Annotated in this window: 44 protein-coding genes and 1 tRNA gene (2 of these 45 running past the window's edge); 18 read left to right on the top strand and 27 right to left on the bottom strand. The window is 64.6% G+C overall.

The features are described 5' to 3' along the window. A protein-coding gene (locus EJ072_RS20855) for a M23 family metallopeptidase (protein WP_189343063.1) crosses the window boundary here: on the top strand, window positions 1-1,592 show its 3' portion. The gene continues 388 nt to the left of window position 1, outside the view; 1,592 of the gene's 1,980 nt are visible here — the last part of the coding sequence; the start codon falls outside the window, past its left edge; it ends in the stop codon at window positions 1,590-1,592. 100 nt (window positions 1,593-1,692) lie between these two features. On the opposite strand, the gene EJ072_RS20850 is transcribed toward EJ072_RS20855, so the two are convergent. After that, window positions 1,693-3,246 (bottom strand): MFS transporter, encoded by a 1,554-nt coding sequence (locus EJ072_RS20850; protein ID WP_126081095.1) that lies wholly within the window; start codon window positions 3,244-3,246, stop codon window positions 1,693-1,695. Between the two features lie 160 nt (window positions 3,247-3,406). Between EJ072_RS20850 and EJ072_RS20845 the strand changes: the two genes are divergently transcribed. Continuing rightward, window positions 3,407-4,039 carry a TMEM175 family protein gene (locus tag EJ072_RS20845; RefSeq protein WP_126081094.1) on the top strand — a complete coding sequence of 211 codons (633 nt, stop codon included), beginning with the start codon at window positions 3,407-3,409 and terminating at the stop codon, window positions 4,037-4,039. Here the strand turns inward: EJ072_RS20845 and EJ072_RS20840 are convergent. The 8 genes from EJ072_RS20840 to EJ072_RS20805 form a co-directional block, all read right to left on the bottom strand. Beyond that, window positions 4,013-5,548 (bottom strand): L,D-transpeptidase family protein, encoded by a 1,536-nt coding sequence (locus EJ072_RS20840; protein ID WP_126081093.1) that lies wholly within the window; start codon window positions 5,546-5,548, stop codon window positions 4,013-4,015. The two genes, EJ072_RS20845 and EJ072_RS20840, sit on opposite strands and share 27 nt — an antisense overlap. Before the next feature lie 129 nt (window positions 5,549-5,677). Continuing rightward, window positions 5,678-6,046 carry an MmcQ/YjbR family DNA-binding protein gene (locus EJ072_RS20835; RefSeq protein ID WP_126081092.1) on the bottom strand — a complete coding sequence of 123 codons (369 nt, stop codon included), beginning with the start codon at window positions 6,044-6,046 and terminating at the stop codon, window positions 5,678-5,680. Between the two features lie 112 nt (window positions 6,047-6,158). Then, entirely contained in the window at window positions 6,159-8,765 is a 2,607-nt protein-coding gene (gene clpB / locus EJ072_RS20830; RefSeq protein WP_126081091.1) for an ATP-dependent chaperone ClpB, read from the bottom strand. A gap of 311 nt (window positions 8,766-9,076) precedes the next feature. Continuing rightward, window positions 9,077-10,084: a DUF4167 domain-containing protein gene (locus tag EJ072_RS20825; protein ID WP_245466923.1), complete on the bottom strand. Its 1,008-nt coding sequence runs from the start codon at window positions 10,082-10,084 to the stop codon at window positions 9,077-9,079. 331 nt (window positions 10,085-10,415) lie between these two features. Next, complete coding sequence (gene prmC / locus EJ072_RS20820; protein WP_126081089.1) at window positions 10,416-11,294, bottom strand: peptide chain release factor N(5)-glutamine methyltransferase; 879 nt, start codon at window positions 11,292-11,294, stop codon at window positions 10,416-10,418. Then, a complete protein-coding gene (gene prfA, locus EJ072_RS20815) occupies window positions 11,287-12,366 on the bottom strand; it encodes a peptide chain release factor 1 (protein WP_126081088.1) in 1,080 nt (359 codons plus the stop codon). The genes prmC and prfA overlap by 8 nt, the downstream gene beginning before the upstream one ends. Window positions 12,367-12,505: 139 nt before the next feature. Continuing rightward, on the bottom strand, window positions 12,506-14,776 hold the full coding sequence (gene ptsP / locus EJ072_RS20810) for a phosphoenolpyruvate--protein phosphotransferase (protein WP_126081087.1): 2,271 nt from the start codon (window positions 14,774-14,776) through the stop codon (window positions 12,506-12,508). 83 nt (window positions 14,777-14,859) lie between these two features. Beyond that, a complete protein-coding gene (locus EJ072_RS20805) occupies window positions 14,860-16,113 on the bottom strand; it encodes an aspartate kinase (RefSeq protein ID WP_126081086.1) in 1,254 nt (417 codons plus the stop codon). A 215-nt stretch (window positions 16,114-16,328) separates the two neighbouring features. Between EJ072_RS20805 and EJ072_RS20800 the strand changes: the two genes are divergently transcribed. Next, window positions 16,329-16,625: an antibiotic biosynthesis monooxygenase gene (locus EJ072_RS20800; protein ID WP_126081085.1), complete on the top strand. Its 297-nt coding sequence runs from the start codon at window positions 16,329-16,331 to the stop codon at window positions 16,623-16,625. A gap of 13 nt (window positions 16,626-16,638) precedes the next feature. On the opposite strand, the gene EJ072_RS20795 is transcribed toward EJ072_RS20800, so the two are convergent. Beyond that, complete coding sequence (locus tag EJ072_RS20795; RefSeq protein WP_126081084.1) at window positions 16,639-17,196, bottom strand: putative glycolipid-binding domain-containing protein; 558 nt, start codon at window positions 17,194-17,196, stop codon at window positions 16,639-16,641. 309 nt (window positions 17,197-17,505) lie between these two features. Between EJ072_RS20795 and ubiG the strand changes: the two genes are divergently transcribed. Next, a complete protein-coding gene (gene ubiG, locus EJ072_RS20790; RefSeq protein ID WP_126081083.1) occupies window positions 17,506-18,255 on the top strand; it encodes a bifunctional 2-polyprenyl-6-hydroxyphenol methylase/3-demethylubiquinol 3-O-methyltransferase UbiG in 750 nt (249 codons plus the stop codon). 12 nt (window positions 18,256-18,267) lie between these two features. Here ubiG and EJ072_RS20785 read toward each other — a convergent pair whose 3' ends face one another. After that, entirely contained in the window at window positions 18,268-18,771 is a 504-nt protein-coding gene (locus EJ072_RS20785; RefSeq protein WP_126081082.1) for a flavin reductase family protein, read from the bottom strand. Window positions 18,772-18,918: 147 nt separating this feature from the next. Continuing rightward, on the bottom strand, window positions 18,919-19,851 hold the full coding sequence (locus tag EJ072_RS20780) for a DMT family transporter (RefSeq protein WP_126081081.1): 933 nt from the start codon (window positions 19,849-19,851) through the stop codon (window positions 18,919-18,921). A gap of 99 nt (window positions 19,852-19,950) precedes the next feature. Here EJ072_RS20780 and EJ072_RS20775 point away from each other — a divergent pair, with 99 nt between their 5' ends. Further along, window positions 19,951-20,445 (top strand): MarR family transcriptional regulator, encoded by a 495-nt coding sequence (locus EJ072_RS20775; RefSeq protein ID WP_126083699.1) that lies wholly within the window; start codon window positions 19,951-19,953, stop codon window positions 20,443-20,445. Here EJ072_RS20775 and EJ072_RS20770 read toward each other — a convergent pair. The 4 genes from EJ072_RS20770 to EJ072_RS20755 all read right to left on the bottom strand — a co-directional run bounded on the left by EJ072_RS20770 (window position 20,442) and on the right by EJ072_RS20755 (window position 22,873). Next, a complete protein-coding gene (locus tag EJ072_RS20770) occupies window positions 20,442-20,867 on the bottom strand; it encodes a DUF1178 family protein (protein WP_126081080.1) in 426 nt (141 codons plus the stop codon). The two genes, EJ072_RS20775 and EJ072_RS20770, sit on opposite strands and share 4 nt — an antisense overlap. Next, window positions 20,864-21,730 carry a carbon-nitrogen hydrolase family protein gene (locus tag EJ072_RS20765; protein ID WP_126081079.1) on the bottom strand — a complete coding sequence of 289 codons (867 nt, stop codon included), beginning with the start codon at window positions 21,728-21,730 and terminating at the stop codon, window positions 20,864-20,866. Before EJ072_RS20765 ends, EJ072_RS20770 begins: the two co-directional genes overlap by 4 nt. 2 nt (window positions 21,731-21,732) lie before the next feature. Beyond that, the gene (gene grxC / locus EJ072_RS20760) at window positions 21,733-21,996 is read right to left on the bottom strand and encodes a glutaredoxin 3 (RefSeq protein WP_126081078.1); all 264 of its coding nucleotides are present in this window, start codon (window positions 21,994-21,996) and stop codon (window positions 21,733-21,735) included. A gap of 76 nt (window positions 21,997-22,072) precedes the next feature. Next, window positions 22,073-22,873, bottom strand: a complete 801-nt coding sequence (locus EJ072_RS20755; protein ID WP_126083698.1) for a ComF family protein — start codon at window positions 22,871-22,873, stop codon at window positions 22,073-22,075. Between the two features lie 64 nt (window positions 22,874-22,937). Here EJ072_RS20755 and EJ072_RS20750 point away from each other — a divergent pair, with 64 nt between their 5' ends. After that, the gene (locus EJ072_RS20750; protein WP_126081077.1) at window positions 22,938-23,810 is read left to right on the top strand and encodes a methyltransferase domain-containing protein; all 873 of its coding nucleotides are present in this window, start codon (window positions 22,938-22,940) and stop codon (window positions 23,808-23,810) included. A gap of 29 nt (window positions 23,811-23,839) precedes the next feature. On the opposite strand, the gene EJ072_RS20745 is transcribed toward EJ072_RS20750, so the two are convergent. From EJ072_RS20745 to argJ, 5 genes are all read right to left on the bottom strand, one after another. Then, window positions 23,840-24,025, bottom strand: coding sequence for a Flp family type IVb pilin (locus tag EJ072_RS20745; protein WP_126081076.1), 186 nt, complete (start codon window positions 24,023-24,025; stop codon window positions 23,840-23,842). A gap of 105 nt (window positions 24,026-24,130) precedes the next feature. Further along, window positions 24,131-24,451, bottom strand: a complete 321-nt coding sequence (locus tag EJ072_RS20740) for a hypothetical protein (RefSeq protein WP_126081075.1) — start codon at window positions 24,449-24,451, stop codon at window positions 24,131-24,133. Window positions 24,452-24,603: 152 nt separating this feature from the next. Continuing rightward, on the bottom strand, window positions 24,604-25,026 hold the full coding sequence (locus tag EJ072_RS20735) for a (deoxy)nucleoside triphosphate pyrophosphohydrolase (protein ID WP_126064239.1): 423 nt from the start codon (window positions 25,024-25,026) through the stop codon (window positions 24,604-24,606). Beyond that, window positions 25,023-25,802, bottom strand: coding sequence for a GNAT family N-acetyltransferase (locus EJ072_RS20730; RefSeq protein WP_189343062.1), 780 nt, complete (start codon window positions 25,800-25,802; stop codon window positions 25,023-25,025). The genes EJ072_RS20735 and EJ072_RS20730 overlap by 4 nt, the downstream gene beginning before the upstream one ends. Further along, complete coding sequence (gene argJ / locus EJ072_RS20725; RefSeq protein WP_126081074.1) at window positions 25,802-27,043, bottom strand: bifunctional glutamate N-acetyltransferase/amino-acid acetyltransferase ArgJ; 1,242 nt, start codon at window positions 27,041-27,043, stop codon at window positions 25,802-25,804. The genes EJ072_RS20730 and argJ overlap by 1 nt, the downstream gene beginning before the upstream one ends. Before the next feature lie 187 nt (window positions 27,044-27,230). On the opposite strand from argJ, the gene EJ072_RS20720 reads away from it, so the two are divergent. Further along, the gene (locus EJ072_RS20720) at window positions 27,231-27,824 is read left to right on the top strand and encodes a TetR/AcrR family transcriptional regulator (RefSeq protein WP_126081073.1); all 594 of its coding nucleotides are present in this window, start codon (window positions 27,231-27,233) and stop codon (window positions 27,822-27,824) included. A 58-nt stretch (window positions 27,825-27,882) separates the two neighbouring features. Here the strand turns inward: EJ072_RS20720 and EJ072_RS20715 are convergent, their stop codons facing one another. Beyond that, complete coding sequence (locus EJ072_RS20715) at window positions 27,883-28,803, bottom strand: peptidylprolyl isomerase (RefSeq protein ID WP_126081072.1); 921 nt, start codon at window positions 28,801-28,803, stop codon at window positions 27,883-27,885. Between the two features lie 262 nt (window positions 28,804-29,065). Between EJ072_RS20715 and secA the strand changes: the two genes are divergently transcribed. Beyond that, the gene (gene secA, locus EJ072_RS20710) at window positions 29,066-31,798 is read left to right on the top strand and encodes a preprotein translocase subunit SecA (protein ID WP_126081071.1); all 2,733 of its coding nucleotides are present in this window, start codon (window positions 29,066-29,068) and stop codon (window positions 31,796-31,798) included. Between the two features lie 512 nt (window positions 31,799-32,310). Here the strand turns inward: secA and EJ072_RS20705 are convergent. After that, the gene (locus EJ072_RS20705; protein WP_126083696.1) at window positions 32,311-34,896 is read right to left on the bottom strand and encodes a LuxR family transcriptional regulator; all 2,586 of its coding nucleotides are present in this window, start codon (window positions 34,894-34,896) and stop codon (window positions 32,311-32,313) included. Window positions 34,897-35,219: 323 nt separating this feature from the next. Here EJ072_RS20705 and EJ072_RS20700 point away from each other — a divergent pair, with 323 nt between their 5' ends. The 7 genes from EJ072_RS20700 to EJ072_RS20675 all read left to right on the top strand — a co-directional run bounded on the left by EJ072_RS20700 (window position 35,220) and on the right by EJ072_RS20675 (window position 42,179). Beyond that, on the top strand, window positions 35,220-35,492 hold the full coding sequence (locus EJ072_RS20700) for a DUF4242 domain-containing protein (RefSeq protein ID WP_126081070.1): 273 nt from the start codon (window positions 35,220-35,222) through the stop codon (window positions 35,490-35,492). Window positions 35,493-35,604: 112 nt separating this feature from the next. Beyond that, window positions 35,605-35,754: a hypothetical protein gene (locus tag EJ072_RS36080; protein ID WP_189343061.1), complete on the top strand. Its 150-nt coding sequence runs from the start codon at window positions 35,605-35,607 to the stop codon at window positions 35,752-35,754. Between the two features lie 175 nt (window positions 35,755-35,929). After that, the gene (locus tag EJ072_RS20695) at window positions 35,930-36,376 is read left to right on the top strand and encodes a hypothetical protein (protein ID WP_245467372.1); all 447 of its coding nucleotides are present in this window, start codon (window positions 35,930-35,932) and stop codon (window positions 36,374-36,376) included. A gap of 371 nt (window positions 36,377-36,747) precedes the next feature. Further along, entirely contained in the window at window positions 36,748-38,151 is a 1,404-nt protein-coding gene (locus tag EJ072_RS20690) for a lipopolysaccharide biosynthesis protein (protein WP_126081068.1), read from the top strand. Beyond that, the gene (locus EJ072_RS20685) at window positions 38,151-39,431 is read left to right on the top strand and encodes a GNAT family N-acetyltransferase (RefSeq protein ID WP_126081067.1); all 1,281 of its coding nucleotides are present in this window, start codon (window positions 38,151-38,153) and stop codon (window positions 39,429-39,431) included. The genes EJ072_RS20690 and EJ072_RS20685 overlap by 1 nt, the downstream gene beginning before the upstream one ends. Before the next feature lie 72 nt (window positions 39,432-39,503). Continuing rightward, window positions 39,504-40,664 (top strand): YncE family protein, encoded by a 1,161-nt coding sequence (locus tag EJ072_RS20680; protein WP_126081066.1) that lies wholly within the window; start codon window positions 39,504-39,506, stop codon window positions 40,662-40,664. Between the two features lie 489 nt (window positions 40,665-41,153). Continuing rightward, complete coding sequence (locus tag EJ072_RS20675) at window positions 41,154-42,179, top strand: ABC transporter transmembrane domain-containing protein (protein ID WP_126081065.1); 1,026 nt, start codon at window positions 41,154-41,156, stop codon at window positions 42,177-42,179. Between the two features lie 152 nt (window positions 42,180-42,331). On the opposite strand, the gene EJ072_RS20670 is transcribed toward EJ072_RS20675, so the two are convergent. Then, a tRNA-Leu gene (locus EJ072_RS20670) sits at window positions 42,332-42,416 on the bottom strand. Between the two features lie 334 nt (window positions 42,417-42,750). On the opposite strand from EJ072_RS20670, the gene EJ072_RS20665 reads away from it, so the two are divergent. Further along, window positions 42,751-43,338, top strand: a complete 588-nt coding sequence (locus EJ072_RS20665; protein ID WP_042641375.1) for a YqaA family protein — start codon at window positions 42,751-42,753, stop codon at window positions 43,336-43,338. A 25-nt stretch (window positions 43,339-43,363) separates the two neighbouring features. Next, window positions 43,364-43,882: a disulfide bond formation protein B gene (locus EJ072_RS20660; RefSeq protein WP_126081064.1), complete on the top strand. Its 519-nt coding sequence runs from the start codon at window positions 43,364-43,366 to the stop codon at window positions 43,880-43,882. Window positions 43,883-44,049: 167 nt separating this feature from the next. On the opposite strand, the gene EJ072_RS20655 is transcribed toward EJ072_RS20660, so the two are convergent. Both EJ072_RS20655 and EJ072_RS20650 read right to left on the bottom strand, forming a co-directional pair. Next, window positions 44,050-44,607: an HNH endonuclease gene (locus tag EJ072_RS20655; protein WP_027167440.1), complete on the bottom strand. Its 558-nt coding sequence runs from the start codon at window positions 44,605-44,607 to the stop codon at window positions 44,050-44,052. Window positions 44,608-44,717: 110 nt separating this feature from the next. Next, a complete protein-coding gene (locus EJ072_RS20650) occupies window positions 44,718-45,377 on the bottom strand; it encodes a DNA-3-methyladenine glycosylase (protein WP_126081063.1) in 660 nt (219 codons plus the stop codon). An 89-nt stretch (window positions 45,378-45,466) separates the two neighbouring features. Between EJ072_RS20650 and gluQRS the strand changes: the two genes are divergently transcribed. Next, window positions 45,467-46,339: a tRNA glutamyl-Q(34) synthetase GluQRS gene (gene gluQRS, locus EJ072_RS20645; RefSeq protein ID WP_126081062.1), complete on the top strand. Its 873-nt coding sequence runs from the start codon at window positions 45,467-45,469 to the stop codon at window positions 46,337-46,339. Here the strand turns inward: gluQRS and EJ072_RS20640 are convergent. After that, window positions 46,336-46,366: the 3' end of a hypothetical protein gene (locus EJ072_RS20640; protein ID WP_126081061.1), read on the bottom strand. It continues 257 nt past the right edge of the window; 31 of the gene's 288 nt are visible here — the last part of the coding sequence; its start codon lies beyond the right edge, outside the window; its stop codon occupies window positions 46,336-46,338. The two genes, gluQRS and EJ072_RS20640, sit on opposite strands and share 4 nt — an antisense overlap.

Here is a 46,366-nt window from a genome sequence, read left to right as displayed (position 1 = left end):
AGATGGCTCTGGCCGCCGGCCACACGACCAACCGCCCCTATCCGCCCTTCGACCCGTTGCAGGTGTTCGGCGACGACAGCGACGACAACGCCCAGCCGGCAACGGCCACCGCGGCCGCCGCGCAGATCTACGGCGCCAAGGTCGAGAGCGAAATGAGCCTGAAGACGGTCGATTTCCCGATCGAGACCGCTTCCTTCGACGAAAAGAGCGACCTTTCCGCCGACGAGGTGGAAAAGGTGGTTCGCGACGCCAGCAACGGCTTGAGCGACGGCGCCGTCCAGGTGGCGGCGCTGCATTATGTCGATCCGCAGCGATTCGGCGACGCCTTCGCCGAATCGATGGCCGGTTCCTACGACGTGAAGATCACCCAGGAAAACGTTTCGGTGGCGCCGCGCGCCACCCTGGAAGATCAGACGCCGGCCTTCGCCGAGGAAATCATCCCCTTCACCGAGGATACCGAGATCGCCGAGGCCTATGCCGATTCGGGCTACACCGGCGCTGACGCCACCGGCATGGCGGAAGCGATCGGCAAGTTGTTGAACGCCACGGCGCTCAAGGCCGGGACGGTGCTGCGTGTCGGCCTCGAAGTGCGCGGCGACATCGCCAAGGTCGTGCGCACCAGCGTCTATGACAAGACCACGCACATCGTCACCATCGCGCTCGACGACCGCGGCCAGTTTGTGCCGGCCCAGGAGCCGGAGCCAAATCCCGAGCTTTTGACGGCGTTCGATGATTCGCAGCCGGTGGTGGTGCGCGGCAACCTGCCCAATGTCTATGACGGCATCTATCGCACCGCCTATTCCTACGGCATGTCGAAAGCTATGACGCAGAAGCTGATCAAGCTCCTCGCTTCCGACGTCGATTTCCAGTCGCGGCTTTCGCCGGCCGACCGGCTGGAGGTGCTGTTCTCGCAGCCCGACGGCGACGACCAGACCTCCGACAATTCCGAGCTTCTCTACGTGTCGGCGACCTTCGGCGGGCAGACGCGGAATTTCTATCGCTTCCAGATGCAGGACGGCAGCACCGACTATTTCGACGAGAACGGTTCGAGCGCCAAGCAGTTCCTGCTGCGCAACCCGCTCCCCAACGGGCGCTTCACCTCCGGCTTCGGCGCGCGCCGTCACCCGATTCTGGGCTATGTGCGCATGCACACCGGCACGGACTGGGCTGCCCCCATCGGATCGCCCATCATCGCGGCCGGCAATGGCGTCGTGGAAAAGGCCGGCTGGGCCGGCGGCTATGGCAAGCAGATCATCATCCGCCATGCCAATGGCTACGAGACGTCCTACAACCACCAGAGCGCTTTTGCCAAAGGCATCGAGCCCGGCGTCCATGTCCGCCAGGGTCAAGTCATCGGCTATCTCGGCCAGACCGGCCTGTCGACGGGCCCGCATCTTCACTACGAACTCATCGTCAATGGCACCAAGGTCGATTCGATGCGCGTGCGCCTGCCGGTCGGCAAGGTGCTGAAGGGTGACGATCTCGTGGCCTTCAAGAAAGAGCGCGAGCGCATCGACGATCTTCTGAAGCAGGAAGACGGCAACTCGCTGAAGGTCGCCAGCGCCAAGACTGATTCGCAGCTTCCGAACTAAGCAGTTCCAGGAACCGCTCCACCTGTTTCGACGCAATTCCAGACGGAAGGCTACGGCGAAGTCGACGGGCCTAACCGCTCACACTTTTCCTGGAATTGCTCTAATCGCGCGATTCGTCTGTCTGCCGCGGCCAGGGCGATGCCTGTCCGGGAACCGTGAACCAGGCGATAAGGGAAGAAAGCACGCAAAGCAACGCCGTGACCGCCGCGACCGCGGTGAAAGCCGAATCGCTTGCCGCCACTCTGGCCGCGTCGAGATTGGCCGCAAGCCCGGAAGCGGGCGGCTCGCCGAAACCTGGCACCCCGGAAGCATTGCCGATGATCCGCGCGTAAACCCAGGCCGCCAGCGAACCCATCGCCGCCACCGCGATCAGGCCGCCGACGCGCGAGACCGCATTGTTGATGCCGGACGCGGCGCCGGTATCCTTATCCTCGACGGACGTCATGACCGCGGTCGACAACGGTGACACGACTTGCGCCATGCCTAGCCCCATCAGCGCCATCAGCGGAAATGTCCCGGTCCAGAAATTGTGGATGCCGAAATGCGTGAGCAAAGCGAGGCCGGCGAAGGCGATAGCGACGACCATGCTGCCGCAGGCGATCGGAAAGCGCGGACCGATCCGGTCCGACCACTGGCCGACCGGCCCGGACAGAAGCGCGATCAATGCCGACAGCGGCAGGAAGATGAAGCCGACCTCGGCCTCGCTCAACCTCCAGCCGGCGATCAGAAGCATCGGCAGGTAGAACAGATTGGCCGACAGCGCGAAATAGAGGAAGAATGTCGCCAGGTTGGCGCCGGCAAAGGCGCGGATGCGGAACAGGCCGAGATCGATCATCGGATCGCGCTGCCAGCGCTCATAAGCGATGAAGACAAAGAGCAGGACCACACCGGCAACGATCGCGGGCGTTGACAGCATTCCGCCGCCTTTGGCATTCATGGCCGTCAGTCCATACGCGAGCAGGCCGAAGGCAAGCGTCGCCAGCGCGGCGCCCCCAAGGTCGAGGCTGCGTTTTTCGGTCGGTTTGTCGGCCGGCACCTTGGCCAAAAGCAGATAGATGGAGATCAGCCCAAGCGGCAGGTTGATGGCGAAGATCGCGCGCCAGACCCCGTTGCCGAACGTCGTCAAAACAAAGCCGCCCAGAACGGGGCCGAGCGCCGTGGTCAGCGCCGATGCGGCGGCCCAGATGCCGATCGCCCGGCCGCGCTCCTTCTTCGGATAGGCTTTGGCGATGATGGCGAGGCTGCCCGGCACCATGATCGCCGCGCCGATGCCCTGGATGGCGCGGAAGGCGATCAATATGGCCGGATCGGGCGCCACCGCGCAGGCGAGCGAGGCGGCGATGAACAGCGCGATGCCGGTGACGAAGGCGCGCCGCAGCCCGAACCGGTCGCCTGCGGCACCGCCAGCCAGGATGAGCGCCGAGAGCGTCAGCGCATAGGCGTTGGAAATCCACTGCGCTTCCGCCAGGCTGGCGCCGAGGTCGGCGCGCAGCGCCGGCATGGCGATCGCCAGGATCGAGCCGTCGATGAAGCCGAGCGCCGAGGCAAGGATTGCCGACACCAGCACGAATTTGCGCTGCGTTTGGGGACAGAACGTGCCGTTCGCCCGCGTGGGCGAATGCGAATCGGCCGTGGTTTCGTTCGCGGATGACATGAATCCCTGCTTAGCCCTCCGGAATGATTGCAACAACGAGCCAGAGCATCGCTGTTCTTGAAATCAGATGGCACTGGCCGGTGGCGAGGTGAGCGGCAATCTTGAAGGCAAACCGTCGATCGCGTGCTAGGTTCCAACATTAGGTATGGAGGGGGAAGCCATGAAGCGACCGCTCGAACCGTCGGCGGAAGGACGCGGGCGCATCGTCGGCATAACCGACGGCGTCTTCGCAATCGCGCTGACCCTGATCGTCCTGGAGATCAGGGTGCCGGCGCATGAGGCGGTGCACTCGGAAGGCGAGCTGCTCGGAGCGATCCTCGCGCTCGCGCCACGCTTTCTGACCTATGCGCTGAGCTTCCTGACGCTCACCATCTTCTGGTTCGGCCAGCAGGCGCAGCATGGCCTGATCGCCAAGTCGGACCGCAGGCTGGCGACGCTCAACCTGTGCTTTCTTGCCTTTATCGCACTATTGCCCTTCTCGACCGACCTGCTGGCCGATTTCCTCGAGTTCAGGATCGCGGTGCTGGTCTACTGGCTGAACCTGCTGATGCTGGGCGCGACGCTGTTCGCCAGTTGGTGGTATGCCGACAGGAACGGCATGATCGCCGAGGACGTCGACGCTGAAACGCGGCGCACCGTCTACAATCGTATCGTCAAGGCGCAGACCCTGTGGGCGGTCGGCGCGGCGCTGTGCCTGATCACGCCGCTGCTCGGCATAGGCTTCATCCTGCTGGTGCAGCTCATCTATGCCGCGGCGCCGCGCGCCTCACTGCTGCGTAAACTCATCGGTTGAGGTCCCGCCGACCTCCGCGATCGTTGGTCCGCCGACGAACTCCACCGTGACGCCCGGCGACACCAGCTTGGCAAGCTCGCGCGCATCCCAGTTGGTCAGGCGCACGCAGCCATGGCTCTCGGTCTTGCCGATCTTGGAGGGATCGGGCGTGCCATGGATACCGTAAGTCGGCTTGTCGAGCGCGATCCACACCGAGCCGACCGGACCGTTTGGTCCCGGCGGGACGGTCAGGATCTTGTCGTTCTGGCCCTGCTTGAAATTGATGTTGGGATTGTAGGTGTAGTTCGGGTCGAGCGCGATGCGCGAGACGGCATGGATGCCGGTCGGCGACGGCGTGTCGGCCGAGCCGATCGTCGCCGGATAGGCCGCGACCAGCTTGCCGCTGCCATCATAGGCGTAGACTTCCTTCTTGGTCTTGTCGGCGATGATGCGCGTCACCGGCGTCGAGACCAGCTTGCCGAAATTGGCGACCTTGATCATCGTGCCGGGGCGATTGAAGTCGACCCCCTTGTTGATCGACTTCAGATAGGTCTCGTCCATGTGGAAGCGCTCGGCCAGCGCCTCGGTGACCGAGGTGTAGCACATGCAGTTGAGCTTGGCCTTCTGGCTGTAATCCTCGGGGATCGAGGCGACATACGGGCCGGCCGCGTCTTCCGGCGTGATCGTGTAGGAAGCAAAGGGATCGCCGCCCGACTGGGCGAGCGCGGCCTGGATGCCGACCGCATCTGTCGACTTCAGATTGGTGCCGTTTATTTCGTTATAGGCGGCCAGCGCCTTGTCGACATTGGAGCCGAAGCGCCCATCGATCACGCCCGGCGAGGCGCCGCCGCGATCGAGCAGCACCTGCAGCGCGGCAACATCCTGACGCACCCCGAGCGACAGCGACGGATCGACACTGGCCTTGCCGCCCGTGTTCGGCGGCAACGAGGCCTGCGGATTGGTCTGCAGCACCTCGCCCTGGCCCGGCTGCTCCGGGTCGATCGACGCCTCGTTCAGCGGCTGGCGCTTGATCGTGTTGGACTTCGGCTCTTCCGGATAGGTGGTGGCGTAGCCTTCGTCATTGTTGGGCGCCGGCGGATAGGCATCGACGGAATTGTCGCCGCTATTGGGATCGTATTCGTCGACCGGCGGCGGGATGACCCGGCCATTCTCCTCCAGCTGCCGCCGGCGGAAGCGAGCCATGTCCTCGGGATTGTCGAGATAGTAGCGGTCGTCGTCCTCGGCCGGCGCGCGGCCGAGCTCCTGCATGCGCTGCCGGCGAAGCGCCCGGCGGTCGAGCCTGCTCCCCGGCGGCTGGATGGCGATGACCTTGCCGGTGTCGGCATCGACCAGCACCCGATTGCCCCTGGCGTCGTAATAGATATCGATATTGCCTTCCTGGGCCAGCATCAGCACGCCGCGTTCAGCCGGGCGCACGCCTTGCGGGCCATCCGCGCTCGGCGCGGCGAACGCGCCGGAAGACGCCAGCCCGGCCGCGAGTGCCGATAGGGAAAAGATCAAGCGCAGCATGGGGGTCAAGCTCTCCGGTCGACTCTGGCTTCTGACGGGCGAATCTTCGCCAGCAAACCAGTTACCCAAGTTAAGGTTCCAACATGAACCGGGCATGAAGATGGCGGATTTCAAGTGCCTTGAGGAACATCAGCCAGTTTGCGCGAGCCCCAATTGCTTGCGTGCCTGTGTGGTCAGCTTCAGCACGACCAGGCGGTGGCTTTCGCGCAGATAGTCCTTGAGCGCCGCATCATCCATGCTTTGGCTTGTCTGACGCTGGATCCATTTCATGCCGCGCGAAGCGAGATAGGGCGCCGGCCGGCAGCCCGGCTGATCCTTTAGCACGTCATAGGCCATCTCGGAACATTTGAAGGTGACGAAAAGCTCGCCGCCGTCGTTCCAGCCGCCGATGGCGAACACCTTGCCGCCGACCTTCCAGACATGGGCGCCGCCCCATTGGACGATATGCGTCGTGGCGGGCAATGAAGCGCAAAAGCCGTTGTAATCGTCGAGCTTCATCGAGTCCTTCCCGGTTATCCGAATCGGCAGCCGATTATGCGCAGTCACCGGGAATAACAAAGCGCGCCGCACCGGTGCGACGCGCTTCGCGTTCATTCAAGCTCGACCCGGATCAGGCGGCGGCTTCCGTCGCCACCACGGTCGGCTTCGAGCGGAAGTTCAGCCGATCGGAACCCGCCGTGACCTTGACGGTCGAACCGTCGAGGATCTCACCGAGCAGGATCTTCTCCGCCAGCGGATCCTGCAGTTCCTTCTGCATCACCCGCTTCAGCGGCCTGGCGCCATAGGCCGGGTCGTAGCCTTTCGAGGCCAGCCACTCGATCGCGTCGTGATCGAGCGACAGCGTGATCTTGCGGTCGACGAGCAGGTTCTCCAACCGCTTGAGCTGGATCTCGACGATGCGGTCCATGTCCTGCCGGCGCAGCCGGTGGAACAGGATCACCTCGTCGACGCGGTTGAGGAACTCGGGCCGGAACGAGGCTTTCACCACGCCCATCACCTCGTCGCGCACGGCATCGACATCCTGGTCGTCGCTGAGGCTGACCAGGTATTCGGCGCCGAGGTTCGACGTCATGATGATCAGCGTGTTGCGGAAGTCGACCGTGCGGCCCTGGCCGTCGGTCAGCCGGCCGTCATCGAGCACCTGCAGGAGCACGTTGAACACGTCCGGATGCGCCTTCTCGATCTCGTCGAACAGCACCACTTGGTAAGGCCGGCGCCGCACCGCTTCGGTCAGCGCGCCGCCTTCCTCATAGCCGACATAGCCGGGAGGCGCGCCGATCAGCCGGGCGACGGAATGCTTCTCCATGAACTCCGACATGTCGATGCGCACCAGCGCCGTCTCGTCGTCGAACAGGAAGCTGGCCAGCGCCTTGGTGAGCTCGGTCTTGCCGACGCCGGTGGGCCCGAGGAACATGAACGAGCCGATCGGCCGGTTTGGATCCTGCAGGCCGGCGCGGGCGCGCCGAACAGCCTTGGACACCGCCTGCACGGCCTCGCCCTGGCCGACGACCCGCTTGCCGATCTCGTCTTCCATGCGCAGCAGCTTCTCGCGCTGCCCTTCGAGCATCTTGTCGACCGGAATGCCGGTCCAGCGCGACACGACATGCGCGACGTGGTCAGGGGTGACCACCTCTTCCACCATGCCGGTCTTGCCGTCCTGGGCCTCGGCTTCCTTGAGCTTCTTCTCCAGTTCCGGGATCTTGCCATAGGCAAGCTCGCCGGCGCGCTGGAACTCGCCCTTGCGCTGCGCGATCGCCAGTTCGTTGCGCATCTCGTCGAGCTGCTTCTTCAGGTCGGCAGCGAGGCCGAGCTTCTGCTTTTCGGCCTGCCACTTCGTGGTCAGCGCGGTCGATTCCTCCTCGAGGCCGGCGAGTTCCTTCTCCAGCCGGGCAAGCCGGTCCTTCGAAGCCTCGTCCTTCTCGACCTTCAGCGCCTCGCGCTCGATCTTCAGTTGCATGATGCGGCGGTCGACCTCGTCCAGCGCCTCGGGCTTGGAATCGACCTGCATGCGCAGCCGCGACGCCGCCTCGTCTACCAGGTCGATCGCCTTGTCCGGCAGGAAGCGGTCGGCGATATAGCGGTTGGAAAGCGTCGCTGCCGACACCAGTGCGGAATCGGAAATGCGCACCTTGTGGTGCTGCTCGTATTTCTCCTTCAGGCCGCGCAGGATCGAGACCGTGTCCTCCACCGTCGGCTCGTCGACGAAGACGGGCTGGAACCGGCGGGCAAGGGCGGCGTCCTTCTCGACATGCTTGCGGTACTCGTCGAGCGTGGTCGCGCCGACGCAGTGCAGTTCGCCGCGCGCCAGCGCGGGCTTCAACAGGTTGGACGCGTCCATAGCACCGTCGGCCTTGCCGGCGCCGACCAGCGTGTGCATCTCGTCGATGAACAGGATGATGTTGCCGCTGGCCGAGGTGACCTCGTTGAGCACGGCCTTCAGCCGCTCCTCGAACTCGCCGCGATATTTGGCGCCGGCAATCAGCGCGCCCATGTCGAGCGCCATCAACTGCTTGTCCTTCAGCGATTCCGGCACGTCGCCATTGACGATGCGCAGCGCCAGGCCCTCGGCGATCGCCGTCTTGCCGACGCCCGGCTCGCCGATCAGCACGGGGTTGTTCTTGGTGCGCCGCGACAGCACCTGGATAGTGCGGCGGATCTCGTCGTCGCGGCCGATGACCGGATCGAGCTTGCCCGCGCGGGCGTCGGCTGTCAGGTCGCGCGCGTATTTCTTCAGCGCGTCATAGCCTTGCTCGGCGCTGGCCGAGTCGGCGGTGCGGCCCTTGCGGATATCATTGATAGCCTGGTTGAGCGCCTGCGCGGTGACGCCCGCCTTGGACAGGATGTCGGCGGTCTTGGCCGACTTCTCCATGACGAGCGCCTGGAGCAGCCGCTCGACGGTGACGAAGCTGTCGCCGGCCTTCTTGGCCAGGTCCTCGGCGGTCGAGAACACCTTGGCGAGCGGCTGGGCAAGATAGAGCTGGCCATTGCCGCCTTCGACCTTGGGCATGGCCTCGAGCGCCGTCTCGACGCCGAGCTTGACGTCGCGAGCATTGCCGCCGGCGCGCTCGATCAGGGACGCGGCAAGGCCCTCGTCATCGTCGACGAGCACCTTCAGCATATGTTCAGGTGTGAATTGCTGATGGTTGCGCGAGAGCGCCATGGTCTGCGCGGACTGGATGAAGCCGCGCACGCGCTCCGAGTATTTTTCAAGATTCATATCTGTCTCCTTCCGTCACCGGCCCGCTTTGCGGCACCGGATCAGATTGCGGTGACGGACCCGCTCATAGGAGCCGAGCCCTGTTCAGCCGAGATATGGTGTATGGGGTGCGGTCCCTCAAGACGCCTTGACGTCGATCAAAGCAGAATATTCCACTGCATGTCGCCCCAAAAGCGCGCGGCGCTTTTGGGCCAAGCGACATGCATCGAGCAAAGAGAGCTAAAGCGTGCCGTGACGCGCTTTAGCCGCGCGCGAACGAAAACGGCGGAGAAAGATCCCCGCCGTCTGCAATGCCTGAAATGGCGTTTGTGTCAGTTGTTCGCGTCGGCGGTCACAGGCTCGCCGGGAGCTTCGCCGGCGACCGGCGCCGGCTCGCTGGCGACAGGCTCGCTTGCCGGCCTTGCCTCTTCGGCGGGCTTGGCGCCGGCCTCGCCGCCATTGCTCGGCGCATTGTGTGCTTCGCCCGCCTTTTCGGGGCTTGCGCCCTGCGGCTGGTCGCCCTGCTCGCCATTGCCGGCCTGGTCGGCGTAGGTGCCGCGCGGGCGGCGCGGACGCCGCGGCCGGCGACCGCCGCCATTGTCCATGGCGGCTTCGTTGAGCTCCGCCTGTGCGGCGAGCGCTGCCGGCGAGAAACTGTCGAACTGCGGCGCCTGCTCGGCCTGGGGTCCGGCTTCTCCAGCGGCCTCGGGCTGCGCCGGGGTCTCATTGCGCCGGTTCTGGTCGAACTGCTGGCCGCCATGCTCGCCGCGCTGGGCGTTGTCGCCACGCTGACCGTTCTGGCCATACTGGCCGTAGCCGCCGTTGCGGCGGTCACGATGCCGGTCGCGGCCATTGTTGTCGCGGTTGTCGCGCTGGTTGTTGTCGCGCCGGTTGTTGTCGCGGCCGTTTTCCTGGTTGTAGGCGAGCTCCGCCGGCGTGCCTTCGATCACAGGCTGCGGCCCCGAGCCGTTCGCCGCGGCCGGCGCCTCGGCTCCACCGCCGTTGCTGTTGCCGACAGAATCGAACTCGTCACGATCCTCATCGAGATCATCGTCGAAGTCGTCGCGGTTTTGCTGGGCGTTCTGGATCGGCATCTGCGCCTGCGCGGCGGCAATGATGCGATTGTAGTGCTCGGCGTGCTGGAGATAGTTCTCCGCCATCACCCTGTCGCCGGAGCTCTGCGCGTCACGGGCGAGTGTGGCGTATTTTTCGGCGATCTGTTGAGCCGATCCGCGGATCTTCACGTCCGGGCCGTTGCTCTCGTAGGTGCGGGTCAGGGGATTTGGCCCCTTGCGGTTGTTGTTGTTGCCACCGCCGCCATTGTTGTTGCGACCGCGCATGCGCCTGTTCTGCTGTTGTGGCCTCATTAGACTCTCTTCATAGTGAATTTTCGAAAAACTCTTCACGAACGGAGGCGCTCATGCAGCCAGCCGTTTCGTTTCTTCACCGGCGTTCGCCCGCATCAATTGCGTTGGCGCCACGTGCCATCCTGTTCCGGTTACATCACTTGCCGGACGATTCCCGCACGAAGCTTGGGCGTCGTTTGCGCAAGAAGGCAGCTATTTCCAAGGAAAACCGAATCGCTGGGAGCACTGCCTGCTTCGTCTCATCCGGTTGAGCCGGACCCTAACTGCATTCCCTTATATTGCCAAGCGGTTTTTTCGCGCTGTATCAGGGCTTTCGCCGCTCGAACACCAGAACTCTGTCATTGCCGCCGAGGTCGCGATGTGTTCCGGTTAACACATAGCCCGCTGCCGCGAATATTCCGCTGACCTCGTTTTTCTGCGTGTGGCCGATCTCGACCGCTACCCTGCCTTGCGTTTCCAGAAATCCTGCCGCTTCGGCGGCGATGACCCGGTAGGGGTCCAAACCATCCGCACCACCATCCAAGGCCCGGTGCGGGTCGAAATCGCGGACCTCGTCCTGCAGATTTCCAATCTCTCGACTGGGTATATAGGGAGGGTTCGAGGCAATTACATGGTAGGAGCCCGAAACTTTTTCGAACCAGTTGGAATGCAAGGCTTTGAAGCGCCCGCCGAGCCCCAGATCCCGGGCATTTCCGGCCGCAGTCGCCAATGCGTCTGGTGAAATGTCGACGCCCGTCGCGGTGGCAACCGGAACGGCGTTGAGCAGGGCCAGCGCGATGGCGCCGGTTCCGGTGCCGAGGTCGAGAATGCGGCATTCGCCGAGCCTTTCCGCCGTTGTCCTGGCGAAAGGCAGAATGGCGTCTACCAGCGTCTCGGTGTCCGGCCGCGGCTCAAGCGTCTCCGGTGAGAGCGACAGGCGCAAGCCGTAGAATTCGCGATAACCGAGGATGCGGTGCGCCGGCTCGCCTGCGACGCGACGCCTCAGGGCGGATTCGATGGCCGAAAGCGCCGCCGAACCCACCTTTTGCCCTGGGTCGGCAATTGCCTGGGTGCGGGTCGTGCCGGAAAAATGTTCGACGATCAGCCGGGAATCGAGCCCTGGATCGTCAATGCCGGCGGTGGCCAGACGTTCGCGCGCCGCCCTGAGCAGCGGGCCAAGCGCGGCGGGCAGTCGATCAGCCATCGAGGCTCATATCGGCAAGCAGCTTCGACTGATGGTCGGCGATCAGCGCGTCGATGACCTCGTCGAGCTCGCCCATCATCACCCGGTCGAGCTTGTAGAGCGTGAGGTTAATGCGATGGTCGGTGACGCGCCCTTGCGGGAAGTTGTAGGTGCGGATGCGCTCCGACCGGTCGCCGGACCCGACCTGCGATTTGCGTGACTCAGAGCGCTCCTCATCCGCGCGGCTGCGCTCGAGGTCGTAGAGCCGCGCGCGCAGGATCTGCATGGCGCGCGCCCGGTTCTGGTGCTGCGACTTCTCCGCCTGCACCACCATGATGCCGGTTGGCAGGTGGGTGATGCGAACCGCCGAGTCGGTGGTGTTGACGTGCTGACCGCCGGACCCCGAGGCGCGCATCGTATCGATGCGGATATCCTCCGGCCGGACGTCGATATCGACCTCCTCGGCCTCGGGCAGCACAGCGACCGTCGCCGCCGAGGTATGGATGCGCCCGCCGGCTTCGGTTTCCGGCACGCGCTGGACGCGGTGAACGCCGGATTCGAACTTCAGATGCGCGAACACGCCCTTGCCCGACACCGAGGCGATGATTTCCTTGTAGCCGCCGACCTCGCCGTCGCTGGCCGAAACGACCTCGAAGCGCCAGCCGCGCGAGGCGGCATAGCGCTCATACATGCGGAAGAGATCGCCTGCGAACAGTGCTGCCTCGTCGCCGCCGGTGCCCGCGCGGATTTCGAGGATGGCGTTCCTTTCGTCGGCCGCATCCTTGGGCAGGAGCAGGATTTGGATGTCCTTCTGCAGCGCCTCGATGCGGCTCTCGACCTCCGGCAGGTCCGCCTCGGCCAGGGCCCGCATCTCGGCATCGGTTGCCTTGTCGGCGAGCATCGCCTCGAGATCCGCCTGCTCCTGCTCGGCTGCTCGCAACGACCGGATCTTGCCCACCATCTCCTGGATGTCGGCATATTCGGAAGCCATTTTGACATATTGATCGGCGGCAGGCCCGGCCGCCATCTGCGCTTCGAGCATGTCGAAACGCTTGACGACTTGATCCATACGGTCGCGAGGCAGGTTGATCATGGTCTTCGAACTTCGATGGAATTCACGTCAGGGCGAGTCGAAAATGGCGAGTTTCGAGAACTGGAGCCGAATGTACATTTAGGTACATGAGCACCGGGAGCGCAGAAAATCGCCATTTGCAGACCGCCCTCACGTGAATCTAGAGCGGAATAGAACGGTCGTCGGCAAACGCCTGCAGCAGCGCCCGCATCGGCGTTCCCAGGCTGGGCGCCATCAGATTGTCCTTGAAGAAGTCTTTCAGCTCCTGCAGCGGCAGCTCTGTCAGCATCGCCTTGACCGGGCCGATCGAGGCCGGCGACATCGAGATCGAGCGGAAGCCGAGGCCGATCAGCGCCATTGCCGAGATCGGCTTGCCGGCAAGCTCGCCGCACAGCGTCACCGGCGTGTTGTTGCGCACGCCGGCATCGGCAATCGTCTTCAACACCCGCAGGAACGGCGCCGAAAGCGTGTCGAAACGGTCGGCAAGCTGCGTGTTGCCGCGGTCGACCGCCATCATGAACTGGAAGAGGTCGTTGGAGCCGACCGAAACGAAATCCACCGCCTTCATAAGTTCGTCGAGCTGGAACAAGAGCGAGGGCACTTCCAGCATCGCGCCGAGCTTAAGGCTGGTGGGCAGGTGATGGGCAAAGCGCGACAGGTGCCGGACCTCCCGGTCGATGATCTCGCGCGCCTGCGCGATCTCCGACAGCTCGGTCACCATAGGCAGCATCAGCTTCAGCTCGCGGCCGCCGCTGGCTTTCAGCAGCGCCCGGATCTGCGTTCTGAGCAGGCCGGGACGATCGAGCGTGAGCCGGATCGCGCGCCAGCCGAGCGCCGGGTTTTCCTCCTGGATCGCGCCCTTGAAATAAGGCAGCACCTTGTCTCCCCCGATATCGATGGTGCGGAAGGTGACCGGCTTGCCGCGCGCGGCATCGAGGACGTCGCGGTAGAGCCGCTCCTGCGCCTCGGCGCGCGGGAAGGTCGAGGCGACCATGAACTGCAATTCGGTGCGGAAGAGTCCGATGCCGGCGGCGCCCGATTCGGTCAGCTGCGGCAGATCGACGGCAAGACCCGCATTCATCAGGAGATCGACCGGAACGCCATCCTTGGTCAGCGACGGCTTCTTGCGCAGTTCCCGGTACACTTCCTGCCGTCGGGCCCGGAACCGGACCTTTTCGGCATAGGCGGCCTCGAGATCCGACTGCGGCCGCAGGTGGATGGTCCCTTCCTCGCCGTCCACAATGATGGCGTCGCCGTTTTCCGCCATGGAAACGGCGCCCTTCATCTGGCCGGCGACGGGAATGCCCATGGCGCGGGCGACGATGACGACATGGCTGGTCGCGGCGCCATCCTCCAGCACCAGGCCGCGCAGCTTGTCGCGCGGATAGTCGAGCAGTTCGGCCGCGCCCATCGAACGGGCGACGATGATGGCGTCCTTGGGCAGCGCGGCCGCGACATCCTCGGGGCCGCGCCCCATCAACTGGCGCAGGAGCCGGTTGGCAAGGTCGTCGAAATCGCTCATCCGCTCGCGCAGATAAGGGTCTGTCATGTGCAGCATGCGGGCGCGCATGTCGCTCTGCACCTTCTCGACCGCCGCTTCCGCGGTCAGGCCGTTGCGGATCGCCTCTTCCAGCCGGCGCACCCAACCGCTGTCATTGGCGAACATGCGATAGGCCTCGAGCACCTCGCGGTGCTCGCCCTCGAAGGCGACTTCGCGCCGCTCCAGCATGTCGTCGATGGACAGCCTGAGCGAGCCGAGCGAGGACTGCAGCCGGCGCACCTCCTCCTCGCTGTCCTCGTTGAACAGGTTGGTGACGACGATGCGCGGCTCGTGCAGCACGACATGGCCGAGGCCGACGCCCTCGTTGAAGGAAAGGCCGGTGAAGCTCACCGGACGGCGCAGGTCGAGCTCCAGCCCGGGCCGGGTCAGGCGCGCGAGATCGCCGGTGGCGATCATCTCGGCGATCACCATCGCCGTGGTTTCCAGCGCCTCGACCTCGTCGTCTCGATAATGGCGCATGGTCTTGTTCTGCACCACCAGCACGCCCAGCGTGCGCCCCGCCCTCAGCACCGGCACGCCGAGGAAGGAGTTGTAGATCTCTTCGCCGGTCTCCGGCAGATAGGCGAAGGCCGGGTGCTCCTGCGCGTTGGACAGGTTGAGCGGCCGCGCGCTGGCGGCAATCGTGCCGACCAGGCCCTGCCCCAGCCGCAACTGCGACAGGTGGACGGCGTTGGGGTTCAGACCTTCGGTGGCGTAGAGCTCGAGCACGGAGTCGGCGCGCAGCACATAGAGCGAGCAGACTTCCGCCACCATGTTGGAGGCGATGTCGCGCACGATACGGTCGAGCCGCTCCTGCGGCTCCAGCGGCTCCTGCATGAGCTCGCGAAGCCGTTTGAGCAGAACGCGCGGGCCACCGGCCGTATCACGCATCGCGGCTTGTTCTCCAATGGGCATTTCGCCCGCCGCAGTTTCTCCCGCGGCCGGCGTTCACGCAACAACTGACTCAGTTCTTGCTATTGCTTATCCAGACCGTAGACGGAATGCAAAGTACGAACTGCAAGTTCCGTATAGGGACCATCGATCAGTATCGAGATTTTGATCTCGGAAGTGGTGATGGCGCGGATGTTGATCGCCTTGTCGGCCAGCGCCTTGAAGGCGGTGGCGGCGACGCCGGCATGGCTCCTCATGCCGATGCCGATGACCGAGACCTTCGACATGCCGGCTTCCGACTGCACGACATCGTAACCGACTTCGGCTTTCAGCTTGTCCAGCACGGCAAGCGCCTTGTCGACATCGCCCGACGGCACCGTGAAGGTCATGTCGGTGAACTTGCCGTCCTCGGAAATGTTCTGGACGATCATGTCGACATTGATGTTGGCCTCGGCCAACGGGCCGAAAATGCCGGCGGCGACGCCTGGACGGTCGCCGACGCGGCGCAGCGAAATCTGCGCTTCGTCCTTGGCGTAGGCAATTCCGGTGACGACCTGCTGTTCCACGATCTCTTCCTCGTCGCAAATAAGCGTTCCGGGCGGATTGAGTAAATCCCCCATTCCGGGCGCATCGGGATCGTCGAAGGACGACCGCACGAAGGTACGCACCCTGTGTACCATGGCAAGCTCCACCGAGCGCACCTGCAGAACCTTGGCGCCAAGCGAAGCCATTTCGAGCATTTCCTCGAAGGAAATCTTGGCCAGACGCCGGGCTTTCGGCTCGATGCGCGGATCGGTGGTGTAGACGCCGTCGACATCGGTATAGATGTCGCAGCGGTCGGCCTTCACCGCCGCCGCGATCGCGACGGCGCTTGTATCGGAGCCGCCGCGGCCGAGGGTGGCGATGCGGTTGTCCGGCCCGATGCCCTGGAAACCGGCGATGACCGCCACCTGGCCCTCGCCGAAGCGCTTGATCAGGAAGGCGCCGTCGATGTCGAGGATGCGCGCCGCGCCATGCGCATTGTCGGTCTTGATCGGGATCTGCCAGCCCTGCCACGAGCGGGCGTGCACCCCCATGCTCTGCAGCGTGATCGCCAACAGGCCGGCGGTGACCTGTTCGCCCGAGGCGACGACCGCGTCATATTCGCGCGCGTCATGCATCGGCGAGGCCTCGCGGGTCCAGGCGACCAGTTCGTTGGTCTTGCCGGCCATGGCCGAAACCACGACCGCCACCTCATGGCCGGCATCGACCTCGCGTTTGACATGGCGCGCCACATTGCGGATGCGGGCGATGTCGGCGACCGAGGTTCCGCCGAATTTCATCACGATACGCGCCATGGAAGCGAAATGCCTTTGACTGAAGCCGGCGCACGGCCGGAACCGAAGGAAACGCCAGGGGTTAAGCCAGGCGCGGAAATGCGCGGCCTCCTTAGCCAAAACAACAAGGCTTCGCAAGCGAGCGAGCCTATAGCCGCCCCGACGACGCTCATCCTGACGGATTTCTGTCGCCGATCATGCCATAGACTGCCGAAACCCGGCCTTTGGAGATTCTCATGACCGAAACCCTGGAAATCGTCACCTTCCGCCTCAAGCCCGGCTCCGAAGCCGGCTTTGTCGCCAACAACCGGGTCATGACCGACTGGCTCGCCCGGCAGCCGGGCTTTCTTGCCCGTCACCTAGGGAAGCGTGAGGATGGCACCTGGGTGGATGTCGTGCGCTGGCAGAGCCTGGATCAGGCCCAGGCGGCGGCAGACCGCATTATAGCCGAGATCGGCGACAGCGAGGCCATGCAGGCGATCGAGCCCGCCAGCGTTGTCATGAGCCATGCCGAGATTGCGCTGTCGCGCTGATCGCGCAACTTGCTCAGGCAGCGCTTCGCCACAGGCTTGGATAATCGACAACGAAGCCGGCCAACGAAACCGTCAGCACGGCCTCATAACCGAACATGGGCGCGGCGTAGGCGTAGCGGCTTTCGTCGAGCCGACGATAGGTCTGATCGAGGCGCACAAGCTCGAGCTGGGGAAAAGCCAGATAGGCGGCTGGGGCGGGCGTCGTCTTGCCGGGGCCAAGATCGAGGCGGCGGATCGGCAGAAGATTGGTGGCGGGTGTGAAACCGAGGTCGATGTCGACAAGGCCGGCTGCCTCCGCCTGGCCCTTGCCGTTGAGCAGCCATTGGCCGTCGGCCCGGCGCTCGATCTCAAAGCGCAACTCCTGCAGCGCGACAAAGCCGTCGACCCGCGCCGCGCGCGTGCGCCAGCCGGAATCACAACTCACCTCATAGGCAAGGCTGGACGACTTGCCGTCATGGACGAAGAGGGCATGTCCCTTGAGACACCAACCATCATCCGTCTCGCCGAGCAGGCAGGCATCGTGGCCTTCCTGGTCGAGCCGGCGCCAAAGGATCGAAGTCTCGATGCGCATTTTTGATCCTCCTGCCGGTGCCGGCTGTCCTGTATTCGTTCTTCATTCCGCTTTGTTTCGACGCGCGGCAAGTCAGCTGCCATGTGCTGACAGAACGCCGGGCCGCGCCGCAGGGTTGCCGGGGCGCGCATGGCGGCAGCCGAAAAACCCTGCCTTGACTTTTGGCGCCAAGGGCCCGACTTCCTAACGCTCTACAGCGCCGCGCGTCCTCTCGGACGCGCAAAGGACGCTGTAGCAGTTTGACTTTGCGCATGATCCTTTTCCGAAAATCGATTCCGATTTTCGGGGTCATGCGCTGGAGACCCGCCTATGCCAGAACCCCGCCGATCGACCATCGATGCCGGAGAAGTCGAACGCTTTTCCGCCCTTGCCGCCGAATGGTGGAACCCGAACGGCAAGTTCCGTCCGCTGCACAAGTTCAATCCGGTTCGGCTTGCCTATATCCGCGACCAGGTAGCGGCGCGTTTCGGCCGCGATCCGCGCGCGGCGCGGCCTTTCGAGGGCCTGCGCTTCCTGGACATCGGCTGCGGCGGCGGCTTGCTGTGCGAGCCGATGGCCCGGCTTGGCGCCGAAGTGGTCGGCGCCGACGCTTCGGCGACGAACATCGAAGTGGCCAAGCTGCATGCGGCGGAAGCCGGTGTCGGCATCGACTATCGCGCCGCGACGGCCGAGGAACTGGCGGACGCCGGCGAGACCTTCGATGTCATCCTCAACATGGAAGTGGTCGAGCATGTCGCCGATGTCGACCTGTTCGTCGCCAAATGCGGCCAGATGGTCCGCCCGGGCGGCATCATGTTCGTCGCCACGATCAACCGCACGCTGAAGGCGCTCGGCCTTGCCATCATCGGCGCAGAATATGTGCTGCGCTGGCTGCCGCGCGGCACGCATCAGTTCGGCAAGCTCGTGCGGCCGGACGAATTGGAAAAGGCGCTGGGCGCCGCCGGGCTCACGGTGATCGACCGCACCGGCGTCATCTATCATCCGCTGGCCGACCGCTGGCAGCGCTCGAAGGACATGGACGTCAACTACATGGTGCTGGCAGAGAAAGCCTCGGTCTGATCGCGTCAGACCTCAGGCTTCCAACGGCCGATAGCCGCCCCGCCAGTAGATCAGAGCCTGCCCAGCGTCCTGGATTCTGACAGCTTCGACCGAACCGATGACGATCGAATGCGCGCCGCGGTCGATCATCTCGTCGAGGCTGCAGTCGAACGCGGCCACCGCATCGGTGAGCAACGATGCGCCGGTCTTCAGCGTCGTCCATTCGGCACCCTCATAGCGGTCCTTGCCCTTGATGCCGCCGAAGCCGGAGAAGCGCTCGGCCACCCGCTGGTGCTGAGGCCCGAGCGAGTTGACGCCGAAATGCCGGTAGCGCTCGACGACCGGCCAGGTCGACGAGGAGCGGTTGACGCAGGCGATCACCTTCGGCGGTTCCGCCGACAGCGACACCACCGAGATGACGACAAGGCCGGTACGGTCGTCGCCGACGCCGGCGGTGATGACGCTGACATTGCCGACGATGAGCCGCATGGCGGCGCGGAAATCCGCGACGCTGACCGGACCTTCCGCGTTGGCCATGGCTTTCTCCTTTTTCGCCGAAAGCAATCTCACGAAAGATGCGTAGTTGTTCTCTGTCTGGAACAGCGTCAAGGCGAGCTTAAAGCATGTCTCCCGAAAATGGGAACCGGTTTCGGGATAAGGACATGCGCCGCGAGCAAAGATGGATTAGCTGCGGGACGACGCCGGCTCGATCCGGACCGACGCAGGCGCGCCGTTTTGGCTTTGCGCCTTCGTGGTGATGAACACACCGGCGGTGATGATGGCCGCACCCAGCCAGGTCAGAAGCTGGTAGTGCTCGCCGAGAAGGATCGTCCCGGCGAACAGGCCGACGGCCGCTGCCACATAGCCGATCTGGCTGAGATAGACCGGGCCGCCGACGGCCTGCAGGCGGAAGAAGAAGACGAACATTGCCGAGGCCGAGGCGACCTGCCCGACGATCACCAGCGGCACTCCGGCGAGCGGTGCGAAGGCCTGCCAGCCCAAAAGCGTCAGTATGCCGATGAGGAGCAGCGTGGCCGAGGCCAGATGGCTGCCGACGGCGAGCTCGATCGGGCCGGTGCCTTCCGGCCAGTCGACGGTACGATAGATGTTGCCAGCGGCAAGGCTGACCGGGATGAGCAGCCCGATCGCCACCCAGAAATAGTCCGCTGCCTGGCCGGCCTCGCCGCGCGTCAGCGCGACCATCACCGCGCCGACGAAGCCGACGGCGATGCCGATGACGCCGAGCAGGTTCGGACGCCTGACGCCGAGCAGGATCGAGAACACCAGTGTGATCACCGGCGACAGCGTGAACATGATGCCGGTGTAGCCGGCGCCGAGATGCGGGATGGCGGAAAACATCAAAAGATTGGGGATGGCATAGGAAATCGCCGCGGTGACGAAGAAATAGCGCAGCTTGTGCGGCGTCAGCCGGATGCGCTCGCCGCGCAGCAGAAGCGCAAGCAACAGCACTCCGCCTGCGCCGACCGATATAATGAAAGCCCAGACCATGGCCGGCACTCCGGCGGCGGTGGCGAGCTTGCCGAAGGGCAGCGTCATGCCGAGCAGGCCGCCGGTCACGACCAGAAGGCCGATAGCCGAATCCCAGAGAAATTTCATCGGGCTGTCCTGTCGCTGCATGACCGCTTGGCGGCCGGTTCTTCATGCGATAAGATAGCGTAAAGATTCTTTACGTCAAGATACTTTGCGGTGAGCGATATGGATCGGGCGGGCAGGGCTATGGAACAGTGGCGGCGGGAGCGGCCGGATCTCGACGTGTCGCCGATGGGGGTGATCGGACGGCTGAACGAGGCCTCGGCGCTCATTGCGCGCGACCGGCTCGCGCCGGTCTTCGCCCGCTTCGGGTTGCAGGCCGGCGAGTTCGACGTGCTGGCGACATTGCGCCGGTCGGGCTCGCCCTATGCGCTGACGCCGACCGAGCTATATGAGGCGACGATGGTGACGTCCGGCGCCATGACTGCCCGCCTCGATCGCCTGGAAAAGGCCGGTCTGATCCAGCGCGCGCCGCACCCAAGCGATCGGCGCGGCGTGGTTGTGCAGCTCACCGCGAAAGGCCGCGAGCTCACCGACACCGCACTCGCCGCTCATGTCGCCAACGAGCACGAAATCCTCGCCGGCCTGACGCAAGAGGACCGCGAAATGCTGGCGAAACTGCTGGAAAAACTGATCGGAAGCTTGAGTTTGCCGTCCTAATTCCGGTCGTCCGGAAAACTCGGGATCGGCATGAACTCGACGCCATCCTCGATCAGGCTTTGCGCCTCCTCCGGCGTCGCCTCGCCGTAGATGCCGCGCGGATCGGTCTCGCCGAAGTGGATCTTGCGCGCTTCCTCGGCGAACTTGTCGCCGACATAGTCGGCATTCTCGCGCACCTTCTCGGCCAGCGCCTTCAACTGCGCCAGCGCCTGCTTCTGCGCCTCGCCCATCGCTAGAGCGACTTTCTCCTGCCTGCGCGAGGTCGAAACGGCCGGCGCCATCAGCGCCTTCTCTATCTTGCGCGAGCCGCAGCTCGGGCAATCGACGAAGCCGCGCTTCTTCTGGGTGTCGAAGTCGTCATTGCTGCGAAACCAGGCTTCGAATTCGTGCTCGTGCTCGCAGATCAGGGAAAAGCGGATCAAGAGGCAGCACCCCTGAGACGCGGCGCTTCGCCTGCGCCGGCATTGACGATGAAATCCCGCGCATTCCTGAGATTGGGGATCTTGCGGCGCGCCGCAAGCGACTGCGCCGGATCGATCTCGGCAAGGATCACGCCCGGCTCGTTATGCGCGGCCTCGGCGATGACGCGCCCCCACGGATCGACGATCAGCGAATGGCCATAGGTCTCGCGGCCGTCTTCATGCAGGCCGCCTTGGGCAGCAGCGATGACATAGGCGCCGTTCTCGATGGCACGGGCGCGCAGCAGCACATGCCAATGCGCCTCGCCGGTCTGGCGCGTGAAGGCGGCGGGCACCGTCAGCACCTCCGCCCCGGCCATCGCCTCGGCGCGGAACAGCTGTGGGAAGCGCAGGTCGTAGCAGACGGCAAAGCCCAGCTTCGTCCCTTTGACGTCGGTCACGACCGCTTCCGTTCCCGGCTCGTAGGATGCGGATTCGCGCCAGCTCTCGCCATTGTCGAGGTCGACATCGAACATGTGGATCTTGTCGTAGCCGGCAATCAGCGTGCCGTCGGGTGAAAACAGGAAGGCGCGGTTGGCGAGCTTGCCGTCGGCGCGACGGATCGCCGTCGAGCCGATATGCAGGTGGATGCCGAGCTCCTTAGCCAACCTGCGCGCGGTGGCGACGACAATGTCCTTGTCTTCGGTGGTGAAAGCGGCCGCGCCGGCTTCCTTGTCGCGCACCAGCGCACCCGTCATTTCCGGCGTCTGGACATAGGTGGCACCCTGGCCGGCGGCCTGGCGCACCAGGATTTCCATGTCGGCGGCGTTGCGTTCGGGGCTCGTGCCCGAACGCATCTGCACGGCGGCGGCCTTGAAAACACCCATGATCATCTCCCGTTGGCGAGCATCACATCCAACCGGCCCTGCGACTCCAGATCATGGAGATCGTCGCAGCCGCCGACATGCGTATCGCCGATGAAAATCTGCGGAAAAGTGGTTCGCCCATGCGCCTTGGAAATCATTTCCTGGCGCAGTTCCGGCGAGAACGAGGCGTCGTGCTCGGTATAGACCACGCCCTTGCGGTCGAGCAGCCGCTTGGCTGCGCTGCAGTAGCCGCACATCATCCTTGTATAGATCGTCACATCGGCCATGGGTCACTATCCTGCCGGTGCATGTCGCCCAATGGTTGTATGGCAGCGACCTGCACCAAAAACAACGTTTGGGTTTCTATATAGTCGCGGACTCATCCGCCCGAAAGTCCCCCGGCAGGACTCGGGCGAACGTCAGCACGTCGACCGCTCCGGCGCCGCCCCGCTTCAGTGCCTTGGCGACCGCCCTCACCGTGGCGCCGGTGGTGTAGACATCGTCGACGACCAGCACCCGGCGGCCCGCGATTTCGATCTCGGCGTCGGGCAGCACGCGAAAGGCGGCGCGCACATTCTCCTCGCGCTCATGCCGTTCGAGCCCGACCTGCTGGCGCGTCAGCTTCACGCGTTTGACCGCGGATGGCGAGAATGGCAGCCCGCTGAGCTTTGCAACGGCGCGTCCAAGCTCCGCAGACTGGTTGAACTGGCGCCGGAAGAAGCGCCGCCAGTGCAACGGAACCGGCACGACCAGATCGGCCTCGGCAATCAGCTCCGCGCCGGCGCGGACCATCCAGTTCGCCATCCAGGGCGCCAGGTCCGTCCGGTCCTGGTATTTCAGCCCCTGGACCATCTGCCGGGCGACGCCCGAATAGATGACAGCGGCCCGCGCCCGCTCGAAGGGCGGCGGATCGGCGATCGCTTCCGCCGACAGAAACCCCTCGCCCATGTCGTGGGTGAAGGGCGTGCCCATCACCGGGCACCAGGGCTTTTCCAGCAGCCTGAGCTTCGGCCAGCAGGCGCCGCACAAGACGCCGGGCTGCGACACATGGCGACGGCAGCCGGCGCAAACCGGCGGAAACAACAGACGCGCCGGCCAGGCCAGTGCCTGCCGCGTCATGTCCTGAACCGCGCTGGTCTTGATCTTGTGCACCGGATCGGCCACGTGAAAGGAAACCCTCGCCACATTAACACCACTCCGGCGGGCGCGGACAACAGGAAGCTTTTGATTGCAGCCTTTGATCGACACTGAGCTCTGGCTCGCGCACAAGCGCCGGGCCCTCGCCCGCCCCGTCGAGGGTGCCGATTTCCTGATGCGGCGAGCGGCCGAAGACCTTGCCGACCGGCTGGGTGCCGTCGAGCGCCGCTTCGGCAAGGCCGCCGCTCTGTTTTGCCAGACGTCGGGGGCGGCCGACGTGCTCGCAGCCAGCGGCAAGGTCGGCGAAATAGTCCGCGTCGAGATGGACGAGGCGCTTCTGGCCGGCGGCCCGGGGCTGGTAGCGCCGCCGGAGACCGTGCCGTTCGAGGACGGCAGCCTCGACCTCGTCGTCTCCCTGCTGTCGCTGCACGCGATGAACGACATTCCCGGCGTGCTGGCGCAAATCCGCCGGGCGCTGAAACCGGACGGGCTTTTCCTTGGCGCTCTCGCCGGCGCGGGTACGCTCGCCGAGTTGCGCGAAAGCATGCTGACGGCCGAGACCGAGCTTTACGGCGGCGCGAGCCCGCGCATCCTTCCCTTCACCGACGTGCGCGATGCGGGCGGGCTGTTGCAGCGCGCCGGCCTGGCATTGCCTGTCGCCGATGTCGAAACGGTCGCCGTGCGCTACGACACGCTGTTCGATCTCGCCGCCGACCTGCGCGCCGTGGGCGAAACCAGCCCGCTCATCGACCGCAGCCGGCGACCCGGCAGCAGGCGTTTGTTTGCCCGCGCGGCCGAAATCTATGCCGAACGGTTCTCGGACCCGGACGGCCGCATCCGCGCAAGCTTTCCGGTTGTCTGGATGTCCGGCTGGGCGCCCGACGCCTCGCAGCAAAAGCCGCTCAAGCCTGGATCAGCCAAGCTATCGCTGAAGGCGATCCTGGAGAACCCGCCGAAGAGCTGACTGCGTCTCTGATTGCCCGACCGGTTTCGTCAGTGGGAGAAGGCCTGGACCAGCCTGCTGCTGTTGTCGCTGAACAGCCATTGGAGCGCATCCGCTGCCCTGCTTACGCCGCCGATGATGGTAAGCGACAGCACGGTAACGATCAGGCCATATTCGATGGCCGTGGCGCCGGTCTCATCCCTTACGAATTGCTGCAGCAGGTTTTTCATGGCCATCCATCCCTTATGCAGAAATTCTAATGTCCTACCCGTTAAGAAAGGTTAACGGCGAAAGCTTAACAGCGAGTGAAATGCCGGTGTCCCAAAAAATCATTAACCATGTCAGCACTCGCCGCTGCGGCTGCCGTCATTGCGGATGACGCAGATTGAACTGGGCATCGGCTGCAGCACACTGCGGCGCACCGTGTATGTATTGGTGCGATGGCCGATCGATCCGGTCGCTGTCGTGTCGAGCCCGACAGCCAAGCCGTCGCGGGCGCCCTGCGATCGCGTCTGGCTGTCCAGGAAAGGCGTCGCGATCAGCGCCAGCGCCACGGCGGCCGAGCCGAAGAGAAGCGTCACTCGCAGGATGCCCATGCCGGCATCCGCGGCGCGGAAGCCTCGGTCGGGCCGGATCGAGTCCCACTCTCTTTCAAGGCTCATGCCGTTGTTCCCGGTCATCAACGATGTTGCCGCGCGAAACGGCCTCGAGCAATTTTTCACGTCGAGATAAATCTTCCATTAACGCTGGCTAAAGCAGCTCCGGAAACGACGCTTTCGGCAAACGTGAATGGCCGCGAAGGCAGGTCGCGAAATTACAAAAGATCGATCAGGAACTGGATGAGCGGTGCGTCGGCCGGCGGCATCGGATAGTCGCGCATCTGCCGCGGTCTGACCCATTTCAGCCCCTGCCCTTCCCTGGGTTGCGCGATCCCGCGAAAGCGGCGGCAGACATAAAGCGGCATCAGCAGATGGAAATCGTCATAGGAATGGCTGGCGAAGGTGAGCGGCGCCAGGCACGGAATTTCGGTCTCGATGCCGAGTTCCTCATGCAGCTCGCGGACCAGGCACTCCTCAGGCGTCTCGCCGGGCTCGACCTTGCCGCCAGGAAACTCCCACAGGCCGGCAAGCTGCTTGCCCTCCGGGCGCTGCGCCAGAAGCACGCGCCGGTCGGCATCGACCAGCGCGCAGGCGGCGACCAGCAGCAGGCGCTTTCCGGCTGGCTTCACCTCGCTCATGCGCCCGGCGGCCGTCGATAGTGGTAGCGGTAGACTTCCTCGAAGCCGAGCGACCGATAGAGCGAGAGCGCCGGTAGATTGCCGGCCTCGACCTGCAGCCAGGCCTCGCGCGCGCCGCGCAGCCGCGCCCATTTCAGCGCCGACAGGATGAGATTGCGGCCATGGCCCTGTTTGCGCGCCGATTTTTCGGTGGCGACCTCGAACAGGCCGGCAAGGTCGCCATCATGGACGCAGATCAGCGTCGCCAGCGGCTCATTGCCGTCCTCCAGCGCGAACAGCCCGGCTTCGGGCTGAATGGCGCCGATGACCTCCGACAGGCCGGGCCGCAGCGAGGCGTCCGAGCCGCTGGTCCTCAGCGACGCGCCGATGAAACGGCTGATGTCCTTGAGCGGTATCTGGTCCATGGCCGCGCCGAGCTCGAGGTCCTTGAGCGGCAGCCGCATGACCATGGATTCGTCGAACCTGTTCCAGCCGGCCTTGTCGAGATGCGTGGACAGCACCTGTCCCGACAGCGGCGACATGCGAAAGGTCAGCGGCCTGCCATAGGCATCGAAGCGGCGCGCGGCGCGGCCGATGCGCTCCTCGATGGCGTACGTGTCGCCCGGATCGAGCGGATTGACCGAGTTCAGGCGCTTGGCCGGATGCCCGGCGGTCAGCCGCACCACCCAAGTCCCGTCATAATGGACGGCCGCCGCCGGCCAGGCGCGAAAGCCCGCCGCCTCGTAGCGGCGCACGACCGCCAGCACGCTTGCCGGATGCCTGGACACCGGCGCCATCAGCTCCGGTAGTCGCCGTTGATGGCGACATATTCCTTGGTGAGGTCGCAGGTCCACACCGTCGCCTTGCCGCGGCCGATGCCGATATCGGCGCGGATGCGGATGTCGTCGCGTTTCATATAGGCAGACGTCGCTTCCTCCGAATAGGCCGGATCGCGCTCGCCCTCATGCGCCAGGCGATTGTCGCCGAACCAGATCGACAGCCGGTCGCGGTCGGCCGGCTCGCCGGCCTTGCCGACGGCCATGACGACGCGGCCCCAATTGGCGTCCTCGCCGGCGACGGCCGTCTTGACCAGCGGCGAATTGGCGATCGAAAGCGCGATGCGCTTGGCCGAACGCGCCGATTTGGCGCCGGTCACCGTGACCTCGACCTGCTTGCGTGCGCCCTCGCCGTCGCGCACCACTTGCAGCGCCAGCGACTTCAGCACCTTGCCGAGCGCCTGACGGAACGCGCCGAGCCGCGCGTCCTTGGCATCGCTGATCGCCGGCGCGCCGCGGGCAGCCGCCTTGCCGGTGGCGAAGATGAGCAGCGTGTCGCTGGTCGAGGTGTCGCTGTCGACGGTTACCGCGTTGAAGGTCTTGGCCGTGCCGCGCGACAACAGGTCCTGCAGCACGGGCGCCGCGATCGGCGCGTCGGTGGCGATGAAGGAAAGCATCGTCGCCATGTCGGGCGCGATCATGCCGGCGCCCTTGGCGATGCCGTTGATGGTGACGTCGACATCGCCGAGCTTGACAGTCGCCGTCGCCACCTTCGGATAGGTGTCGGTGGTCATGATGGCCTTTGCCGCCTCGGTCCACAGATCGGGCTTTCCGTCCTTGACCAGGCCGGCGAGCAGATGGCTGAATTTGGTGGTGTCGAGCGGCTCGCCGATGACCCCGGTCGAGGCCAGGAACACCTCGCTCTCGGAACATCCGGCGGCCTTCGCCGCCGCCTCGCCGGTCAGCGCGGTCGAGATCTTGCCCTTCTTGCCGGTGAAGGCGTTGGCATTGCCGGAATTGACCACCAGCACGCGCGCCTTGCCGGCAGGCAGGTTCTGGCGGCAGAAGTCGACCGGCGCCGACGGGCATTTCGACCTGGTGAACACGCCGGCGACAGCCGTGCCCGGATCGAAGACCATGGCGAGGAGGTCGGTTCTATTCCGGTATTTGATGCCCGCTTCGGCCGTCGCGATGCGCACACCCTCGATGACCGGCATCTTGGGATATTTCTTCGGTGCGAGCGGCGAGATCGTAGCGGACATCGGAACCCCGGAACGGCAATGAAGCGAAAGGAAGGCCGGTTTGCCCGATAGCGGGTCCCGGCGCAAGGGCGTTCTGGCCGCGCCTGATCGCCCTGGCCGAAGGGCTCGCAGTCTGAAACGGGTCGTTTTGTTTCGCCCGCGAAGCCAATATGATCGACGACAGATTCACCGGCTAAGGAAGACATCGATGGGCGAAGCCGCCGCTCGCGGGCGCAAGTCGATCGGCGCGAAACGCAATCCAGAGAGCGCCGATGCCATCATCGAGGCGGCCGAAGCCGTGCTGCGCGAGGCGGGCTACGCCGGCTTTTCGATCGAGGCCGTCGCCCGGCGGGCGCGGGCGGGAAAGCCGACCATCTATCGCTGGTGGCCAAGCAAGGCGGCGCTGCTGATCGAGATCTACCAGAGGCAGAAGCATGTCGAGACACCCGACACCGGAAACGTCGAGGACGACCTGGCCGGCTTTCTCGAAAATCTCTTCGCCCATTGGCGCGACACCCCGTCGGGCAACATCTACAGCTCGCTGATCGCGGAGGCGCAGTCGGACGAGGCAGCCGCGGCCGTGCTTGCCGAGTATTCGAAGGAACGCCGCAGCCATACCGGCCGGATCATCGAGCGCGCCAAGGCGCGGGGCGAGGTGGCGGCCGATGTCGATGCCGGGATCGTCGCCGATCTGATTGCGTCCTACGCCTGGCGGCATCTGCTGACCGGACGGCTCGACGAGGACGTGGCGGCGATCCGCGCGGCCGTTGGCTACATCACGCGGGGGATACTGACCGCCTGAGCCAAAAGCAAAGGGCGCCGCATGGCGCCCTTTTCAGGATAATCAGGCCGACAGCGGATTACTTGCCCGCTTCCAGCGTGTCGACGTCCTTCTTGAGCTTCTCGTCCGAGATCTCGACCTTGGCGGCGGCGCGCAGGTCCTTCACCATGGCGAAATACTTGTCGCGGATTACCGCCTGCTTGGCCTGGTCCTTGACGTCGTCGAAGGCCGGCGGCTGCTTGGCGCGCTTGTCCTCGAGCTTGATGACGTGCCAGCCGAACTGCGTCTGCACCGGCTCCTTGGTGTACTTGCCGACGTCGAGCGCGAAGGCCGCCTTGTCGAATTCCGGCACCATCTGGCCCGGTCCGAACCAGCCGAGATCGCCGCCACTGGTTTTGCCCGAGGGGTCGTTGGTGTGTTCGTTGGCGAGCTTCTGGAAGTCGGCGCCGCCGTCGAGCTGCTTGATGATCGCCTCGGCCTCTTCCTTCGTCTTCACGAGGATGTGACGCGCATGCACTTCGTTGACTGGCGGCGTGTTGGCGATCTCCTGGTCGTAGCGGGCGCGGACTTCGGCGTCCGTGACCTTGTCGACCACTTCCTTCTCGACGACCTCGCCATGCAGCGCGCGCGCCTGCAGGAAAGCCATGCGGCGCTGGAAGTCGGCGTCCTTGTCAAGGCCGCTGTCGACCGCCTTCTTGGCCATGACGCGGATTTCGATCGCCGCCGAAAGGGCGGCCGCGCGGCGCTGATCGGGCGGCAGCTGCGCGAACTGCTGCGAGAGTTCGCCTTCGGCGAGCTGAAGATCGGCCTCGGTCAGCTTCTCGCCATTGATGGTGGCGACCACGGCATTGGGATCGACCGGCGCGGCGGGAGCGGTGGCAGGCGCGGTGGCATCCGCGGGCTTGGTCTCCTGCGCCATCAGCGGCGACAGGCTAAGAGCCGAGAGCCCGAAGGCCAGACCGAGGCTGGCGAGCGAGGCGCGGCGGAACGACAGGGGCATCAAGATAACTCCAATGGGATTGCCAATGAGGATCGCGTGAGCGGAAGGGTTCCAGATCAGTCGAATTGTGGCGGAATTTGGCGCTGCCCATAGGGCTAACGCGGCGTTGACATCGATTGAGCCCCCTCTTATCTGTCCAACGACTTGGCGTCCAGAACCGTTTTCCGGGCGCTTTTTGCGTTTGTCCGCATTCACGCGGATTTGATGGGCCCGCCAGGCGCCTGTCGCAAACGGCCAAAATTGCTATCGAAAGGACCATTGGATGGTCAGTCTCGGCGGTCTCGCCCGTAAGGTTTTCGGTTCTTCCAACGACCGGCGCGTCAAGTCGACCCGACCTAGGGTCGAGGCCATCAACGCCATGGAAAACGAGATGCGGGCGCTTTCCGACGCCGAGCTTGCCGGGCGCACGGAGAAATTCCGCCAGGATCTCGCTAACGGCGCTTCGCTCGACGACCTGCTGGTCCCGGCCTTCGCCACGGTGCGCGAGGCGGCCCGCCGCGTGCTCGGCATGCGGCCTTTCGACGTCCAGTTGATCGGCGGCATGGTGCTGCACAATGGCGGCATCGCCGAGATGCGCACCGGCGAGGGCAAGACCCTGGTCGCCACCTTGCCGGTCTATCTCAACGCGCTCGCCGGCAAGGGCGTGCATGTCGTCACCGTCAACGACTACCTCGCCAAGCGCGACGCCGAATGGATGGGCCGCGTCTACAAATTCCTCGGCCTGACCGTCGGCATCATCGTCCACGGCCTTTCCGACGACGAGCGCCGCGAGGCCTACGCCTGCGACGTCACCTACGCCACCAACAACGAGCTCGGCTTCGACTATCTGCGCGACAATATGAAGTATGAGCGCTCGCAGATGGTGCAGCGCGGCCACTCCTACGCCATCGTCGACGAGGTCGATTCCATCCTGGTGGACGAGGCGCGCACGCCGCTGATCATTTCCGGTCCGCTTGAGGACCGCTCGGAAATGTACAACACCATCGACGCCTTCATGCTGAAGCTCGGCCCGGCCGACTACGAGGTCGACGAGAAGCAGAAGACGACGATCTTCACCGAGGAAGGAACCGAGAAGCTCGAAAACATGCTGACAGCGGCGGGCTTGCTCAAAGGTGAGTCGCTCTATGACGTCGAGAATGTCGCCATCGTCCACCACGTCAACAACGCGCTGAAGGCGCATCTGCTCTTCCAGAAGGATCGCGATTACATCGTGCGCAACGGCGAGATCGTCATCATCGACGAGTTCACCGGCCGCATGATGCCAGGACGCCGCTATTCGGAAGGCCTGCACCAGGCGCTCGAGGCCAAGGAGCATGTGCAGATCCAGCCGGAGAACCAGACGCTGGCCTCCGTCACCTTCCAGAACTATTTCCGCCTCTACAAGAAGCTCGCCGGCATGACCGGCACGGCGCTGACCGAGGCCGAGGAATTCGCCAACATCTACAATCTCGAAGTCACCGAGATCCCGACCAACCTGCCGGTCGCCCGCAAGGACGAGGACGACGAGGTCTACCGTACGGTCGACGAGAAATACAAGGCGATCGTCAAGGAAATCAAGGACGCGCGCGACCGCGGCCAGCCGATCCTGGTCGGCACCACCTCGATCGAGAAATCCGAGCAACTGGCCGAGCGCCTGCGCAAGGAAGGCATCAAGGACTTCGAAGTGCTGAACGCTCGCCACCATGAGCGCGAGGCGTCCATCGTCGCCCAGGCCGGCAAGCCCGGCGCCATCACCATCGCCACCAACATGGCCGGCCGCGGCACCGACATCAAGCTCGGCGGCAATGCCGAGATGCGCATCGCCGAGGAGCTTGGCGACATGCCGGCCGGCCCCGAGCGCGAGGCGCGGGAAAAGGCCATCATCGACGATGTCGAACGCCTGAAGGAAAAGGCGCTGGCCGCCGGCGGCCTTTACGTTCTGGCCACCGAGCGCCACGAATCGCGCCGCATCGACAACCAGTTGCGCGGCCGCTCCGGCCGTCAGGGCGATCCGGGCCGCTCGAAATTCTTCCTGTCGCTGCAGGATGACCTGATGCGCATCTTCGGCTCCGAGCGCATGGACGGCATGCTGCAGAAGCTCGGCCTCAAGGAAGACGAGGCGATCATCCATCCCTGGATCAACAAGGCGCTGGAGAAGGCGCAGAAGAAGGTCGAGGCGCGCAACTTCGACATCCGCAAGAATCTGTTGAAGTATGACGACGTCTCGAACGACCAGCGCAAGGTGGTGTTCGAGCAGCGCATCGAGCTGATGGACGGCGAAGGCCTGTCGGAGACGATCACCGAGATGCGTGAAGGCGTCATCGAGGAGATCGTCGCCAAGAACATCCCCGAAAACGCCTATGCCGAGCAATGGAACGTCGCCGGCCTCAAGGAAGAGGTGGGGCAATACCTCAACCTCGACCTGCCGATCGAGGAATGGGTCAAGGAAGAGGGCATCGCCGAGGACGACATCCGCGAGCGCATCACGGCCGCGGCCGATGCCGCCGCCAAGGAGCGCGCCGATCGCTTCGGCCCCGACGTGATGAATTATGTCGAGCGTTCGGTGGTGTTGCAGACGCTCGATCATCTGTGGCGCGAGCATATCGTCAATCTCGATCATCTGCGCTCGGTCGTCGGCTTCCGCGGCTACGCCCAGCGCGACCCGCTGCAGGAATACAAGGGCGAAGCCTTCGAGCTGTTCCAGGGCATGCTGGGCAATTTGCGCCAAGCCGTCACCGCGCAGCTGATGCGCGTCGAGCTGGTGCGCGAGGCTGCGGACGCGCCGCCGCCCGAGGCGCCCGAGATGTTCGGCAGCCATATCGACGGCTCCACCGGCGAGGACGATTTCCAGGGCGGCGAAACCGCGCTTCTCCTGCGCCAGGATTCGAATACCGTTGTCGCTCCGGAAAACCGCGACCCGAAGAACCCCGCGACCTGGGGCAAGGTCGGCCGCAACGAAGCCTGCCCCTGCGGCTCCGGCAAGAAATACAAGCACTGCCACGGCGCCTTCGCCTGACGCAGTCTTCCTTCTCCCCGTCACTATACGGGGAGAAGGTGCCCGAAGGGCGGATGAGGGGCAGCGCCGCCATTCCGCGATCCCGGTAGAACGCCGAGTCAGGCTTCCCTAGCAACTAATTCCCCAGCACAGGGATTTTGACCGGTCGGCTCCCTCTGCGTCGGCAGGCGGCATGCCTTGGAGATTGGCCGAAACGCCCATCGCGATCGTCATTCCAGGGCGAAGCAGGAGCGAAGCTCCGTCGCGAAGACCCTGGAATCCATGCCGTTATCTTCGCCTCGACGTGCAACGGAGCAGAACTCTGCGCCGCAGCAGCAACGCTTCCAAGTCACGGAATGGATTCTATGGTCTGCGCGCGTCGCTTCGCTCCTTGCTCCGCCATAGAATGACGCGGTTGGGGCGGCTTCAACCAATCTCCGGCGTTGCGCTGATTTCACGGAAATGAACGGAGAATCTTGCACCAAGACAAACGGCAACTTTTCAAAATCCTTGTGTCGGGGAACGCACCAACCTTACACCAGCCCCGACGCGCGCGCCGCGGCCGCTGCTTCGCCGCGCGAGACGGCTTCCAGTTTCCCGAGCACCGCCGAAACGTGGTGATCGACCGTCTTCGGCGAGATCGCCATATGCGCGGCGATCTTCTTGTTGGAGAAGCCTCGTTCGATCAACTGCAGGACCTCCATCTGGCGCTGCGTAAGGCCGGCCTGGTTGGCGCGCGTCGCCTGCCTTGGACCTCTGGCAATACGGCCCACGCCGCTCTGCCGCAGCAGGCCGCGCACATGCTGCGCTACTGGTCTTGCGCCGAGCGCCTCGAAAATATCCAGCGCTTCACGCTGCGCGGCCTCGTCGCCCTGCAGCAAGGCGAGCGCCCGTTCGAAAGGGGCGCCCATCCTCGCCCAAAGCGCAGCGGCGGCGCGCCAGTCGCCGATCAATTGCAGGCGATGCGGCTCGGCCATGCTGTCGGTCTCGCCGGGATCGCATTCCGGCAACAAAAGCCGCCGCCAGGCCGCCAGCCCGCCGAACACCGCCCGCGTCGGCGCGAGGCCTTCGGCAAGGGCGATCAGATGCAGCGCTTCATCCCTGTCGCCCTCGCCCAGCCACGCCAGCTCGGCCATCACCTCGGCAAAAGGCACAAGCCGTTGCAGTTCCATGCCCTTGTCCAGGAACTGCCTCATCTCTTCCACGATCGGCTCAGCCGACGGGTCGCCGCGGCGGATGCGCAAGCGTGCCAGCGCGACGAGCGATGGATAGCGTACCAACGGCGTCGTTGCTTCATCATCGACAACCTCATGCGCCACCGCCGCGGCGTCGTCCCAGAGGCCGAGCCTCAGCAGCAGCTGCGCCTGCACGCCGCGCATGTAGTCGCGCCATGTCGCGAGATCGTTCTCGACGCAGTAGCCGATGCCGCGCTCCAGCAACGAGGACGCCTCCTTGAAGTTGAGCCTGTTCATCTCGACGCAGGCGCAGTTGGTGAAGGCGCGCGCCGCATGTTCCTGGAAGTTTCCCGACAATGCGATTCCCAGGCTGCGGGCGAGATCGCGCCGCCCCTTGGCGAAGTCCAGCCATTGCCCGGCGGCGCCGACATTGTTCAGCGCATGACACAGAATATCCGGCCGGTTGAGCCGCTCCGCCAGCTCCACGGCCTTGCCGCCGAGCATGAGCGTGTCCTCGAGCCGTTCGGCGAGCATCGCCAGCTGCGAGAGGTTGGAATAAGCCATGGCGAGTTCAGGGCCGTCAGGCGCTGTCTCCAGAAGCTCCACGGCCTGCGCTCCGAACCGGTCCGCGGCCTCGCGATCGCCGAGCAGGTAGGCAAAGCGCGACAGGCAGCGTAGACCGTCGCCCTCCTTGACCCGATCGCCCTGCGCCTGGCGCAACTGGCGCGCCTGGCCCTGCGCTTCCATCGCCGCCTCGACGCGGCCGATCAGGTGGCACTCGAAAGCATGGCCCTCATAGAGCTCGGCTCGCTTGTCGACCGGCAGCATATCCGCATAGCGCAGGGCAACCTCGTAATAGCCCACCGCGTCGCGATGCGCGCCGACCCGCGAAGCCTCGCGCGCCGCCGCCGGCGCGAGCTCGCGCACCACCTCCAGGTTCTGCGCTTCCACGGCATGATGCACCAACCTGGCAGTGGCCACTTGCGGGTTTTCGCGCAAGGCTGCCAGGGCGCGTTCATTGTATTCGCGCCGTTTGCTTGGCGTCAGCGCCATCTCGATGGCCGTGCGGGCGATCTCGTGCCGGAAGGCATAGCCGTCGCCGAAATCCTCGAGCAGGCCGTTGGCGACGCATTCGGCGAGCTGGCCGGCGGCGGCAATCCCGCAAAGGCCGCTCAGCGCCCAGGCGTCGGCGCGGCGCGGAAACACCGAGACGGCGTCGAGCATCGAGCGCGCGCCCGGCGACAGTTTTTCGGCGCGCGCCAGCACGGCGTCGCGCACGCTTGCCGGCAAGGCGCCATCGCCTTCGGCGGCGAGCAGCTCGGTGACGAAGAAGGCGTTACCGGCGCTTGCCCGGTAGATCGCCTCGCCGTCGCGCTCGGCGGTTGCGGCCAGCGACAGCACGGCGCTTTCGCTGAGCAGCGGCACGTCGATACGCACGACATTGCCGGCCGGGATCTCGCCGAGCGCCCGGCGCACGCGCATCTGTCCTTCGCTGCGGTCGGTCCGCGCCGTGATCAGAAGCAGGATGTGGGTGTTGGCGATGCGCCGGCCGAGGAAGCGCACGAAATCGAGCGTCGCGTCGTCCGCCCAGTGCAGGTCTTCGATGACGAGCAGGCACGGGCCTTTCGCCTCGAAGACGTCGAGCGCCTCGGAAAACAAGGGCAGCCGCTGCACCTGGCGGTCGTCGAGCACCCGCGGCAGTTCCCAATGCGCGTCGCGGGCCAGATCGTGAAGAGGCCCCAGCGGATCGGGAATGGAGAGGTCCTCGCAGGCGCTGCGAAGCATTGTCAGGCCATCATCCAGCCGGCTCGCGAACGCCTCGACCAGCGCCGTCTTGCCGGCGCCGGCCTCGCCCAAGACGACCACGATGCGGCCGCGGCCCCCGATTGCGTCCGCCAACAGGGCATCCATCTGCTGCAGCTGCGGCTGCCGTTCCAGAAGCATCATCGCTCTCTCGCGAAATTGAAATTCCATCGTGGCGGATCGCCGCCGCGATAGCGTGGGAGACAGTCCTAAAATGTGACTTTCCACACATTCAAGTGCCATCTTCCACATAAAACGTCCCAAAGATAGGGAATCGTCCCGGGCAATATGGGGAATGGCTCCGATGCATGGCCTTTCCCGAAATGGTGGTATCCGCCTTGCTCGAAACGAGCACGGAGCAATTCCGGGAAAACTGCGTAGCGGTTGGCTCGGCGACTTCGCCGTGGCCTTCCGTCCGGAATTGCGTGGAAACTTGCAATCCAATCACGAAAGGAAAGACGATCGTGCCACGTTATCTCGTTGAACGCACCTTCCCGGAGGGCCTGCATGTGCCGATGAACGATGCCGGCGCCACCGCGATGGGCGGCGTCATCGCCCGCAACGCCGAGAAAGGCGTCACCTGGGTGCAATCCTTCGTCTCGCCCGACAAGGGCAAGAGCTTCTGCATCTACGACGCGCCCTCGCCGGAGGCGATCCGCAGCACCGCGCAAAAGAATGCGCTTCCTGTCGATAAGATCACGGAGGTGCGGGTCCTCGACCCCTACTTTTATCGCTGACGGGGAAGACCGTGTCGGGCAGACCATACCCGTCGCCGGCGGACCTGACGCCGTGCCGGACAGCGAGAGTGTACCCGCCGCGGCGGATTACCTCCCGCCACGGCGCGGCTTCATGCGACGGGCCTTGTCGGCGCTGCTTTCGCCGTTGCGAAACCGGCGCCGCCTTCTGCCGCCTCAGGACGATTACCTGAGACGCGACATCGGCCTCGATGAGCGGGAGATGCCGCGCGAATACTGGGAATATTGGTGGCATCACCGCTGATCCCGCCTCGTAGGGATCAGTATCCATCCTTTTAACGACAAGCTTCGCCGGCGCCCGGAGTTGGCCTTGGCGGGCCGGCCCACCGTTGCGCGCCTCAACCGCATGGAGACATGAAATGACCATTCGCAATTGGACCAGGTGCCTTGTCGGCGCCTCTGCCGCGATCACCCTGCTGATGGCGGGCGCCGCCATGGCCGAAACCGTCAACCCGCTGGCCGACAAGGTGCGGGCGCTCGACAGCCGCTTCGAGGACGTCGCGGTGGCGAAGGCCGAAGGCTATGCGCCGATCCCCTGCGCCAGCGGCCTCACCGGCGGCGCCATGGGCATCCACTACGTCAACGCCGCCTATCTGAAGGACGATGCCGTCGACGTCGCCAAGCCGGAAGCCGTCATGTACGAGCCGATGGCCGACGGCACGCTGAGGCTGATCGCCGTCGAATACATCACGTCGAAAGGCCCGGCATCGCTCGAAGGCCATCTGTTCAACTTCAACACCGCGCCCAACCGCTACGGCCTCGGCCCGTTCTACGAGCTGCATGTCTGGGCCTGGAAGCAGAACCCGACCGGCGCCTTCGCCGACATGAACCCGAGCGTCTCGTGCGATGCGATGAAGGGGATGTAAGAGCGCCTCTTCCTTCTCCCCGTTTCACGGGGAGAAGGTGGCCCGAAGGGCCGGATGAGGGGCGGCGCCAACGATTGCGATTGGCCGTCCCTCTTATCTGACAGGAGATGATCACTATGTTTCGGAACTCTTCCGCAAAGAACCTCTTCGACACGTCATTCATCCCAATTTCCGTGGCCGGCGCTGCCCCTTATCCGCCTGCAGGCGTTCGTCATTCGAAAAGCCAAGCAATTGGCTTTTCGTCCGCTGCGCGGACCACTCCTCACCTCCCCCTATAGTGACGGGGAGAAGGAAGCTCTCCACCCACCCTTTCTTAAGGTGTTTCGGATAGACCCGAACGCTGGAAAAAGGCGGAAAACGGAGAGTTTTGGGTGCGCTTTTCCGCGGCAACGACTGCCGGGCGGTTCTTGCCGCAGCGCTGGGCGCTGCGCATGCGGCCGCTGCTTGGCCGCATCGATGCCATCCTCTTCACCGCCGATGCGCGCGGCGAAGCCGGGCGCATGTCGCTGATCGCCTTTTCCATCCGCATCATCAGCGCCTCGATCGCCTTTGTCAGCCAGGTGCTGATGGCGCGCTGGATGGGGTCATTCGAATACGGCATCTCGGTGCTGGTCTGGGTGACGATGGTCATCGTCGGCAATCTCGCCTGCCTTGGCTTCCACACCTCCGTCATCCGTTTCATTCCGGAGTATCGCGAGCGCGGCATGCTGGCCGAGCTGCGCGGCATCGTGCTTGCCAGCCGCCTGTTCGTGCTCGTCGCCTCGACGCTGATCGCCGGTCTCGGCGCGCTTGGCGTGTGGCTCGCCTCGGACTGGATCGAGAACTACTACGTCATCCCATTCATCCTCGGCGTCATCTGCCTGCCGATGATCGCGCTCGGCGACCTCCTGCAAGGGCTGGCGCGCGCCAATTCCTGGGCGCTGCTGGCGCTCTCGCCCACCTATCTGGTGCGGCCGGTGCTGATCCTGGCTTTCATGGCGCTGATGCTTGGCCTGCATTATGTGCCGGACGCCAAGACCGCGATCTTCGCCTCGATCGCCGCCACTTATGTCACGACGCTCGGCCAGCTGATGGCCGTCACCTCTCGCATGGACAAGAAAGTCCCGCCCGGGCCGATGACGGTGCATTTCGGGCAATGGATCCTTGTCTCGCTGCCGATCTTCCTGGTCGAGGGCTTCTTCTTCCTGCTCACCAATGCCGACGTGCTGATGGTGGGCGCCTACCTCCCGCCCAACGATGTCGCCGTCTATTTCGCGACCGTGAAGACGCTGGCGCTGGTGCATTTCGTCTATTTCGCGGTCAAGGCCGGTGTTGCCCAGCGCTATGCGCAATTCACCCATGGCGAGCCGGACAGGCTTGCCGCCTTCGCCCGCGAGACCGTGTCCTGGACTTTCTGGCCCTCGCTTTTGATGGCGCTGCTGGTGCTGGCGCTGGGCGAGCCGATGCTGGTGCTGTTCGGTCCCGAATTCACCGCCGGCTATCCGCTGCTCTTCCTGCTTGTGCTGGGCGTCGTGGCGCGCGCCGCCGTCGGCCCCTGCGAAAGCCTGCTCACCATGAGCGGCAACCAGAACATCTGCGCCGCCGTCTATGCCATGACGCTCGCCCTCAACATCGGCCTCAACGTGCTGCTGATCCCGCTATTCGGCCTCTGGGGCGCGGCGATGGCCACAAGCCTCGCCATGGTGTTCGAGGCCGGCGCGCTCTCCTTCACCGTCTGGCGCAAGCTCGGCATCGTGATGGCGATCTTCGTGCCTGCAAAGAAGGAAATTGCCTGATGGCCGCCGTCCCGTTGCTCGAAGAGACCAGCGGCGGCCCCGCCGGCGCCATGGTCTCCAACCTTGCCGGCCTGGCGCGCGAGGTCGACCCTGCCCATATCGAGCTCTTCGCCAGCAACAGGCCGGAACGCAAGCTCGCCATCTACCCGGCCTCGGCCGGCTTCGACCTTGTCGAGGAACTCGACTATCTCAGCGCCCGCACGGTCGAGCCTAATGTCTTCTTCAACCCGCGCTTCCTGGCCCCGGCGATGCCCCGGCTGGAGGACCGCGAGGTGCGGCTGGCCGTCATCCGCGACGGCGACGAATACCGCGACCGGTTGCGCCTTCTGGTGCCCTTCTCGGTCGAGCGGCCGGCGATGCCGCTCGGCGTCCCGGTGATGCGCACGTGGTCAAGCCCGTTCGGCCCGCTCGGCACGCCGCTGGTCGACCGCGACGATCCGATCGGCGTCATCGAGGATTTCTTCTCGATGCTGTCGCGGCCGCATCTCAAGCTGCCAAAAGTCTTCGTGCTGCCCGACATGCGCCTTGACGGCCCGGTGGCGAGCCTGCTGACCTCCTTCGCCGACAGCCGCGGCCTGACCCTGGTGACCACCGGCAGGGTCGAGCGCCCGGTGCTTGAAAGCGACGCCGACGGCGAGGACTACCTCAAGGCGTCGCTGCGTTCGCATCACTATCGCGAATTTCGCCGGCTGAAGCGGCGCCTTGCCGACCTCGGCAAGCTCGAGCACATCGTGGCGCGCGGGCCGGACGAGATCCGCCATGCCATCGAAAGCTTCCTGACGCTGGAGGCCGCCGGCTGGAAGGGCCGCGAGCGCACCGCCATGGCGATCGACCGCTACCGCGCCGCCTTCGCCCGCGAGGCCGTGCACCGGCTGGCCGAGCAGGACATGTGCCGCATCCATCTCTTGACGCTCGATGGCCGCGCCATCGGCTGCCTGGTTGTCTTCGTCGAGGCCGGCGTCGCCTACACCTGGAAGACGGCCTATGACGAGACGCTCTCCGACTATTCGCCGGGCACGCTGCTGATGATCGAGGTGACCAAGCAGCATCTCGACGATCCCAACATCGTCATGACCGATTCCTGCGCGGTTCCGGACCATCCGGTGATGAGCCGCCTGTGGAGCGAGCGCAAGCCGATGGGCACGCTGGTGGTCGGGCTGACGCCGGACGCCGACCGGCTGGCCCGCCAGGCGGCCTCGCAACTGCACCTCTATCGCGAGACCCGCAACATGGCGCGCCTGCTGCGCAACCGCATGCGGAGCCTGTTGAAAAGGCGCTAGATGGGTGGCGAAACACCGGCTATGGCTTGCGGCGGCCGAGCCCGGCCGGCCTTCACTACAAAGCACTTCCAAATGATCGATACTGTCCTGCGCTTCGCTCGCCTTTGTGCGCCGCTTGTCCCGCTCGCCATGTTTCCGGATCGAGCCTCGGCCGACACCTGCCCGGAGGATTGCTCCGATGCGCCGCCTCCCCCGATCAACATCTACAGCCAGACCACGCTCGGCCATCTGAGCCCCGCCACGGCAGGCGCCCTGCCGCGCGTTTATGTGCCCAACCGCTCTTCCAACAGCGTCTCGGTGATCGACAGCGTAACGCTCAAGGAAGTCGACCGCTTCAAAGTCGGCAGCAAGCCGCAGCACGTCGTGCCGTCCTGGGATTTGAAGACGCTGTGGGTTGCCAACAACGGCACCGGCAAAAACGGCAGCCTGACGCCGATCGACCCGATGACCGCCAAGCCCGGCCAGCAGGTCCCGGTCGACGATCCCTACAACCTCTATTTCATGCCGGACGGCAGCGCGGCCATCGTCGTCGACGAGGCATTGCAGCAGCTCGATTTCCGCGACCCGCACACCATGGCGCTGAAATCGAGCCTGCCGACGCCGACCTGCCTTGGCATCAACCATGCCGATTTCTCGGTCGACGGCTCCTATGCGATCTTCACCTGCGAATATGGCGATGGCGGCCTGGCCAAGATCGACCTGAAGAACCAGAAGGTGCTCGGCCATCTCGACCTGTCCAGGATGGGCATGCCGCAGGACATCCGCCTGTCGCCCGACGGCAAGGTCTTTTACGTCGCCGACATGATGAATGACGGCGTATTCCTGATCGACGGCGACAGTTTCAAGGAAATCGGCTTCATCCCCACCGGCATCGGCACGCACGGCTTCGTCGTCAGCCGCGACGGCAAGCGGCTCTATGTCTCGAACCGCGGCTCGCACAAAATGGAGCAGGGCAAGGCCAAGGGTCCGGGCAGCGTGACGGTGATCGACTTCGCCACCCGCGCCGTGGTCGCGCAATGGCCGATCCCCGGCGGCGGCAGCCCCGACATGGGCAATGTCAGCGCCGACGGCAAGCAGCTATGGCTCTCCGGCCGCTTCGACAGCGACGTGTATATGATCGACACGACGAGCGGCGCCGTGACGAAAATCCGCGTCGGCCTAGAGCCGCATGGGCTCACCGTATGGCCGCAGCCGGGGCGCTACTCGCAAGGGCATACGGGCAATATGCGGTAGGGAGGCTGGACGCCGCCAATAGACTCAACGCAGCCGGCATTGTGTAGTCGACCTGCACGATCCTTTGAACGTCACGCCTGCCATTTTGCAGAGCGTCTGAATGTCGGGAAGCGGGAATTGCAGCTTATGATGTGCGCGCCAAATGCCTGCCACGCTCGCGCCGATCGTTCCAAGCCTGAAACGCATACTTCAAAATATCGACACGGACGGCTCTGACCTCTCCAGCGTATCTATCGCGCAGCCTGCCTGGTTCAGCTCGGATCGTAAATTCCCCTGGCCTTGATGCCGATCAAAGGGGCTCGCGGCCTTCTTCGCTATCAATCCGTGAAGATAGAGAACTCAGCCTCCTCATGTGGCGTGGGCTGGCAAAAAGCATGACCGGGCGGCAGTCCCGGGCCTGACAGAGGCTGCCTGTTCAGCAGGTCACCGACAGGGTGCGTTGCTCTGATCGGTTGGATCGGAAATGGATACGACGGAGGCGCACCAAAGGTGAGCGGAATTTTCGCGACAATTGCGCGGCGCTTCGCCCCGTTTGAGCCGATGGCCGACGCGATGCGCCCTGGCGAGAAGTTTCCCAGTTTTGTCCGGCGCGCCAGCGGCATGCAACAGGTCTATGTCAGCGTGATCGCAATTTCGGTTGCCTTGGCCAACTTTCTACCCATCGACCTGCAGAGACGGGTCGTCGATGTGGCAATTGCCGACAAGGACGTACGGGGGCTGCTGATGCTCGGCGGCCTTTATCTTGGGGCTATACTCCTGCATGCGGGCCTGAAATACGCACTGATCGTCTATCAAGGCTGGGTCGGAGAGAGCGTGGTGAAGACGGCCCGCGACCAACTCGCTCTCGTCGCCACGCAAAGGTCCGCGCGCGAGCACGCAAGGAGTGGTCAGACCGCCGGCATCATCGGCAACGAGATCGACTATGTTGGCGGATTTGTCGGCACCAGCATCTCTGATTGCGTGGTCAACGTCACGCTGATGGTCTCCGTCGCATTTTACATGACCTACATGCAGCCGGTGATCGCTCTGGTCAGCGGCCTGTCACTCCTGCCGCAAATCCTGCTTGCGCTTTATATGCAGAAGGACCTGAACACACTCGTGGAGCGGCAGGTCGCGCTGGTCCGAAAGCTTGGCAACCAAGCAGTCAATTCCTTCGCCAGCCACTCGACGAAGCGCCGAGCCGCCTTTCGCACCATACGCACGATCTTCAGCACCCGCATCGAATTCTATTTGTTGAAATTCGGGCTGAAGACGTTGCTGAATATAGCCAACGCGGCGGGGTCCCTGATGGTCCTGATCGTTGGCGGCTATCTTGTGATCCGCGGGCAGACGACGATCGGCACGGTCGTCGCCTTTATTTCGGGCTTCCAACGCTTGTCGGAACCCACAGGGGAACTTCTCGACTTCTATCGCTCCTATTCGCAAGCGAAAGTGCAATTCCGGATGATCGTCCAGTGGGTTGACGGCGATCATCCCGCGCAAACCGGACATTCCGCGCACAGAATAGATCGATGATCTTGCCGGCCTGTTGCCGGAACCGGTGCTCCGCAAGCGCAAGCCGATGGTTGGTAAACTATTGGCGCCCGTGGGTGACGGTCTTGCTTTTGTTAAGCGCCCTGCGCCGGTCGACCCGACGGTAAAATACGTCAACACCTGCATGAAGGTAGTGGTGCCCCTAGCCGGGATCGAACCAGCACTCCTTGCGGAACTCGATTTTGAGTCGAGCGCGTCTACCAATTCCGCCATAGGGGCTCAGGCCGGGCGGCCTGGATGGGCGCGGACTATACGGGCGGATGGGTGTTCGTCAACTGGCCTGTTGCGGATTTGCCCGCGCAACCGGCGGCATCGCCCACCCTTCGGCCTCGTGGCGACGCAGACATTGTGCGGCGCGGAAAATCTTTCTAGACAGGCGAAGCATTGAGCGCCTCGCATCCGGAAGCTGGATGCGGCGCTTTGGGTCCTTGTCTTCCTGCCTGCCGTTGCCCAAAACCGCCAAGCGTCCCGGGTGACATTGATCAGAGCAATTCCAGGAAAAGCGCGCTGCGGTTTTCCGTCCGGAATTGTGTCGACCGCATTAGGAGAGCCGATGCTTCGCGGACTTTACGACTGGACCCTGTCGCTGGCGGCGCGCAAATCCGCCGAATGGTGGCTGGCCTTCATCGCCTTCGTCGAAAGCTCCGTGTTCTTCATACCGGCCGACGTGCTGTTCCTGCCCATGGCGTTGGCGCGGCCTGATCGCGCCTATCGCTACGCCCTGACCGCCACGGTTGCCTCCGTGCTGGGCGGCATTGCCGGCTGGCTGATCGGCTACTATGCCTACGACACGATAGCGCGGCCGATCCTGGAGCATTTCGGCGGCCTCGACACCTTCGAGAGGTGGCAGTCGTCAGGCACCGGGCTGATGCTCGTGCTGCTCGTCACATCCGGCGCTGCGCACCTGCCGCCGATCAAGGTGGTCACCATTCTGGCCGGCGCGCTTCACGTCAACATTCTTGTCTTCGTCGTCTCGGCCATCGTGGCGCGCGGCGCGCGTTTCCTGCTGCTGGCCTGGCTGTTGCGCCGCTATGGTGAATCGATCCGGGAGTTCATCGAAAAGCGATTGGGATTGATCGTCGGCGCCGGCGCGGCTGCCCTGATTTTGCTCTATATCCTCGTCAGATACGCCCACGGATAGCGACGCAACAAACGGATCCGATTAGATGACAGCGACCATGAATGCCGACACCGGACGCCAGCGCACGCGCGCGGCGCTTTTTCTCGCCGTCGCCATGGCCGCGACCGTCGGCTCGGCGCTGGCTTTCCAATATATCGGCGGCTACATCCCCTGCCACCTCTGCCTCGAGCAGCGCACGCCCTATTATGTCGGCGCGCCGCTGATGCTGCTGGCGGTAATCGCCTCGATGCTTCATGCGCCGGCCTGGGCTACGCGCGGCCTGCTGGGGATCGGCGGCTTGCTGATGCTCTACGGCCTCTATCTCGGCGTCTACCACTCCGGCGTCGAATGGCATTGGTGGGCCGGCCCGACCGACTGCACGGCGGGCGCCGGCCCGGTCGACACCGGCGGCAAGGGCGTGCTCGACGCGCTCGACAAATTCGTGCCGCCCTCCTGCGACAAGGCGGCGCTCCGCGTCCTCGGTCTCTCGCTCGCCGGCTGGAACGCTATCGCCAGCCTCGTGCTGGCCGCCGTCGCCTTCCGCAGCGCGTTATCCCGCGACTGAGCCAATTTTCTATCGAACGGCACGGCGGAGAGTTCGTCCAGAAATTCGCCAGCCCGGATTGGCTGGCGCGGCTTTCGAGAACCGGAGCGGAGCGTACTTAAGTACGTGAGCACCGGAAGCGCAGAAAGCTGCGGCAGACGGCCGGGCTCGCGGATTTCTGCCGAACTCTAAGGTTCCAGCTCGACATCCCAGTAGAGATAATCCATCCAGCTTTCATGCAGATGGTTGGGCGGGAACAGGCGGCCGTTGTTGTGCAGGTCGTGCACCGTCGGCTGGTAGGGCTTCTGCAGCGGCCACATCTTGGCCTGCGCCGGCATCATGCCGCCCTTGCGAAGATTGCAGGGCGAGCAGGCGGCGACGACATTCTCCCAGGTCGTCGCCCCGCCGCGATGGCGCGGGATGACATGGTCGAAGGTCAGATCCTCCGGCGTGCCGCAATACTGGCACTGGAAACGGTCGCGCAGGAACACGTTGAAGCGGGTGAAGGCGGGATGCCGGGACGGCTTCACATAGGCCTTGAGGCTGACCACGCTCGGCAGCTTCATCGAGAAGGTCGGCGAGGAGACGGCGTGCTCGTATTCTGCGACGATGTTGACCCGGTCGAGGAAGACAGCCTTGATGGCGTCCTGCCACGACCAGAGCGACAGGGGGTAATAGCTGAGCGGGCGGTAGTCCGCATTCAGCACCAGCGCGGGAAGCCCATCCGGAGATACGGCAACCGTCACGTCCTTCGCCTCCTACATTCCAAACCGAACGGCGCGGATACTGTAAGCCCGACATGACAGGGATGTGAAGCGGATTGTCTCTCGCCGAAACTCTCAAAAACGCATGATTTTCATGCTTTATTGGCCATTTCGACGGGAGGCGCCGCGTCCCTGCCCTTCAGTTCACGATAGTAGGCCCAAAAAAGCCGCGACGCGACACCCCGCCAGGGGCTCCATGATTCGGCCAGCCGGATCAGCATTTTCTCCGGCGGACGCGGGTCGATGCCGAGCGCATGGCCGACCGCCGTCTGCAGCGCGACATCGCGCGCGGGGAAGACGTCCGGATGGCCGGCGGCGAACAACAGATAGCATTCGGCCGTCCATGGGCCGATGCCGGGCACGGCCGTCATCGCGGCGATCGCCTCGCCGGCGTCCAGGGTGCACAGGTGATCGAGATCGAGCCCGCCGGCAACGGCTTGCGCGACCGCGAGCAGCCCGCGCTGTTTCGGCCGCGACAGACCGGCCTCGCGGAATATGTCCCCGCCGGCGGCGAGGATCGCCTGCGGCGTCAGCGGATCGACTAGCTTGACCAGACGGCCAAAAATGGCGTCGGCGCTGGCGCGGGAAACTTGCTGCGAAACGATGATCGAGGCCAGGCTTCGAAACCCCCGCTCCGACAGCCGAAGCGGCACCTCGCCCGCCTTGCCGCGCACCGTCTCCAACCGCGGATCGATTCGGCAGAGCGCGTCGAGCCCAGTCGCAATGTCGTCGAGCGAGGCGATGCGTTGCACGTTCTTGTTCCCAGGACGCCCGCGAAATGGCAATGGAGGCTAAATACCAACCGGCGAAAGCACCTTTCAACCCGAACGCCGCCCGAGAGATGACGCTCCTGACATTCCGCTTCGCGCCGAGCCCGAATGGCGAACTGCATCTCGGCCATGCCTATTCGGCCCTGCTGAACCAGCAGATGGCGACGCAGGTCGGCGGACGGCTGCTGCTGCGCATCGAGGATATCGACATCGCCCGCTGCACGCCGCAATTCGAGACCGGCATTTTCCGCGACCTCGAATGGCTGGGATTGCGCTGGGAACAGCCGGTGCGTCGCCAGTCGGAACATTTTGCCGAATACCAGGCGGTGCTCGACCGATTGGTCGCCGAGGAACTGGTCTATCCGGCCTTCATGAGCCGGGGCGAGATCCGCGCCTTCATCGCCGAGAGAGGCGGCCGCGACTGGCCGCGCGATCCTGACGGCGTGCCGCTCTACCCGCCGCTCGACAAGGCCCTGCCAGCCAGGGAGCGCAAGCGACGGATCGCCGAGAACATGCCCTTCGCCTGGCGGCTCGACGTCGAAGTGGCAAGGATGCGCGTCACCGCCGACCTGTCATGGACCGAATTCACCGATGAGACGATGTCGGCGACACGAGCGATCGAAGCGCAACCGCAGGCCTGGGGCGACGTCATCGTCGCCCGCCGCGACATCCCGACCAGCTATCATCTTGCCGTCGTCCTCGACGACGCGCTGCAGGGCGTCAGCCATGTCGTGCGCGGCCAGGACCTCTATGCGGCGACCGGCGTGCAGCGCCTGCTGCAGGAACTGCTCGGCCTGCCGCAGCCGCGCTATTTCCACCACCGCCTGATCCTTGGTCCGGACGGCAGGAAACTGTCCAAGAGCTTCAAGGACACCGGTCTTGCCGCGCTTCGCGAGGCGGGCATGTCGTCGCAGGACGTCAGGCGGCTTGTCGAGTTTGATTAAAGTCGCGCCATCCCGGCCTTGATCAGT

It is taken from the genome of Mesorhizobium sp. M2A.F.Ca.ET.046.03.2.1 (genome assembly GCF_003952425.1).
Lineage (GTDB): Bacteria > Pseudomonadota > Alphaproteobacteria > Rhizobiales > Rhizobiaceae > Mesorhizobium.
Note: the sequence above shows the minus strand (reverse complement) of the source record. Positions and strands in the feature narration are given on the sequence as shown.

Excerpts from the sequence above, each read along its gene's own strand:
- EJ072_RS20800 (WP_126081085.1), top strand. The coding sequence starts at position 16,329 with ATGACCGAAACCCTGGAAATCGTCACCTTCCGCCTCAAGCCCGGCTCC.
- prfA (WP_126081088.1), bottom strand. The coding sequence starts at position 12,366 with ATGATCAACCTGCCTCGCGACCGTATGGATCAAGTCGTCAAGCGTTTC.
- EJ072_RS20780 (WP_126081081.1), bottom strand. The coding sequence starts at position 19,851 with ATGAAATTTCTCTGGGATTCGGCTATCGGCCTTCTGGTCGTGACCGGC.
- EJ072_RS20805 (WP_126081086.1), bottom strand. The coding sequence starts at position 16,113 with ATGGCGCGTATCGTGATGAAATTCGGCGGAACCTCGGTCGCCGACATC.
- EJ072_RS20685 (WP_126081067.1), top strand. The coding sequence starts at position 38,151 with ATGGCCGCCGTCCCGTTGCTCGAAGAGACCAGCGGCGGCCCCGCCGGC.
- EJ072_RS20730 (WP_189343062.1), bottom strand. The coding sequence starts at position 25,802 with ATGGCGCCGGTGTCCAGGCATCCGGCAAGCGTGCTGGCGGTCGTGCGC.
- EJ072_RS20740 (WP_126081075.1), bottom strand. The coding sequence starts at position 24,451 with ATGAGCCTTGAAAGAGAGTGGGACTCGATCCGGCCCGACCGAGGCTTC.
- EJ072_RS20680 (WP_126081066.1), top strand. The coding sequence starts at position 39,504 with ATGATCGATACTGTCCTGCGCTTCGCTCGCCTTTGTGCGCCGCTTGTC.
- EJ072_RS20720 (WP_126081073.1), top strand. The coding sequence starts at position 27,231 with ATGGGCGAAGCCGCCGCTCGCGGGCGCAAGTCGATCGGCGCGAAACGC.
- EJ072_RS20840 (WP_126081093.1), bottom strand. The coding sequence starts at position 5,548 with ATGCTGCGCTTGATCTTTTCCCTATCGGCACTCGCGGCCGGGCTGGCG.
- EJ072_RS20715 (WP_126081072.1), bottom strand. The coding sequence starts at position 28,803 with ATGCCCCTGTCGTTCCGCCGCGCCTCGCTCGCCAGCCTCGGTCTGGCC.
- EJ072_RS20745 (WP_126081076.1), bottom strand. The coding sequence starts at position 24,025 with ATGGCCATGAAAAACCTGCTGCAGCAATTCGTAAGGGATGAGACCGGC.
- EJ072_RS20795 (WP_126081084.1), bottom strand. The coding sequence starts at position 17,196 with ATGCGCATCGAGACTTCGATCCTTTGGCGCCGGCTCGACCAGGAAGGC.
- EJ072_RS20705 (WP_126083696.1), bottom strand. The coding sequence starts at position 34,896 with ATGCTTCTGGAACGGCAGCCGCAGCTGCAGCAGATGGATGCCCTGTTG.
- EJ072_RS20785 (WP_126081082.1), bottom strand. The coding sequence starts at position 18,771 with ATGGCCAACGCGGAAGGTCCGGTCAGCGTCGCGGATTTCCGCGCCGCC.
- EJ072_RS20665 (WP_042641375.1), top strand. The coding sequence starts at position 42,751 with ATGCTTCGCGGACTTTACGACTGGACCCTGTCGCTGGCGGCGCGCAAA.
- EJ072_RS20775 (WP_126083699.1), top strand. The coding sequence starts at position 19,951 with ATGGATCGGGCGGGCAGGGCTATGGAACAGTGGCGGCGGGAGCGGCCG.
- EJ072_RS36080 (WP_189343061.1), top strand. The coding sequence starts at position 35,605 with ATGCGACGGGCCTTGTCGGCGCTGCTTTCGCCGTTGCGAAACCGGCGC.
- grxC (WP_126081078.1), bottom strand. The coding sequence starts at position 21,996 with ATGGCCGATGTGACGATCTATACAAGGATGATGTGCGGCTACTGCAGC.
- EJ072_RS20660 (WP_126081064.1), top strand. The coding sequence starts at position 43,364 with ATGACAGCGACCATGAATGCCGACACCGGACGCCAGCGCACGCGCGCG.
- clpB (WP_126081091.1), bottom strand. The coding sequence starts at position 8,765 with ATGAATCTTGAAAAATACTCGGAGCGCGTGCGCGGCTTCATCCAGTCC.
- EJ072_RS20845 (WP_126081094.1), top strand. The coding sequence starts at position 3,407 with ATGAAGCGACCGCTCGAACCGTCGGCGGAAGGACGCGGGCGCATCGTC.
- prmC (WP_126081089.1), bottom strand. The coding sequence starts at position 11,294 with ATGGCTGATCGACTGCCCGCCGCGCTTGGCCCGCTGCTCAGGGCGGCG.
- EJ072_RS20695 (WP_245467372.1), top strand. The coding sequence starts at position 35,930 with ATGGCGGGCGCCGCCATGGCCGAAACCGTCAACCCGCTGGCCGACAAG.
- ptsP (WP_126081087.1), bottom strand. The coding sequence starts at position 14,776 with ATGCGTGATACGGCCGGTGGCCCGCGCGTTCTGCTCAAACGGCTTCGC.
- EJ072_RS20735 (WP_126064239.1), bottom strand. The coding sequence starts at position 25,026 with ATGAGCGAGGTGAAGCCAGCCGGAAAGCGCCTGCTGCTGGTCGCCGCC.
- EJ072_RS20825 (WP_245466923.1), bottom strand. The coding sequence starts at position 10,084 with ATGCGCGGTCGCAACAACAATGGCGGCGGTGGCAACAACAACAACCGC.
- gluQRS (WP_126081062.1), top strand. The coding sequence starts at position 45,467 with ATGACGCTCCTGACATTCCGCTTCGCGCCGAGCCCGAATGGCGAACTG.
- EJ072_RS20765 (WP_126081079.1), bottom strand. The coding sequence starts at position 21,730 with ATGGGTGTTTTCAAGGCCGCCGCCGTGCAGATGCGTTCGGGCACGAGC.
- secA (WP_126081071.1), top strand. The coding sequence starts at position 29,066 with ATGGTCAGTCTCGGCGGTCTCGCCCGTAAGGTTTTCGGTTCTTCCAAC.
- EJ072_RS20850 (WP_126081095.1), bottom strand. The coding sequence starts at position 3,246 with ATGTCATCCGCGAACGAAACCACGGCCGATTCGCATTCGCCCACGCGG.
- ubiG (WP_126081083.1), top strand. The coding sequence starts at position 17,506 with ATGCCAGAACCCCGCCGATCGACCATCGATGCCGGAGAAGTCGAACGC.
- argJ (WP_126081074.1), bottom strand. The coding sequence starts at position 27,043 with ATGTCCGCTACGATCTCGCCGCTCGCACCGAAGAAATATCCCAAGATG.
- EJ072_RS20835 (WP_126081092.1), bottom strand. The coding sequence starts at position 6,046 with ATGAAGCTCGACGATTACAACGGCTTTTGCGCTTCATTGCCCGCCACG.